The sequence below is a fragment of the Xenorhabdus miraniensis genome (assembly GCF_002632615.1).
This window is the reverse complement of record NZ_NITZ01000009.1, coordinates 136,019-178,410: the sequence shown is the minus strand read 5'-3', so window position 1 is coordinate 178,410 and position 42,392 is coordinate 136,019. Positions and strand designations below refer to the sequence as shown.

Annotated in this window: 38 protein-coding genes, 1 rRNA gene and 1 pseudogene; 11 read left to right on the top strand and 29 right to left on the bottom strand. The window is 44.0% G+C overall.

Going from position 1 to position 42,392, the window contains the following annotated elements:
- Together Xmir_RS35715 and gmhB are read right to left on the bottom strand one after the other, a co-directional pair.
- Positions 1-833 (bottom strand): 16S ribosomal RNA (locus tag Xmir_RS35715); the annotation flags it as partial.
- 366 nt (positions 834-1,199) lie between these two features.
- Positions 1,200-1,766 carry a D-glycero-beta-D-manno-heptose 1,7-bisphosphate 7-phosphatase gene (gmhB, locus tag Xmir_RS35710; RefSeq protein WP_099114068.1) on the bottom strand — a complete coding sequence of 189 codons (567 nt, stop codon included), beginning with the start codon at positions 1,764-1,766 and terminating at the stop codon, positions 1,200-1,202.
- 178 nt (positions 1,767-1,944) lie between these two features.
- Between gmhB and metN the strand changes: the two genes are divergently transcribed.
- The 6 genes from metN to proS all read left to right on the top strand — a co-directional run bounded on the left by metN (position 1,945) and on the right by proS (position 7,712).
- Entirely contained in the window at positions 1,945-2,976 is a 1,032-nt protein-coding gene (metN, locus tag Xmir_RS35705) for a methionine ABC transporter ATP-binding protein MetN (protein ID WP_099114067.1), read from the top strand.
- Positions 2,969-3,622, top strand: a complete 654-nt coding sequence (locus Xmir_RS35700; protein ID WP_099114066.1) for a methionine ABC transporter permease MetI — start codon at positions 2,969-2,971, stop codon at positions 3,620-3,622. Before metN ends, Xmir_RS35700 begins: the two co-directional genes overlap by 8 nt.
- A gap of 161 nt (positions 3,623-3,783) precedes the next feature.
- Positions 3,784-4,599 (top strand): MetQ/NlpA family lipoprotein, encoded by an 816-nt coding sequence (locus tag Xmir_RS35695; protein WP_099114065.1) that lies wholly within the window; start codon positions 3,784-3,786, stop codon positions 4,597-4,599.
- A gap of 155 nt (positions 4,600-4,754) precedes the next feature.
- A complete protein-coding gene (rcsF, locus tag Xmir_RS35690; RefSeq protein ID WP_099114064.1) occupies positions 4,755-5,150 on the top strand; it encodes an Rcs stress response system protein RcsF in 396 nt (131 codons plus the stop codon).
- Positions 5,151-5,169: 19 nt separating this feature from the next.
- The gene (tsaA, locus tag Xmir_RS35685; protein WP_099114063.1) at positions 5,170-5,877 is read left to right on the top strand and encodes a tRNA (N6-threonylcarbamoyladenosine(37)-N6)-methyltransferase TrmO; all 708 of its coding nucleotides are present in this window, start codon (positions 5,170-5,172) and stop codon (positions 5,875-5,877) included.
- Between the two features lie 113 nt (positions 5,878-5,990).
- On the top strand, positions 5,991-7,712 hold the full coding sequence (gene proS / locus Xmir_RS35680; RefSeq protein WP_099114062.1) for a proline--tRNA ligase: 1,722 nt from the start codon (positions 5,991-5,993) through the stop codon (positions 7,710-7,712).
- Between the two features lie 97 nt (positions 7,713-7,809).
- On the opposite strand, the gene nlpE is transcribed toward proS, so the two are convergent.
- A complete protein-coding gene (gene nlpE / locus Xmir_RS35675; protein ID WP_099114115.1) occupies positions 7,810-8,511 on the bottom strand; it encodes an envelope stress response activation lipoprotein NlpE in 702 nt (233 codons plus the stop codon).
- Between the two features lie 390 nt (positions 8,512-8,901).
- On the opposite strand from nlpE, the gene rof reads away from it, so the two are divergent.
- Positions 8,902-9,168 (top strand): Rho-binding antiterminator, encoded by a 267-nt coding sequence (rof, locus tag Xmir_RS35670; RefSeq protein WP_099114061.1) that lies wholly within the window; start codon positions 8,902-8,904, stop codon positions 9,166-9,168.
- 163 nt (positions 9,169-9,331) lie between these two features.
- Here rof and Xmir_RS35665 read toward each other — a convergent pair whose 3' ends face one another.
- The 22 genes and pseudogenes from Xmir_RS35665 to rpsB form a co-directional block, all read right to left on the bottom strand.
- Entirely contained in the window at positions 9,332-9,790 is a 459-nt protein-coding gene (locus Xmir_RS35665; protein WP_099114060.1) for a VapA/VapB family virulence-associated protein, read from the bottom strand.
- 191 nt (positions 9,791-9,981) lie between these two features.
- Positions 9,982-10,104, bottom strand: a pseudogene (locus tag Xmir_RS35660) (IS1 family transposase); the annotation flags it as partial.
- Positions 10,105-10,416: 312 nt separating this feature from the next.
- Positions 10,417-11,502 (bottom strand): DUF3472 domain-containing protein, encoded by a 1,086-nt coding sequence (locus Xmir_RS35655; protein WP_099114059.1) that lies wholly within the window; start codon positions 11,500-11,502, stop codon positions 10,417-10,419.
- Between the two features lie 493 nt (positions 11,503-11,995).
- Positions 11,996-13,357: a tRNA lysidine(34) synthetase TilS gene (tilS, locus tag Xmir_RS35650; RefSeq protein ID WP_099114058.1), complete on the bottom strand. Its 1,362-nt coding sequence runs from the start codon at positions 13,355-13,357 to the stop codon at positions 11,996-11,998.
- 32 nt (positions 13,358-13,389) lie between these two features.
- On the bottom strand, positions 13,390-14,307 hold the full coding sequence (locus Xmir_RS35645) for a DMT family transporter (protein ID WP_099114057.1): 918 nt from the start codon (positions 14,305-14,307) through the stop codon (positions 13,390-13,392).
- A gap of 254 nt (positions 14,308-14,561) precedes the next feature.
- Positions 14,562-15,521, bottom strand: a complete 960-nt coding sequence (accA, locus tag Xmir_RS35640) for an acetyl-CoA carboxylase carboxyl transferase subunit alpha (protein WP_099114056.1) — start codon at positions 15,519-15,521, stop codon at positions 14,562-14,564.
- Between the two features lie 12 nt (positions 15,522-15,533).
- A complete protein-coding gene (dnaE, locus tag Xmir_RS35635; RefSeq protein ID WP_099114055.1) occupies positions 15,534-19,016 on the bottom strand; it encodes a DNA polymerase III subunit alpha in 3,483 nt (1,160 codons plus the stop codon).
- Between the two features lie 41 nt (positions 19,017-19,057).
- The gene (gene rnhB / locus Xmir_RS35630; protein WP_099114054.1) at positions 19,058-19,648 is read right to left on the bottom strand and encodes a ribonuclease HII; all 591 of its coding nucleotides are present in this window, start codon (positions 19,646-19,648) and stop codon (positions 19,058-19,060) included.
- Positions 19,648-20,832, bottom strand: coding sequence for a lipid-A-disaccharide synthase (lpxB, locus tag Xmir_RS35625; protein WP_099114053.1), 1,185 nt, complete (start codon positions 20,830-20,832; stop codon positions 19,648-19,650). Before lpxB ends, rnhB begins: the two co-directional genes overlap by 1 nt.
- A gap of 4 nt (positions 20,833-20,836) precedes the next feature.
- Positions 20,837-21,634 (bottom strand): acyl-ACP--UDP-N-acetylglucosamine O-acyltransferase, encoded by a 798-nt coding sequence (gene lpxA, locus Xmir_RS35620; RefSeq protein WP_099114052.1) that lies wholly within the window; start codon positions 21,632-21,634, stop codon positions 20,837-20,839.
- Between the two features lie 3 nt (positions 21,635-21,637).
- Complete coding sequence (fabZ, locus tag Xmir_RS35615) at positions 21,638-22,090, bottom strand: 3-hydroxyacyl-ACP dehydratase FabZ (RefSeq protein ID WP_099114051.1); 453 nt, start codon at positions 22,088-22,090, stop codon at positions 21,638-21,640.
- Between the two features lie 147 nt (positions 22,091-22,237).
- Positions 22,238-23,266, bottom strand: coding sequence for a UDP-3-O-(3-hydroxymyristoyl)glucosamine N-acyltransferase (lpxD, locus tag Xmir_RS35610; protein WP_099114050.1), 1,029 nt, complete (start codon positions 23,264-23,266; stop codon positions 22,238-22,240).
- Between the two features lie 4 nt (positions 23,267-23,270).
- Complete coding sequence (gene skp, locus Xmir_RS35605; RefSeq protein WP_099114049.1) at positions 23,271-23,768, bottom strand: molecular chaperone Skp; 498 nt, start codon at positions 23,766-23,768, stop codon at positions 23,271-23,273.
- 151 nt (positions 23,769-23,919) lie between these two features.
- Positions 23,920-26,310 (bottom strand): outer membrane protein assembly factor BamA, encoded by a 2,391-nt coding sequence (bamA, locus tag Xmir_RS35600; protein WP_099114114.1) that lies wholly within the window; start codon positions 26,308-26,310, stop codon positions 23,920-23,922.
- Between the two features lie 34 nt (positions 26,311-26,344).
- The gene (rseP, locus tag Xmir_RS35595) at positions 26,345-27,700 is read right to left on the bottom strand and encodes a sigma E protease regulator RseP (RefSeq protein WP_208620416.1); all 1,356 of its coding nucleotides are present in this window, start codon (positions 27,698-27,700) and stop codon (positions 26,345-26,347) included.
- A gap of 6 nt (positions 27,701-27,706) precedes the next feature.
- A complete protein-coding gene (cdsA, locus tag Xmir_RS35590) occupies positions 27,707-28,570 on the bottom strand; it encodes a phosphatidate cytidylyltransferase (protein ID WP_099114047.1) in 864 nt (287 codons plus the stop codon).
- A 9-nt stretch (positions 28,571-28,579) separates the two neighbouring features.
- Complete coding sequence (gene ispU, locus Xmir_RS35585; protein WP_099114046.1) at positions 28,580-29,332, bottom strand: (2E,6E)-farnesyl-diphosphate-specific ditrans,polycis-undecaprenyl-diphosphate synthase; 753 nt, start codon at positions 29,330-29,332, stop codon at positions 28,580-28,582.
- A gap of 266 nt (positions 29,333-29,598) precedes the next feature.
- The gene (ispC, locus tag Xmir_RS35580) at positions 29,599-30,795 is read right to left on the bottom strand and encodes a 1-deoxy-D-xylulose-5-phosphate reductoisomerase (RefSeq protein WP_099114045.1); all 1,197 of its coding nucleotides are present in this window, start codon (positions 30,793-30,795) and stop codon (positions 29,599-29,601) included.
- A gap of 171 nt (positions 30,796-30,966) precedes the next feature.
- Positions 30,967-31,524, bottom strand: a complete 558-nt coding sequence (gene frr / locus Xmir_RS35575) for a ribosome recycling factor (RefSeq protein ID WP_099114044.1) — start codon at positions 31,522-31,524, stop codon at positions 30,967-30,969.
- Positions 31,525-31,691: 167 nt separating this feature from the next.
- Positions 31,692-32,420 (bottom strand): UMP kinase, encoded by a 729-nt coding sequence (pyrH, locus tag Xmir_RS35570; protein ID WP_099114043.1) that lies wholly within the window; start codon positions 32,418-32,420, stop codon positions 31,692-31,694.
- A 147-nt stretch (positions 32,421-32,567) separates the two neighbouring features.
- The gene (gene tsf / locus Xmir_RS35565; protein ID WP_099114042.1) at positions 32,568-33,425 is read right to left on the bottom strand and encodes a translation elongation factor Ts; all 858 of its coding nucleotides are present in this window, start codon (positions 33,423-33,425) and stop codon (positions 32,568-32,570) included.
- Between the two features lie 148 nt (positions 33,426-33,573).
- Positions 33,574-34,299 (bottom strand): 30S ribosomal protein S2, encoded by a 726-nt coding sequence (rpsB, locus tag Xmir_RS35560; RefSeq protein ID WP_099114041.1) that lies wholly within the window; start codon positions 34,297-34,299, stop codon positions 33,574-33,576.
- Between the two features lie 382 nt (positions 34,300-34,681).
- Between rpsB and map the strand changes: the two genes are divergently transcribed.
- From map to dapD, 3 genes are all read left to right on the top strand, one after another.
- Complete coding sequence (gene map / locus Xmir_RS35555; protein ID WP_099114040.1) at positions 34,682-35,479, top strand: type I methionyl aminopeptidase; 798 nt, start codon at positions 34,682-34,684, stop codon at positions 35,477-35,479.
- A 160-nt stretch (positions 35,480-35,639) separates the two neighbouring features.
- Positions 35,640-38,294, top strand: a complete 2,655-nt coding sequence (gene glnD / locus Xmir_RS35550) for a bifunctional uridylyltransferase/uridylyl-removing protein GlnD (RefSeq protein ID WP_099114039.1) — start codon at positions 35,640-35,642, stop codon at positions 38,292-38,294.
- Positions 38,295-38,331: 37 nt separating this feature from the next.
- Positions 38,332-39,156, top strand: coding sequence for a 2,3,4,5-tetrahydropyridine-2,6-dicarboxylate N-succinyltransferase (gene dapD / locus Xmir_RS35545; RefSeq protein WP_099114038.1), 825 nt, complete (start codon positions 38,332-38,334; stop codon positions 39,154-39,156).
- A 79-nt stretch (positions 39,157-39,235) separates the two neighbouring features.
- Here the strand turns inward: dapD and Xmir_RS35540 are convergent, their stop codons facing one another.
- Complete coding sequence (locus Xmir_RS35540) at positions 39,236-39,637, bottom strand: HVO_A0114 family putative DNA-binding protein (RefSeq protein WP_099114037.1); 402 nt, start codon at positions 39,635-39,637, stop codon at positions 39,236-39,238.
- 430 nt (positions 39,638-40,067) lie between these two features.
- On the opposite strand from Xmir_RS35540, the gene Xmir_RS35535 reads away from it, so the two are divergent.
- On the top strand, positions 40,068-40,454 hold the full coding sequence (locus Xmir_RS35535; RefSeq protein WP_099114036.1) for a DUF3461 family protein: 387 nt from the start codon (positions 40,068-40,070) through the stop codon (positions 40,452-40,454).
- 84 nt (positions 40,455-40,538) lie between these two features.
- Here Xmir_RS35535 and Xmir_RS35530 read toward each other — a convergent pair whose 3' ends face one another.
- From Xmir_RS35530 to Xmir_RS35520, 3 genes are read right to left on the bottom strand one after another with little or no spacing between them, the layout of a single operon-like run.
- Entirely contained in the window at positions 40,539-40,985 is a 447-nt protein-coding gene (locus Xmir_RS35530) for a flavodoxin (protein ID WP_099114035.1), read from the bottom strand.
- A 35-nt stretch (positions 40,986-41,020) separates the two neighbouring features.
- Positions 41,021-41,791 (bottom strand): tRNA pseudouridine(65) synthase TruC, encoded by a 771-nt coding sequence (gene truC, locus Xmir_RS35525; protein ID WP_099114034.1) that lies wholly within the window; start codon positions 41,789-41,791, stop codon positions 41,021-41,023.
- Between the two features lies 1 nt (position 41,792).
- Entirely contained in the window at positions 41,793-42,119 is a 327-nt protein-coding gene (locus Xmir_RS35520; protein WP_099114033.1) for a YqcC family protein, read from the bottom strand.
- Positions 42,120-42,392 lie beyond the last annotated feature (273 nt).

The following is a 42,392-nucleotide window of genomic DNA, read 5'->3' as shown; positions in this document are numbered from 1 at the left end:
CCTCCAAATCGACATCGTTTACAGCGTGGACTACCAGGGTATCTAATCCTGTTTGCTCCCCACGCTTTCGCACCTGAGCGTCAGTCTTCGTCCAGGGGGCCGCCTTCGCCACCGGTATTCCTCCACATCTCTACGCATTTCACCGCTACACGTGGAATTCTACCCCCCTCTACGAGACTCTAGCCAACCAGTCTTAGATGCCGTTCCCAGGTTAAGCCCGGGGATTTCACATCTAACTTAATTGACCGCCTGCGTGCGCTTTACGCCCAGTAATTCCGATTAACGCTTGCACCCTCCGTATTACCGCGGCTGCTGGCACGGAGTTAGCCGGTGCTTCTTCTGCGGGTAACGTCAATCATGAAGCGTCTTCAGCTTCATGCCTTCCTCCCCGCTGAAAGTACTTTACAACCCGAAGGCCTTCTTCATACACGCGGCATGGCTGCATCAGGCTTGCGCCCATTGTGCAATATTCCCCACTGCTGCCTCCCGTAGGAGTCTGGGCCGTGTCTCAGTCCCAGTGTGGCTGGTCATCCTCTCAGACCAGCTAGGGATCGTCGCCTAGGTGGGCCCTTACCCCGCCTACTAGCTAATCCCATCTGGGTTCATCCGATGGCGTGAGGCCCGAAGGTCCCCCACTTTGCTCCTAAGAGGTTATGCGGTATTAGCCACCGTTTCCAGTGGTTATCCCCCTCCATCGGGCAGATCCCCAGACATTACTCACCCGTCCGCCGCTCGCCGGCAAAGAAGCAAGCTTCTTCCCGCTGCCGCTCGACTTGCATGTGTTAGGCCTGCCGCCAGCGTTCAATCTGAGCCATGATCAAACTCTTCAATTAAAGGTTTGATGCTCAAAGAATTTAACTGTGTTAGTTCGTAATGAATTAACTGTTCAGTCACTCTTCAAGACTGGTATCTTTTTCGCCTTCCGGCGTGGATAGCGTCTTGCGAGTGCCCACACAGATTGTCTGATTAATTTGTTAAAGAGCGTGGCAACCAGAAACATTCTTTCGGGTTACGAGGCTGCGTATCTTACGCTTTCCTCTGAGAGTGTCAAGCCTTATTTTTCAGGGCTTTTCACTTTGTCATCTCGACATGTTTGTGTGTTTGTCGTGACAACGGAAGCGCATTATAGGGAGCCTTTAAATTTAGGCAAGCCTTTTTTGTGATTTTTTATTTGAACGATCACAATTTAGGCTAAAAGGCTATTTTTGCCTGTTTTTTATCACATTTGGTAGGTCTGCCAGACTATTAATAACCAAGTCTGCAGCTTGTTCTGCTGCTTCTGTTACCGGTTTTCCTGTACGAACGAGGATCTTAGTTCCAACATTAGCGTCATGTGCTGCCAACATATCTTCTATTTTGTCTCCTACCATATAAGAAGCTGACATATCGATATGTAATGCTTGCTGTGCATCCAACAACATACCTGGTTGTGGTTTACGGCAATTACAGCTCTTCTTATATTCTTCATCATTCCCTTCCGGATGATGAGGGCAATAATAGATACCATCAAGATCGACGCCTCGGTCTGCTAATGACCAATCCATCCATTCTGTTAGCTGCATAAACTGATCTTCTGTAAAAATTTTACGTGCAATACCCGACTGATTTGTTACCAAGACCAGTGCATAGCCCATTTTCTTCAATTCAAGCATGGCTTCAATCACACCATCAATAAATTGAAAATTATCTATCTCATGCACATAGCCATGATCGATGTTAATCGTGCCGTCACGATCTAAAAATACGGCGGGAATACCTTGAGTCACCTGATTACTCCAAGAATGGATCAAGTAAACAGTATCGCATGATTTATTGCTGAATGAGAATGCAGCATTTAATTTATTCCCAGTTGACTTAGACGTCTAGACGCCTTAACATCCACTTTAATTCATGACTTGTTGAAATGTTCTCAAGTCATTCATCTATACATCTAATAAGAAAAAAATGATAAGACTGACTCAGATAAACAAGATATTTCAACAAGGCGCGCGTTCAATCAAAGCGCTTTCAGATATCAACTTACATGTCCCACAGGGGCAAATATATGGCGTCATCGGTTCTTCTGGTGCGGGAAAAAGTACCTTAATTCGCTGTGTGAATATGCTCGAGCGCCCAACTTCGGGTCAGGTATTAGTTGCAGGGCAAGATCTCACTTCTCTTTCAGAACGTGAACTAACTCGCGCACGTCGCCATATTGGCATGATTTTCCAACACTTTAATTTATTATCATCCAGAACAGTATTTGACAATGTTGCGTTACCTTTAGAATTGAACAACACGCCAAAAGCTGAAATAAAGGCTAAGGTTAATGAATTACTGGAGTTGGTTGGCCTTGCTGATAAGCATGACGCGTATCCTGCCAATCTGTCTGGTGGTCAAAAACAGCGCGTCGCTATTGCCCGGGCACTTGCGAACTCGCCGAAAGTACTTTTGTGTGACGAAGCCACCAGCGCATTGGATCCAGCAACAACGCGTTCTATTCTGGAACTATTAAAAGACATTAACCGCCGTTTGGGGTTAACCATTCTTTTGATCACCCATGAAATGGATGTGGTTAAGCGCATCTGTGATCAAGTTGCAGTCATTAGTGGCGGCCAATTGATCGAGCAAGATGTTGTCAGTGCAATATTTTCGCATCCTAAGACTCCGGTGGCTCAAGAATTTATCAAATCTACACTGCATTTGGACATTCCTGAAGATTACTTACAAAAGTTACAGCCGGAATCTGCGCCTGATCGCAGTCCATTATTGAAGTTGGAATTCACGGGTAAATCTGTTGATGCACCTTTAATTTCCATGGCAGTTCGCCGCTTTAATATCGATATCAGCATATTGAGTTCCCAAATGGATTACGCGGGTGGCGTTAAATTTGGTGTTATGCTGGCTGAGTTGGATGGAGAAGGCGATAGCATCAAATCAACAATTGAATTTTTAGAAACGCATCATGTGAAAGTAGAGGTTCTCGGTTATGTCTGAAGGAATGATTTTATTATTAGCTAAAGGAGTCTGGGAAACCCTCGTAATGACTTTCGTTTCTGGTTTCTTTGGCTTTGTGATTGGGTTGCCGGCTGGTGTACTTTTATATGTTACCCGTCCTGGGCAGGTTATTGAAAATGGCACACTTTATCGCATACTTTCTGCATTGGTAAATATTACTCGTTCAATACCTTTCATTATTCTGTTGGTATGGATGATTCCATTTACCCGTTTGATTGTAGGCACATCAATTGGCTTACAGGCGGCGATTGTTCCGTTGACCGTAGGGGCGGCCCCTTTCATTGCCCGCATGGTGGAAAATACATTATTAGAGATTCCGACAGGCTTAATTGAAGCGGCGCGAGCGATGGGTGCAACGCCATTCCAGATTGTTAAAAAGATTCTTTTGCCGGAAGCACTGCCAGGTTTAATTAATGCTGCCACCATTACCTTAATTACTTTAGTCGGTTATTCCGCAATGGGCGGGGCTGTTGGTGCAGGCGGTTTGGGCCAGATTGGCTATCAGTATGGTTATATCGGCTATGATGCAACAGTAATGAATACCGTATTAGCATTACTGGTTGTTTTAGTGTTCTTGATTCAATTAGGTGGCGATCGTTTAGCCAAAACCGTTAATCGTAAATAGCATTATTTCAAATAAGGAGCCACTAACGGCTCCGCTTACAAGGCTTATACCTAAAAGCCTCATTGTAATAGTACTTGTAATAGGTAGTGGTACTTGTAATAGATAGTACACAGTAGCTTGATAAGACAGGTTATAAATCAGTATTCAATAGGGGTGAAAATATGTCAGTAAAATTGAAATCCATTGCAGTAATCAGCGCTTTATTAGGTTCATTAATTATTGCTGGTTGCGGCCAGGAACAACGTGATCCAAACCATATCAAGGTTGGAGTTATTGCAGGGCCTGAGCTTCAAGTTGCTGAAGTTGCCAAGCAAGTTGCTAAAGATAAATATGGCCTTGATGTTGAGTTGACGACATTCAATGACTATGTTTTACCAAATGAGTCACTGAGCAAGGGAGATATTGATGTGAATGTCTTCCAGCATAAGCCTTATCTAGATCAACAAATAAAAGAACGTAACTACAAGCTGGCTATTGTTGGTAACTCTTTCATCTTCCCAATGGCGGCCTATTCCAAGAAAATTAAATCACTGGATGAATTGCAGGATGGTTCTCAAATTGCTGTCCCCAACGATCCAACCAACTTAGGTCGTTCGCTACTGTTATTACAAAAACAGGGTCTAATCACTTTGAAAGAGGGAGTAGGCCTGCTGCCGACCGTTCTGGACATTACCAGCAATCCTAAGCACTTGGATATCGTCCAGCTGGAAGCACCTCAATTACCACGCTCACTGGATGATCAGAAAATTGCTTTGGCTATCATCAATAACACCTATGCAGGGCAGATTGGTTTGACCCCAGAGCAAGATGGGATCTTTGTTGAAGATAAAGATTCACCTTACGTCAATATCATCGTTAGCCGTGAAGACAATAAAGATGCCGAAAATGTGCAAAAATTCGTGAAAGCATACCAATCTCCAGAAGTAGAACAAGAAGCACAAAAAGTCTTTAAAGGTGGAGCAATAAAAGGCTGGTAATCTTTCATATTCAGTCAATCAAGATTAAAATTATCGGGCGGATATTTTTATATCCGCCCGTTTTCGTTGAAAGAAACAAACGACTTTATCGTAGTTTCAATCAATAAGATTAAACCTGTTCCTCACTGACTCTATCAATATAAGGATTCAACTCGATGCGTGTGTTACCTATCTGTTTCATGGCGCTCTTTATGGTGGGGTGTACTTCACTATCAACTCAGGTCGATAAATCCAGTACATCAGATTCGAAGTTGAAACGTCAGTCAGTCAAGAAAAGCAAAACACCATCTTACGTCCATCTATACACCAAAACAGATGAGCTGTTAGGTTTACCATTTAAAGATTTAGGTATTGTAGCTGGGGAATCCTGTCGCAGTACGTTACAAGATCCCCCTGCCAGCATTGCAATTGCCCGGCAAAACATGCTGGCAAAAGCAAATTATCTAAACGCTAACGCGGTCTTACTTCATAAATGTGCGATCTTACCTGGTCAAGGTTGCTACCAAGTTGCCATTTGTGAAGGTTCAGCCCTGCTAACAACCAACAAGTAATTATTATTAAAAAACGCCCATGGCAGATTTTCATTTTACGCAAATCGGAACCATTCATTCTCCTTACAAAGAGAAGTTTGCCATTCCCCGTCAACCGGGTTTGGTGGAAGATGGTACAGGACAGTTAGAATTGCTTGCTCCTTATAATCAGATTGATGCAATACGAGGGCTGGAGCAATTCAGTCATTTATGGATCATTTTCGTTTTTCACCAAACCATGAACGGCGGCTGGAATCCATTAGTGCGCCCTCCCCGTTTGGGAGGAAATGCCAAAATGGGCGTATTTGCCACTCGTTCAACTTTCCGCCCAAATCCGATCGGCATGTCCTTAGTTGAATTGAAAGGAATTCAACACGCTAACAATCGTATCATTCTGGAACTTGGCAGTTTGGATTTAGTGGATGGTACACCCGTGATAGATATCAAACCTTATTTACCTTTTGTCGAATCACGTCCAGAAGCTAAAGCAGGGTTTGCCCAATCAGCACCAATTGCTGATATGAAAATCAATTTCTCGGCAGAAGCGGAATACCAACTTTTATCCCATCAAGCCAATTATCCTCATTTGCGACGTTTTATTAGCCAGATATTAGCTCAAGATCCTCGCCCGGCCTACCGTAAGAAAGAACGAGAAAACCGAATATATGCCGCCCATATATTGGATTTCAATGTCCGTTGGTTGGTGAATGACACTATGACAGAAGTGGTTTCTATCGAACACCGCTAAAACCACTTTTGACATCGCAAGCTCGCTGGTAGACTAGCAGTTTATTTTTATTTTCTGGGCAGGGTGGCGCTACTTGCCGCCCAGAAGCAATTTGCTATCCAATGGAAACTTATATGCGTACTAGCCAATATCTGCTCTCTACTTTAAAAGAGACGCCTGCTGATGCAGAAGTAGTCAGTCATAAACTGATGCTTCGTGCCGGCATGATCCGTAAACTCGCCTCAGGTTTGTACAACTGGATGCCGACAGGTGTCCGCGTGTTGAAAAAAGTTGAAAACATTGTTCGTGAAGAGATGAACAATGCGGGAGCGATTGAGGTTTCCATGCCGGTAGTTCAGCCAGCAGATTTGTGGCAGGAAAGTGGCCGTTGGGAACAATATGGCCCAGAATTACTGCGTTTTGTTGATCGTGGTGAACGTCCTTTCGTTTTGGGGCCAACCCATGAAGAAGTGATCACCGATTTGGTTCGCAACGAAGTCACCTCATATAAACAGCTTCCGCTGAATCTGTTCCAGATCCAGACCAAATTCCGTGACGAAGTTCGCCCACGTTTCGGTGTTATGCGTTCACGTGAATTTATCATGAAAGATGCCTATTCTTTCCACACCAGCCAAGCGTCTCTGCAAGAGACTTACGATAAGATGTATGCTGCTTACAGCAAAATCTTTACCCGTATTGGTCTGGATTTCCGCGCGGTTCTGGCAGATACCGGTTCAATTGGTGGAAATGCTTCTCATGAGTTCCAGGTTCTGGCAGCCAGCGGTGAAGATGATATCGTATTTTCAACCGAATCTGACTATGCAGCTAATATTGAGTTGGCGGAAGCAGTTATGCCATCTCAGGAACGTGCGGCTCCATCTGAGGAAATGCGTCTGGTTGATACACCAAACGCAAAAACTATTGCTGAGTTGGTCGGACAATTCAACTTACCAATTGAAAAAACAGTCAAGACGCTGATCGTTCATGCTGCGGAAGAGAGCGGACATAAGTTAGTTGCTTTGTTGGTACGTGGTGATCATGAACTAAATGAGATCAAAGCAGAAAAATTACCTCTGGTAGCCAGCCCACTGAACTTTGCGACTGAAGAAGAAATTCGTGCCATTGTAAACGCAGGCCCCGGCTCTTTAGGCCCTGTAAACCTGCCTATGCCCGTTATTATTGATCGCAGTGTATCCATCATGAGTGATTTCGGTGCAGGTGCCAACGTTGATGGCAAACACTACTTTGGTATTAACTGGGAGCGCGATCTGCCAGTGCCAGAAGTGGCTGATATCCGTAATGTCGTCGAAGGTGACGCCAGCCCAGATGGTAAAGGCACACTATTAATCAAACGTGGTATTGAAGTTGGTCATATCTTCCAATTGGGTACCAAGTACTCTGATGCCCTGAAAGCGACAGTACAGAACGAAGACGGGCACAATCAAGTTGTCAGCATGGGATGCTACGGTATTGGTGTAACCCGTATCGTTGCTGCCGCCATTGAACAAAATCATGACGATCGTGGCATTATCTGGCCAAATGCGATTGCTCCGTTCCAGGTAGCAATTCTGCCAATGAATATGCACAAATCTTATCGAGTAAAAGAAGTCGCTGAAAAATTATATGCGGACTTGCGCGCCAACGGTATTGATGTGATTTTTGATGATCGCAAAGAACGCCCTGGTGTTATGTTTGCTGACATGGAACTGATTGGCGTACCACATACTCTGGTTATCGGTGATCGTAATTTAGATAACGATGAGATCGAATACAAATACCGTCGCAGTGGCGATAAGCAGATGCTGAAACTGGAAAATATTGTTGAATATCTGCAAGGGCAAATTCAGCAAGCTTAATTTTACTTACGAGCAATAACTCAGTAAAAGCATCAGCGTAAATTGAAAAAACCTGCGTAGTTATCGCGCAGGTTTTTTTATGTGTCTCTGTTATGCGTTATTTTTTTGTATTGCAAGAAGATGACTTATCAAAACGGATTTTGCCTGTTTGGATCACTGAATTATCAAACAATCCATCTTCCATTGAAGGACGCAACGTGTAGTAACCCTCAACTTCCACATAAACTGGGGTTCCTCCTTCCACGCCCGTGGCACTGTAACCACGTTCCAAGTCAATATTTTCAGAAGCATCATAACGTTTGCCGGTACGACATTCCGTAAAAAGGGCTGAATCAGCAAAATAGCTGTATTCTCCTACCAATTTTTTCGGGGTTACCTTGACCAACTCATAGTTAAATTTCGATTCGATTGGCTCGCCGTTGATATCCAGCATAACCAAACTTTCATCTTTCATTTGGTAATAAGATTTTTTGCCATCTTCATTGCTCAATGTGACTTTTTTACCCTTTATTACCCACTTCCCTGTTTCAAAGAAAGTATTTTCCTCACTTTTAGCTTCCAGATAAGACTGCCCCAATATATAGGTCCCATCTTTGGCAAGCTGTAAGGTAGTGTCGATACCTGCGCAATCTGCACAAGGGATAACACCATTAAACACTTTCTCGGTTGGTAACGTCTTACCCTGAGATACATTGCCCGTCTGCAATGCCGGGTTATTCTGCAACATGGAGTTGTCCTGACATCCAACCGATGTAAATACTCCCGCAGCTAACAATACAAATAAAATTTTCTTATTCATCATCATTTAAACCCAATAAATTCAAAAGAATACCTAATCAATTTCGAGTTACAGTACGGCCAACGAAATAGCAACTTGAAGGATAGAGGGTATAACCCATTTTTTATAACGTCCACTCCCTATAAAACATGAGACTTAAGTAACAAAATTGACGCTACTTTACCGCATCCCAAAATACTCAGTGAGAAAAATCAAATTTTATGGCGTAATTTCATTGCCTGATGATGAGGGACAGGTTTAATCTACTCTTAATTTCAACGCAATTCCCACAGATGTATTTAGTAATCACGGTAGATTACTGTGCTATAGTCGTAGGTAGCATTTTTTGCGTTTGAGTTTGGTCAATCACGGGCGGCACGATTACCGCCAGTAACATAGTGGTGAGCAAATATGTTTATAGATACTGAATATCAACCAATTAACTGTGACGATTACGATAACCTTGAACTAGCTTGCCAACGCCAGCTTCATTTGCAGATCCAATTGCGAGATGGTGAAATATTTGAAGGAGAAGCTAAGGAATTGATTTTAAGAAAAAAAGTAGAATATCTCCTCATTGAATCAAAAGAAAAATCCCGTGAATTAAGGTTAGATCACATTATCAGTTTCAGCAATCCAGAAATTGGAACCATTGTTATTGAGCATTCTTCATTGTGATAATAACTTGCGATAATAATAGTCATTAACATGTAGAAAATCTCTACTACACTACAACAAAAGTCCTCACTTAATACGAGGACTTTATTGTTTAGTCATCCTCTTTCATATGAACCCGTTAATTACATCAAAACTGTCATCACAGTCGATGCGCACATGTATTTTATTCTGTTGGTGCCCACCGTCCCTTTCCGGCACCTGTGGATACCACTGTCGAGAGTCCTGCCCCTACAAAACTTCCCAAAAATGAGTTATTTTTATTAAAAAACATGATTATTGAGGTAGTAACATTCGAAGCATGCCAAAAACTATCTGTATTATCAATCAACTCATCATAATTACTGGTATAAACCGTCCCCAAATATTCTCCCTTACCTGGAGTACCCAATGTATCCGCCGAACCATCAAAAGTCACGTTATTATCTAAAACCACTTCTAAGGAAGCATATAATATGTAGCAAGTAAGCACAAATTTTGCACCGTAAAAATCTTTTTTATCACTTAAAAGAAATTCTTTACTTATTTCATCAATTTTACTTTGTTCTAACTTACCTTTCATATCATTGCAGAATGTAGTCAAAGATTGTAATTTAACTTCATGTTCATTAAATTCATATTTCATTATAATTCACCTTATTTAGAATAAATAACACCATTTCTAATTTTAAAAAAATCATTGCACTATAAAATGACAGTGATTAATTATAAAATCTGCTCTATATATTTAGGTGCGATTATTTCCAAGGCATTAACATAATAATAAACAACCTTAATAATACTGTAGCACCAATTTAGTAATGTCATCTTTTAGTAAAGTTGAAAGGTTCGTTTGCAGGATAACCAACGATAGCGTTGATGTCCCGCATCGCCTTTACCGTGTTTTTTGACGAATTCTGTGTGTTAACAAAATCGACATTTTACTTCAACTGCCGCCATTTAATTTCTCCAAAAAAAGGGGGAATTATATACCACCATTAACGAGTTGAATACGTGACCCATTAACCCAATATTTTATAATCTGGAAAAATATTGTAATAACTCTCAGGAATAAAATACACACCATCAATCAAATACCTATGATGATATATATTTTAAATGTGTTAATATTAAATCTATAAGTAGATAAATACATTCACCTTAATAATATTATATAGTTGCTTTGCATAAAATGAATTATTTATATCATCAAAATAGTCAATGAAAAGTACATATTTAGGATCAATGTCGACAAATTAGAATGATAGTATTTTACTTTATATCAATTGATATAGATTTAAGGTTTGACTTTTGATTAAATATATCAATAAATTCCACGGTGGCATAATATCTTCCGTTAGTAATATTACCTACATAAATTGACTCATTTCTTTTTTCTGGTATAGATTGTGAACTGTGAGCCATAAGCTCACCATGTAAATTATTTTTATATATTTTCACAAAGTAACTCAACTGTGGAGGGGTGTTTTCAGAGTTTATCCATGCTACACTAATAACACCATTATTAAAAAACATAGTCATGGATTCAATTCTAGGTTGAATTACTGGTTTTGGTTTTTCATCAAATTGGTTAGGATAAAGTATTATTTCATTTTTATTGTTATTAAACTCACCGCCCGCAATCAACCTAACATTAACCCCTTGATATAATTCAGCATTCCAATATTTCGGATTACCTCCGGCCGTTGCCTGATAATGCAAAGGTTTTTCCCATTGGCCATATTTATTTAGGCGAAAATGTTGCCCATAGACACCATAATAACCTAATTCATTTCCAGCAAAACGTTCAAGAAAACCTGTACATCCATTACCTGTAAAATAAAGATCTCTATCTGGTATTTTAACTGAAATATAATGAGTCCACTTATTATCCTTATATGAATACATAAACATAGCCATTCTCGTTGAATCTTCACCCTGAATATACCATCTGCGAAGAACAATTGAGTACCAATGATCTGGAAACCAAGGCATTGGATTTAATGTCTGTAAACCAGAGCCTTCTCCTCCAAAATGTTTCGAATAGGTATTGGGAGAAGAATATGTCAATTGAACCTCTGTTGGAAGCGAAGGATCTTTTTCAATTTTATCCCATATAGAGCATATGTTATTACGAATAAAAGGTACTCCATTGATAACTGAGTTTACTTGATGTTGTATCCCAGCATATCCACCGCGATCCTCAAAATAAAAATTACATCCAGACCAGTAAATATACCCTTTGTCTCCATTATTAGGAACCATTTGCTCTACATATATTAGTTCGGCGTAATTAGAATTGAAAACAGAGGTTACAGATGGGCCACTTGTTGGCACATTTGATGAATCGTTATTCATTCTTCATCTCCTTAGTATTTTAATAAAAATAGGATTAAAAATTATTATTAAATATACTTTTTCATACTAAGCTTTTTCAAAAAAACAAAAAATATAGATAAATTCCATTTTAATGCTCGAACTTCATTAACTTAAATATATGATAAATTAGGTGAAATTTCTACTTTGTAGGATTGGGTGATATTTTAAAATTGGTTTGACAAACACCAATAGTAATAAATAAAATACCACCCCTGCCTTAAAATTTACCTTCACTTTATCACATCAAAATTTTCTTTATATTTTTAAAGATAGTATACATTTATTTATTTTCAAGATGAAATTATTTCATTTGAAATCACAATGCTTTTACATCTCACATTTTTTAGCCCTAAAAATCACATATTCTATTGAATTTAATCAATAAAAAAAGATTGCATCAGAAATAACGCAATCTCTCAAGTCAGCAAAATTGTTATCCAAATTTCTGTCAATGTAATAACAGCTACATTCTTCAATGTGGTGTAGGGTTTTTATTCCAATAAACGATAACCCCCATGTCATCAACCAAACATTGCCCTTCTTTGGTGACAAAAACCCCCAGTGCCGCAATCAGTTTATCGCCATAATAAAGCAGTGGAATCCTCTCCCTGAGCCAAGGTGCAACGCCAAGCTCCTGCCACAATTTTTTACTCTGGCGGGAATGCTGCCGCCCCACGATACTGATATTCCCCTGAACACCAAAACGAATTGTCACTTGTTCATTATTATCAGGAGCTCTTACTTTTATACCGTTTTCTTCCGCCCGAACCAGCGTTCCCAATCCATCAGGCAACGCCAGTTCCTGTTCTATATCCCATTCAAGAACCGTTCCCGCCAAAAATTGATGCTGAGGAACCAGCCATAGTTGCTGCCGATAACGGCGAATATGATATTGCCCCAATTTAAAACAAGGCCCTGCATCTTGCCGGGCGAGCGCCACTTCTGACCAAATTCGTTGAAGCTGCTCCCGCGCAGGCATTTTTACACCCTGCTGGTTGAACCATCGGCGCAACAATGCGTTACGTTTAGCTTCAGAACACCTTTCCAAAGGTGGAATGGAAATCGCACCTTCCAATGTGGTTAGTGAGTTCAATGATTCACTCAACAGTTCATCCAACAACCTTTCTTGTTCCCCACATAAACCTGCACTGCGGGAAACGGCTTGTGGGAAATGAGGCCAACGCTGGTTGAGTAATGGCATAATATGCAGGCGTAAGAAATTACGATCATAGCGATCATCCTGATTGCTATCGTCCTCAATCCATTTCAACCCCTGCGCCTGAGCATAGGCTTCTAATTCTGCCCGGCCTGCATTCAATAGTGGACGAATTAATGTCGTTTCAGCAAATGGCATACAAAAAGGCATGGAAGATAACCCAGCAGGACCACTTCCCCGTTTCAATGCCAACAAAAATGTTTCTGCCTGATCATCAAGATGTTGTGCTGTTGCCAGAATTTCACCCTGCTGTAGTTCACGTTGAAAAGATTGGTAACGGGCATCTCTGGCCGCAGCCTCAATGCCATTCCGCCGGATATCCAAACTCACTTTTTCAGTTCGAAAATCAACCTGCCAGTCAATACAAATCTGACGACAATGTTCAACCCACAAATCCGCCTTTGCATTTAAACCATGATGGATATGGATTGCCCTTAAGGTCATTGGCTCACAATTCTGTTGCTGATAATCCAGTTGCTGATATTGAGTTCGCAGACGAACCAGCAAATGTAACAATACGGTGGAATCCAATCCACCGCTAAACCCAACCAAAATCTTTTTATGCGGTTCAATTTGTTCTGCCAACATCGTCAGCAGAGGTTCATGAGTATTTGTCATTACGGACTCAAGCCTTCTTCATATCTGCCAGATTAGTCTTCAATCAAATCATCCACTGACTTCTTCCCTTCGGGATCGTTGCCTTTGGCCCGGATACAAAGAAGTCCAGAGATGATAACAAGCGCTAATCCCACCACATAAGCAAGAACAAAAGCATCACCGAAAAACAGAATAATCCACATCATCGACAAGACGGGTGATAAGAATAAGATTGAAGCTATTTTATGAGAATCCGGGCTGCTCATGGCCTTGAACCAAATAATATAGGAAATACCATTCAGTATGATGCCATTGAGCAATGTTGGCATCAGTGCATCACCAACAGGTAAGTTGATGCTGCTGAAAGCGAACATAAATACTGCGGAAACTAATGTAGAGAAAATGAATACCCAAAGCGTGCTGATATAGGGATCAATAGCAAATTGTCTCGATAATACGGACATCAGCGCAAAACAAAATGAGCCACTAAATACCAGAAACAATGCCTGAGGATGTTCTACGGCAATCTCGGTTATATTGCCTTGCGTGAAGGTAATCACCACAGCCATGAACCCCATCACAATGCCAATCATCTGCCTAATGGACAACCTTTCTTTGAACAGAAAAAACGATAAACCGATTATCATTAATGGCCAGCTATATTGAATAACTAAAACAGCAACACCATTCTCGATGGAATAACCATAATAAAGCAACAGATAGAAGAAACAGTCTAACGCGCCTAAGATCAATACCTTAAGCATAATTGGAAAAGGAATGTATAATAGTTTCTTCCAGTTTCTCCCCATAATGAGAGCAACAACAAATACCGCTAAAACAGACAGGACATTTGACCAGAATAAATATTGGAAATGATCCATCTCTTTCTGACCAACACGCGCTATAGAAGGAATAAAACTCCAGATAAACACACAAGAGAACGCATAAATAATATATTTATATTTAGCCATAGAAAAACTCAACTTATTATTTTAAAGCCCAACGACTGAGGCCCCGAATCCATCCCAATATCCCTGAAAATGATAATACCAGCTGGCAAAGAACGTGATGGTTTCACCCGCCATAAACAACAAAACAGGTGGAAATATTGAGGAGTGATAATTCCCCAGTATTTCCACCTGCTATTAGTCATATTGAAAATAAAGCTGTAACTATCCAAAAATAGTTATCAATAAAACAGCTTTCAGAGCCCCATTTCCTAAGCTCAGCAGTAACCGTACTGCATTAAACGCTCATAACGACGGTTAACTAACTCTTCGCTGCCTAGTTCACTCAACTCAGAGAGATCAGCCAACAATTGCGTTTTTAATGTCTCAGCTATCTCTTCATGATGACGGTGTGCACCACCCAATGGCTCCGGGATAACAGTATCAATCAGTTTCAACTCTTTCAGGCGTGGGGCTGTATTTCCCATTGCTTCTGCTGCCAATGGCGCTTTTTCAGCACTTTTCCACAAAATGGAAGCACAACCTTCAGGAGAAATGGTCGAGAAGGTGCTGTATTGCAGCATGTTTACTTTATCGCCCACACTGAGCGCCAATGCGCCACCAGAGCCTCCTTCACCGATAACCGTACAAATCACCGGCACAGAGAGGCGGGACATCTCACGCAGGTTACGGGCAATCGCTTCTGATTGACCACGCTCTTCTGCTCCCACACCAGGATAGGCGCCAGGAGTATCAATGAAAGTGATGATTGGCAATTTAAAACGCTCTGCCATTTCCATCAATCTCAACGCCTTGCGATAGCCTTCCGGTGATGGCATACCGAAGTTACGACGGATTTTTTCTTTCGTTTCCCGGCCCTTCTGGTGACCAATGATCATAACCGGACGACCATCAATACGCGCCAATCCGCCCACAATTGCCTTATCATCAGCATAGGCTCGATCACCCGCCAATTCTTCGAAATCGGTAAAAATGTGTTTAATATAATCCAGCGTATAGGGACGCAGAGGATGGCGTGATAATTGAGATATTTGCCATGCCCCCAAATCAGAGAAAATCTTGCGAGTCAGCTCTAGGCTTTTTTCCCGCAGACGCTGGACTTCTTCATCCAGATTTATATCTAGCTTTTCATCTTGACGGCTAACTGCGGTGAGCGAATCAATTTTCGCTTCCAGCTCGGCAATCGGCTGTTCAAAATCCAGAAAATTCAGACTCATAACGTTCCTATCTTAGTCAAATTCTAATTCTACCTGCTCGTTACCCAGCAGAGTTCGCAGATCTGTCAAAAGGGTGTCCGTTGGCGTTACCCGCCATGTTGCCCCGAATCGTAAACGGGCACGGGCATCTACCCGCTGATAATAAAGATGAACCGGTATCGTACCTGAACGATGTGGCTCCAATACACCACGAAGACGGTTCAATAATTGCTCATCAATTTGCCTGTCTGATAACGAGATAGCAAGCCCACGTGCAAACTTTTCACGTGCCTCACTGATATCCATTAATTCACGAACCGTCATTTTAAGCCCACCGCTAAAGTCATCAAAGCTGACTTGTCCGGTAGCAATCAAAATTTTATCCTGCTCTAATAAATGCTGATATCTTTCCAACGCATCAGAAAACAGCATGATTTCCAGCCGTCCTGAACGATCATCCAACGTGCTGATACCAATGCGGTTACCCCGCTTGGTTGTCACTATTTTGGATGCCAACACCAAACCTACCACTGTCGTTACCTGACCACGAGGCGTCGGGTTCACATCTTTTAGACGCAACCCATTTGTATATCGTTCAATCTCTTTTAAATAACTTGTGATCGGGTGACCCGTTAAATACAGCCCAAGCGTTTCTCTCTCACCATCCAGAACAACCTGATCCGGCCATTTTGGCGTACTGGCATATGAACGCTCAACCTCTTCAGGCTCTTCGGCCAACACACCAAACATATCCGTTTGTCCAATCGCCTCCGCTTTGGCGTGTTGGTCAGCCGCTTTCAGTGCATCTTCCAGAGAAGACATCAACGCCGCACGGTGTGGCCCCAACCTGTCAAAAGCGCCGGACATGATTAACTTTTCCATCACACGACGGTTGAGTTTTTTAATGTCAGCACGCGCACACAGGTCAAAGAGTTCCTTGAAATGCCCTCCTTTCTGGCGGGCCTCGATAATGGCCTCAATCGGCCCTTCACCTACACCCTTGATCGCACCAATGCCATAAACAATTTCACCTTCATCATTAACGTGGAAGTGATACAGACCACTATTGATATCCGGTGGCAAGACTTTAAGCCCCATGCGCCAGCATTCATCCACCAGCCCAACGACTTTTTCGGTGTTATCCATATCCGCCGTCATCACGGCTGCCATAAATTCTGCCGGATAGTGAGCCTTCAGCCATAAAGTCTGATAAGAAACCAACGCATAAGCTGCGGAGTGAGATTTGTTGAAGCCATAACCCGCGAATTTCTCCACCAAATCGAAGATTTTCATCGAGAGTTCGCCATCAACACTCTGTTTTATCGCTCCCTCTTCAAATACCGAACGCTGTTTAGCCATCTCCTCTGGCTTTTTCTTACCCATTGCACGACGAAGCATATCTGCACCGCCAAGGGTATAACCCGCCAATACCTGAGCAATCTGCATCACCTGTTCCTGATACAGAATGATGCCATACGTTGGTTCCAATACGGGTTTTAAGGTTTCATGTTGCCATTCGACATCAGGATAGGAGATCTCTTCCCGCCCATGTTTACGGTCAATAAAGTTATCCACCATGCCGGATTGCAATGGCCCGGGGCGGAACAGCGCCACCAATGCGATCATGTCCTCAAAACAGTCGGGACGCAGGCGTTTGATCAGATCTTTCATCCCACGAGATTCAAGCTGGAATACAGCCGTGGTTTCGGAGCGTTGCAGCATATCGAAACTTTTCTGGTCATCCAGCGGGATGGCTGCAATATCAATCGGCTCCAGACCCTTTTTAGCACGGCGCGCATTAACCATCTCAAGTGCCCAGTTGATGATGGTCAGGGTTCTCAGGCCAAGGAAGTCAAACTTAACCAGCCCCGCATATTCCACGTCGTTCTTGTCAAATTGGGTAACGGGGTTTTGCCCTTCGGGATCGCAGTAAATCGGCGCAAAATCAGTGATCTTGGTTGGTGCAATAACAACACCACCCGCATGTTTACCTGCGTTACGGGTGACACCTTCCAATTTGCGCGCCATGTCGATCAGCGCCTTAACCTCTTCATCCGCTTCATAAATTTCAGGCAGTTGAGGTTCCGCTACGAAAGCTTTTTCCAGCGTCATGCCGGGATCAGGCGGCACCAGTTTTGATATGCGATCGACAAACCCGTATGGATGCCCAAGTACACGCCCGACGTCACGGATAACCGCTTTTGCTGCCATTGTACCGAAGGTGATAATCTGCGATACCGCATCTCGCCCGTACATATCGGCAACATGGTCAATCACCTGATCACGTTTTTCCATACAGAAATCAACATCGAAGTCAGGCATGGAAACACGTTCAGGGTTCAGGAAACGTTCGAACAGCAAGTCGAATTCCAATGGATCGAGATCGGTAATTTTCAACGCATAAGCGACAAGAGAACCCGCACCGGAACCACGTCCCGGCCCAACGGGAACACCGTTGTCTTTCGACCACTGGATAAACTCCATGACGATCAGGAAGTAACCGGGGAATCCCATCTGGTTGATAACTTTCAACTCAATATCCAGACGATCATCGTATTCCGGGCGTTTTTGTGCCCTGGTTTCTGGATCGGGATAGAGAAACTCCAGACGCTCTTCCAGACCTTGTTTGGATTTTTTAATCAGGAAATCTTCGGTGCTCATGTCTCCCGTCGGAAATTGCGGAAGAAAGTATTCACCAAGACGGATCGTGACATTACAGCGTTTAGCAATTTCTACGCTATTTTGCAGCGCTTCCGGGATGTCGGAGAAAAGTTCGCACATCTCCTGTTCACTGCGCAGATATTGCTGAGGGCTGTAATTTTTCGGGCGTTTTGGATCAGCCAGCGTATAGCCATCATGAATGGCGACCCGAATTTCATGTGCGTCGAAATCGGTACTTTCCAGAAAACAGACGTCATTGGTCGCGACAACCGGCACATTTTTTTCCGCTGCCAATTCTACAGCGGCATGAAGATAATTCTCTTCATCCTGACGTCCGGTGCGGATTAATTCAAGATAATAGCTGTCCGGGAAATGTGCCTGATAAAAATCGAGGCACTGATCGACCATCGCCCGATTGCCACGCAGCAGGAATTTACCCACATCTCCCATGCGCCCGCCCGACAACAGGATCAATCCGGCTTTCCGCGTTGCCAGCCATTCCCGTTTGATAGTCGGGCCAATCGCACCATAACCTTTTTGGTAGGCTTCAGAGATCAGCAAGGTCAGGTTTTGGTAACCTTCATTATTGCGAGCGAGGATCGTCAAATGGGCATATTCATCCCCTAACAGCTCACTTTCCACATAAAAGTCAGCCCCGATAATCGGCTTGATACCCGCGCCGTGGGCGCTGCCATAGAATTTCACCAATCCACATAAATTGGTGAAATCCGTAATGGCAAGAGCCGGCATACCCAATTTGGCGACTTTTTTTACCAATGGCCCCGTCTTAGCCAAGCCATCGATCATTGAATAGTCGCTGTGAACACGTAAGTGTACAAAACGTGGTTCTGTCATAATCTGCCCAGATATTTATTCCAGATACTTATCCCAGATTCTTATTCAAGACCCAGCGCCCGTTTAACCGGCGCAAAACTTTTACGATAATGTTCCGTCGCACCCAGCAACGCCAGTTTTTCCAGATGCAGGGCCGTAGGATAACCTTTATGTTTCGCAAAACCGTAATCAGGGAGCTGTTTATCCAGTTCTGCCATTTCTCTGTCACGTGTCACTTTAGCAAGGATTGAAGCCGCACTGATTTCGGCAACCAAGCTATCCCCTTTAACCACCGCTTGAGCTGGCATTGCTAATGCCGGGCAACGATTACCATCAATCAGGACATAATCAGGCGTCATTGCCAAACCCGCTACTGCCCGCTGCATGGCAAGCATTGTGGCATGGAGGATGTTGAGCTGATCGATTTCTTCTGGCTCTGCACGCCCAAGACTCCAACACAATGCTTTTTCTTTAATTTCTAAATACAGCGCTTCACGGCGTTTTTCTGTGAGTTTTTTCGAATCCGTTAAGCCTGTAATAGGCTTAGCCGGATCCAGAATAACTGCCGCAGTGACGACAGCCCCTACCAGTGGGCCACGCCCAACTTCATCAACACCGGCAATTAAATTCACCTGAGGATAAACAAAATCCATTATCTTCTCGCTAATTCCAGAACAGCTTGAGCAGCCTGTTCATCAGCATCGCAACGAATGCTTTCATGTAAATGCAGGAACGTTTGTTTCAGTGCTTCCACGTCAGCGCCACCTTGCAGAAGAGGCAACAGCGCCTGCGACAACGCTTGTGGTTCACATTCATCCTGCAATAACTCTTTGACTAATTCTTTACCTGCCAACAAGTTAGGCAAGGAAACATATGGCGTTTTCACCAGGCGTTTTGCCAGCCAGAATGTAAAAGGTTTCATTCTATAACCCACTACCATCGGGCATTTGGCCAACATACACTCCAGTGCTGCCGTTCCTGATGCCAGTAAAGTTGCGTCACTGGCAATCATGGCTTCACGCGCTTTTCCATCCAATAAATGGATTGGCAAATCCGGTGCAATTTCGTCTTTAATGCGCTGAAACTGTTCACGCCGTTTAGCATTCACCAAAGGAACCAATACGTGCAGATCAGGCAATTCCTTCCGTAATAATTGTACGGTTTTTAAGAAATCAGCACTGAGCATCTCTACTTCAGCATTGCGGCTACCGGGCAGCACCGCCAGACAATGGGTATTCAATGGAACGCCCAAAAATTCTCTGGCAGCGGCTTTATCTGTTTGCAGAGGCATTGCATCTGCCATCGTATGACCAATGAACCGGCATGGAACGTTAAACCGATCATAGAACGCTTTTTCGAATGGTAAAAATGCCAGTACCAAATCTGTTGACCGGCCGATTTTAAACACCCGTTTGTGTCGCCATGCCCATACTGATGGACTGACGTAATGGATTGTTTTGAGCCCCTGCTGCTTAAGCCGCCCTTCCAGGGTGATATTAAAATCAGGGGCATCAATGCCAATAAATACATCCGGCCTTAAGGCAGTAAAACGCGCCGTTAAGTCTTTGCGTATTTTCAGCAAACGGGGCAAACGCCCCAAAACTTCAACAATCCCCATTACGGCCAGCTCTTCCATCTCATACCAGGCTTCACAACCTTCCGCCTGCATAAGAGGGCCAGCAACACCCACAAAGCGGGCATTTGGAATTTTTGCTTTCAATGCACGAATCAGGCCAGCCCCAAGAATATCACCGGATGTTTCTCCGGCGACCAAACCAATTGTCAGCGGGCGCTGATTGTCAACAGAAGAAAAGGTAGTCAAAGGAGTGTCCTTCATCTACTTAACGAATAATGCCACGACTGGATTTTGCGGAATTTTCCAGAAAATCACTGAATACTTTCACGTGTGGGTTATTTTCCGCTTGAAGGCCAATTTCGTGTCTGGCTTCTTCCAACGTTTTTCCGCTGCGGTAAAGCGTCTTATAAGCGTTACGGATAGCATGCAGCGATTCTTTATCAAACCCGCGACGTTTCAAGCCTTCGATATTCAATCCGAAAGGTGTTGCATGGTTTCCTTGTGCAATAACGTACGGAGGAACATCCTGAGCAACGCCAGAACAACCTCCAACCATGACATGGGAACCAATCTGACAGAATTGATGCACTGCCGTCATTCCACCAATAATGACGTAATCACCCAAAATGACATGACCGCCTAATGTGCCATTATTTGCAATGATACACCGATCACCAACGATACAATCATGGGCGATATGGGCGTTGATCATAAGCAAATTATCACTGCCGACTTTGGTCACTCCACCGCCCTGAACAGTACCACGATGAATAGAGACACTTTCACGAATGCGGTTACGATCGCCAATTTCAACACGAGTCGGTTCACCTTGATATTTGAGATCCTGATTGACTTCACCAATAGAAGCGAACTGATAGATCTGGTTATCGCGACCAATCTTAGTTATCCCATTAACCACAACATGAGATTTCAGTTCAGTCCCTTCACCAATCTCAACCTGAGAACCGATATAACAAAATGGGCCAACGCGAACATTGGCACCAATAACAGCACCTTCTTCAATGATTGAAGAAGGATGAATAACAGCGGTCTGATCAATCATGGATTATTCCTCACGGCGGCGAGCACACATCATTTCCGCTTCGCAAGCCAATTCCCCATCGACTTTCGCTACGCCCCTGAAACGCGCAACACCGCGACGCTCTTTAATAAACTCAACATCCATCACCAATTGATCACCCGGCAGCACTGGGCGCTTGAATCGGGCACCATCAATAGCGGCAAAGTAATACAATTCACCCGGCTTAAGTGACCCTACACTTTTGAATGCCAGAATTCCGGTGGCTTGAGCCATGGCTTCAAGGATCAGAACACCCGGGAAAATAGGTTTACCCGGGAAGTGCCCCTGAAAGAATGGCTCATTGAACGATACATTCTTGACTGCGCGTAAAAATTTACCTGCTTCAAAATCCAAAACACGATCTACCAACAAAAATGGATAGCGATGAGGCAGTAAATCTAAAATTTCTTCAATTTGCAGAGTATGACTATTACTCATCTAAATACTCTTCCTGTCTATATAAGAATCATTGTATTAACGACACGGCCTGCGTTAACTCTAAATTTAGAGTTATCAGGCAGGCCGCAAAAATTAAAAGCACAACCAAAAATGCTGATTAAAAACGTTTAATCAAATGTAGTATGATTACTCGTTTTCACCTTCTAATCGGCGTTCCACTGACTTCAAGCGTTTATTCATGTCATTGATACCCATGACTAAAGCGGCAGTCTTACGCCAAGTTTTGTTCGGTTGTAATGGGATACCCGACGAATAAACACCAGGCTCTGTAATGGGGCGCATCACCATGCTCATACCCGTCACGGTGACTTTATCACAGATACTCATGTGTCCATTAATAACACTTGCACCCCCGATCATGCAGTAACGACCAATTTTCAGGCTGCCCGCCATAATGACACCACCCGCCACTGCGGTGTTGTCTCCGATCGTCACGTTATGGGCGATCTGGCATTGGTTGTCTATGATAACACCATTGCCAATGACTGTGTTATCCAACGCACCACGGTCAATAGTCGTACATGCGCCGATTTCAACTTTGTTCCCAATGATTACAGTGCCTAACTGTGGGATTTTAATCCAGTTTCCGCGTTCATTGGCATAACCAAAACCATCGGAACCTATAACAGTTCCTGATTGGATCAAGCAGGACTCACCCATTTCAACGTTATGGTATACCGATACATTGGCCCAAAGACGGGTACCCGCACCAATTCGTGCATTCTTACCAATAAAGCAACCTGCCCCGATGATGACATTATCACCAAGTTCAACACCAGATTCGATAACAGCATTTGCGCCAACCGCCACATTTTTGCCCAAAACTGCATCGGGAGAAATAACTGCTGATGGGTGGATATCCTGCGCAGACTGTGGTGTTGTATCCATAATTTGCGCCATACGGGCATAGGCAAGATAAGGATCCTTGACAACCAATGCGGCAACCTTGCAGTGAGGAAGGTCGGCTTCACGTAGCACAACAGCCGCTGCCTGACACTCAACAAGCTTGTCAGTATAACGGCTATCGGATAAAAATGTAATTTGTTCGCTATTTGCTGAATACATCGGTGCAATACCGGTGATGACGATATCGCCATCACCGTGCAATTGCGCATTCAACTGCTGAGCGAGGTCAGCCAATCGAATTGAAACCATCTACTTATTTAACCTGTTTCAGTACTTCTGCGGTGATATCTTTACCCGACGCAGAATACACAGCGGCATTCGCATCAAGAACAAGATCGTAACCTTCTTTACCTGCAACAACTTTAACCGCATCCTGAATACGGGTCAGGATTTTGTTGCGCTCTTCCAACTGGCGACGGCGGCTATCGTTTTCCAAAGATTGTGCTTTCTGGGCAAACTCATCGCGTTTCGCCACAACTTCTTTTTCTAATTTTTCACGTTCACTGGCTTTCATTGTTGAGCCATCACGCTGTAATTTCTGGAGCTTGGTCTGCAAATCTGATTCCATACGCTGCAATTCAGTTGCACGGCTTTTAAACTCGTTGTCCAACTGTTTTGCCACAGCTTCACGGGCTGGCAACTGTTGAAAAACTTCAGCAACATTCACTAAAGCGATTTTATCTGCCGCCTGAACACCCGCAGAGAACGCCAACGCCATACCCAGGCCTGCTGCACATAATACTTTTTTCACTATAAACTCCTTTGACCCACGCTATTTTTACAGATTGGAAAATTTAGAGCTTATCCTATCAGGCTATTTTATATGCCAATCGGAATCTGGAACACTCTAAATATCGCCCTATCTAATAATAGAGCGATTTTTTACCAAAAAAGATTAATTATTACCAAGATCCGCCAATGTTAAACTGGAACTGCTCAGATCTATCACCTTCGTAATCCTTAATTGGCTTCGCATAAGAGAAGCTCAGCGGCCCTAACGGTGACATCCATTGTAGAGCAATACCGGTCGAAACACGGATATTGTTTGGCTTGCTGTAGTCAGGCATCCCGTGAGTCTTAGCCCAATTAGTATCCCAATTCGTATCCCAAACCGTTCCCGCATCCACAAACAATGAAGTTCGAACGGAATTGGAATATTTAGCATCCAGGAACGGCGTTGGCGTAATCAGCTCGAAACTCGCAACCGCTACCGAGTTCCCCCCCACAGCATCACGGGATGGGTTATTTTTATCTAGCTTACCCTGATTATTTAAATAAATCGCTTTCGGGCCGATATTATTCGAGCGGAAACCACGAACACTGCTAGGGCCACCAGCATAGAAGTTTTCATAGAATGGCATTTCTTTGCCACCAAAACCACCACCATACCCCAGACGGGTACGTCCCATCATCACCCATGAATGATCATCATCAAGAGGATAATAACCTGTCGCGTTCCAAGTGATTTTATAGAACTGGTTGTCAGAACCAGGAATTGTCATTTTGGTATCCAGAGATGATCGGATACCCGCAGTTGGGAAGAAACCACGGTCAAGGCTGTTATAACTCCATCCCAGTGTCAGAGACAAATCATTGGTATCGAATTTCGCCTTGTCATCATATCCCCGTTTTTTACCCATTTTATCCAGATAACGCCACATCGCGACTTGTGGACTCATGTTAGACAGGGAGTTATGTACATAACCCAGTCTCAACGCCAGAGAGTTATTTTCATTCAATGGGAAGCCAAGCACACCCTCTGTACCATATGCTTTGTTGGTATAGTTCGAAAGCTCAGCATCATCAGCACGGAAGTCATTATAAAACACGCGACCACCTAAACTGACCCCATTGACGGTGAAGTAAGGATCGGTCATAGATAAATCAGCCGACGTTGAATAATCATTTTTACTGGCGCTGATACCTACGGAATTCCCCGTTCCCAACCAGTTATCCTGTTGGAGACCGATTTGGAAGCTCACGCCACTTTCCGTACCAAAACCAACACCAAAGTTCATGGAACCGGTATTACGTTCTTTGACCTTATAAACGATATCAACCTGATCTGGGCTACCCGATACACGTTCAGTATCCACATCAACCGATTCAAAATAGCCGAGTCGATTTAAGCGTTCTTTGCCCTGTTCAACCTGATCACTACCTAACCATGCCCCTTCCATCTGACGCATTTCACGGCGCAGTACTGAGTCTTTACTAATATCATTACCTGTAAAGCGAATCTTGCGCACATAGAAACGGTTGCCTGCATCGACATTGACATGCAGCTTAACGGTTTTATCAGCATCGTTGATTTCAGGTTGAGTCATTACGCGAGGGTAAGCATAACCATAGCGACCAAGCAGATTTTTGATGGCTGTTTCCATCTTGGTCACTTCTGCACCGTTATACAATGATCCCGGCTCAATGTTAGTGAATTCCTGTATCTGTGACTGATAGCCAGCCAAATTACCGTTTAAATCAACATTTGATATCTTGTATTGATCACCTTCGGTGATATTGACGGTAATATAAATGTCTTTCTTATCTGGTGTCAGATTGACTTGGGTTGAATCAATGTTGAAACGGGCATAGCCGCGGTCAAGATAAAAACTGCGCAGGGTTTCAAGGTCACCAGACAGTTTTTGTTTCTGATATTTCTGATCAGCCGTCATATTCCACCAAGGAACATCGTCCCTGAGCTGGAAATTATTAAGCAGCTCTTGGGTCGAAAAGGCCTTATTACCAACAATATTAATTTGTTGAATTTTGGCAGAAACACCTTCAGAAAAAACAAGTTTCAAGTCAATACGGTTGCGGGGCAGCGGCGTGACAACCGCTTTCACTGTCGCGTTGTATTTACCAACACTGTAGTAAAAATCTTCCAGCCCTTTTTCAATATTGGACAGCATAGTGCGGTCAAGGGCTTCACCAACACGAACACGCGACGCTTCAAGATTCTGCTTAAGCATGTCATCTTTCACCGATTTATTACCGGAAAAAGTGATACTGGCGATAGTCGGTCGTTCTTTTACCTGAACGACAAGTGAATTGCCATCACGTAAGACACGAACATCTTCAAAGTTCCCAGTTGAGAACAGTGCATGAATCGTGCGACTAATGTCTTCATCGCTAACCGTATCACCGACTCGAACTGGCATGTTCAGTAATGCTGCACCAACGGTGACACGTTGAAGACCCTCAAAATGAATGTCCTGAACTATGAATCCGTCTGAACCGTATGCAGTGGCGCTGCCGAACAGCAGCGACGCTATGAGCAACTTTTTCATCGCCATCGTTGTTATGCGTTTTCCTAACCGGTCTCCCGTCTTAAAAACGGGAGAAATCATTGAAAAGTGCAAGCCCCATTAATAACACCAGCAATACAGCACCAATGCGATAACTGAAGTCTTGTACACGCTCGGAGACCGGCCCTCCCTTGATCTTTTCGATTGCAAGGAAAAGCAAGTGTCCACCATCTAGTACAGGTAATGGGAACAGGTTAATGATCCCAAGGTTGACGCTAATCAGCGCCAAAAACATCAAATAATACACCAAGCCAGAATCAGCCGATACTCCGGCACCTTTGGCAATGGAAATCGGGCCACTTAAGTTATTAAGTTTCACCTCACCCACAATTAATTTGCCCAGCATATTGACGGTCAGCTTCATTAATTGCCAAGTTTTATCCCCTGCCTCATAAATGGCAGAAAAAGGCCCGTACTGTTGAACCACTTTGTATTCATCTGCCAGTGGAATGACCTTAAGTTCAGTACCTGCAAATCCTTCCTCACGGCCATTGGATAATTTTTTGACCTCAGGGATCAGAGACAGGGAAATCATCCCTCCAGCTCTCGCAACGTCCAATTTTAGAGGAATATTGGGATTCTTCCTGACAAATGATGAAAAAGTGTGCCAGACATCTACATCCTGACCATTGACTTTAACGATTCTGTCTCCCGACTGTAAACCGGCTTTTTCAGCAGGTGAAGCAGGATAAACCTTCTCCACTTGCGAACTGACTCGCGGAACAACAGGCATGATGCCCAAAGACAGCAAAACGTCCTGCTTAGATGGGTCGAATGCCCATCCGCGCAAATCCAGCGTCTTTTGAATACTGTCAGTGGCATCCACGGGAGTAACATCCATGGACACAGATGTCTCACCCACTTTACTTACCATAGCAAGACGTACCGAATTCCAATCAGAGGTTTCGATACCATCAACAGCTTTTAGTTCCATTCCAGGCAAAATATTTGCCTGTGCGGCAATAGAATCTGGCTTAACATCCAACACCACAGGGCGTACAGTTGGCACACCAATCACAAAAACCAACCAATAAGCGATAACCGCCAGAATGAAGTTTGCAATTGGCCCGGCGCTGATCACTGCCGCGCGCTGGCCGATGGTTTTATTGTTGAATGCCATATGACGACGTTCGGGCGAAACATCCCCCACCCGTTCGTCGAGCATCTTGACATATCCGCCAAGCGGAATAAGGGCAATAACGTATTCGGTCCCCTGTTTATCTGTACGACGCCAAAGCACTTTACCAAACCCGATGGAAAAGCGTTCAACGTAAATACCACATCGTCTGGCAACCCAAAAATGACCAAACTCATGCACTGTGATGAGAACACCCAACGCAACAATAAATGCAGCCAGATTCCAGAGAATATCCATTATGTACCCTCAGAGAGCAAATCCAGAAGAAATTAACATGACCAAACCCGCAAATACAGGGATGGCCGCTGTTAAGCTATCTACCCTATCCATGACTCCGCCATGTCCCGGAATCAATTGACTACTGTCTTTAATCCCTGATTCCCGCTTGAACATGCTTTCGGTCAGATCACCAAAGACCGAGGCAATAACGACTACCGTAGAAATCAACAACAAGTGTTCTGGCATTGCAGGTACGGGTGCAAATTTACCGAACAGCCATGAAATCAGTGCAGCAGTTAACAGCCCACCAACAAGCCCTTCAAGGGTCTTGCCCGGTGACACTTTTGGTGCCATTTTGTGCTTACCCATAGTGCGGCCAAAAATATAAGCACCGGAATCAGCAGCCCATACCAGCAACATGACATACAGCAGCCACCATGCTCCATCATAGGTATTGTTTTCATAACCCTGGGTGCGCAGTACCATCATTCCACAATAAAATGGCACGATAGTCAGGACACCAAACAGCAGGCGCAAAACAACCGATGACTTCCAGATGGAAGCCGAAGCCGGATAAGTGACCACCAATAAAATTGCGGCTACCCACCAAAGCATGCCAGCCCACAACAGATATACAATTTGCGGTTTTTCAATAAGATGAGAAAAATCTGACAAAGAGTATTGTAAAGCCAATAATCCTACGGCACATAATACAGCCAGCGTAATACGTTTAGTTTGAGTGAAGAGACCAGCAAATTGCCCCCATTCCCATGCGGCAAGCGCTGAAACAGCAATGACAACCAATCCAAATCCTGATGGGGGAAGGAAAAACAGTGCTGCTACAACAAGTGGAATCAATATCAACGTAGTTAAAAGACGGTACTTCAGCAAGTTCTCCTCCTATGATCCCACTTCGGCATCGTCTGGTGTTCCGCCAAATCGGCGTTCTCGTTTGGCAAAGGCATTAATTGCACCTTCAAAAGAAGTTTCATCAAAATCAGGCCAAAGTATATCGGTAAAATACAATTCTGCATAAGCTATCTGCCATAACAAGAAATTACTGATACGATGTTCGCCTCCGGTTCGAATGACCAGATCAACTTCAGGCTGCTGACTTAAATTAATGAAGTTACCTACTGTGGCCTCGCTGATTTCCTCAGGAACCAACTCATTTGACTTAATTTTTTCAGCTATTTGCTTAATACCCTGAACCAAATCCCAACGTCCGCCATAGTTAGCGGCAATATTAAGCTGCAATCCGGTATTGTCCGCCGTTAATTCAACTGAACGGCGGATACGCTCCTGCAACCGTGGGCTAAAGCGACTAATATCGCCAATAACAGACAATTTCACATTGTGTTTATGCAGGCTCTTCACTTCATTATCAAGAGCAAAAACAAACAGCTCCATCAATGAACTGACTTCCTGCTGTGGGCGATTCCAGTTTTCACTGCTGAAAGCATATAGGGTCAATGATTCAATGTTATGTTTCACTGAAAAACTCACGGCACTCCGCACAGCTTTAACGCCTGCGCGATGACCAAACACTCTTAATTTGCCACGCTTTTTTGCCCAACGACCATTGCCATCCATAATAATGGCGACATGTCTGGGCAACGTTGGCAATGAATCACTATCACTGGGAGGTATCACTCAAAATAATCCTTAAAATAACTAAGCTGGCTTTTCGATGAATTCAATCTATTCCAAACATGAAAAAGCCGTGTTACGTGTTAATGATTATCACGGCTACCACGGCTATTTCTGGCACGGCCTGAATGAAAGCCTTTGTCCTTGATATACACGATTGAAACGCGGATACCAACTAACTGAATTGGCTATTATAACAACTATAATTTACCCGCGAACTATATCATTTGCCAAAACGCAAACAAACACATACTTATTAACAAAATTCGCTATTTGGCAAAAATTCTGATGGTTTCTCTCGCCAAGATCCGTGCTGTATTGTCGACTTCTAAGACCTCTTCAATACTTTGAGGTTCAGATAAATTTAATTTTTCCACGACCAAGCGATTAATTGTCGCGATATCTGTGAAATGAATTCCATCTTTCAAAAAAACATCAACAGTTTCTTCGTTAGCTGCATTTAAGGCTGTGGTTGCCGCCTGGCCTTGATTACAAGCTTCAATGGCCAATTTTAGACAAGGGTAGCGTTGATAATCGAGGGCTTCGAAGGTCAGCATGCTCAGCTCGGTAAAATCCAATGGTTTTGCGCCGGATGAGATACGATTAGGATAAGCCATTGCATGGGCTATTGGAGTACACATGTCCTGCGTTCCCAATTGTGCAATGATGCTGCCATCCTGATAGCGAACCATGGAATGGATGACTGACTGGGGATGTAACAATACTTCCATTTCATCGGCAGACGCATTGAACAGGTAACGCGCCTCGATATATTCCAGCCCTTTGTTCATCATGGTAGCCGAATCAACAGAAATTTTACGTCCCATTGACCAAATAGGGTGGGCACACGCTTCATCCGGCGTAACATGAGGTAATGTTTCTAACGGCGTTTTACGGAACGGCCCACCGGAACCTGTCAGAATAATGCTGGAAATGCCATAATCCTTCAAATTTACATTGCCGAGGTTATGTTGAACCGCTTCCGGCAAGCTCTGAAAGATAGCATTATGTTCACTATCGATGGGTAACAGTTGCGCTTTATGCTGGACAACAGCATCCATAAACAGACGCCCACTGGTAATCAGGGATTCTTTATTCGCTAACAGAACCTGTTTTCCCTTACGGATAGCCGCCAATGTCGGTAATAACCCGGCCACCCCAACAATGGCAGACATGACTTGATCGACTTCTTCCAGTGCGGCTAAATCACAAATAGCATCTTTACCGAACAACACTTCGGTTTGACTTCCCTGTTCCTGCAATAACCGGCGCAGCCCCTTTGCGGATTGCTCATCTTCCATCGCTGCATATTGTGGGCTAAATTCCAGACACTGCTGTGCCATAACTTCAATATTTTTCCCGGCAGCAAGGGCGACTACCTTGAATTTTGTTGGGTTATTTCTGACAACAGAAAGCGTACTTTTCCCAATCGAACCCGTTGAGCCAAGAATAGTTAACCGTTTCATTTTGATACTCTGAATAGACTACTGATATAAAATTACAATAGTTTGAGCGGTACAGATCGCTATGTCCATCGCTTGAGAAAGAAATGTGATACGAAGTGTAATATCAAGAATAAGCACAACGCCGCAAAAATTGCGGCGTTGTGCTTATGAGTTGTATTCCTGCATTAGCAATTAGAAGTCCATCAATTCGGCTTCTTTATTTGCCAGTGCTTCATCAACCTTCTTAATGAAGCTATCAGTCAGTTTCTGAATATCATCTTGTGAACGACGCTCTTCATCTTCACTGATTTCTTTATCTTTCAGCAATGCTTTGACCTTATCATTAGCATCACGACGAATATTACGGATAGAAACACGACCCTGCTCCGCTTCGCCACGAACAACCTTAATGAGATCCTTACGGCGTTCTTCTGTCAGTGGTGGCAGTGGGACACGGATAATGGTTCCGGCAGAAGATGGGTTCAGACCCAGATCAGAAGCCATAATTGCTTTTTCAATAGCCGCAGTCATAGAACGGTCAAATACGGTGATCGCTAAAGTACGTGCATCTTCTGCAACGACGTTTGCAATCTGACGCAGTGGAGTCGCAGCGCCATAATATTCAACGCTGATTCCATCCAACAGACTAGGAGAAGCACGGCCAGTACGAACCTTGCTGATTTGGTTTTTCAGTGCTTCGACGCTTTTTTCCATGCGGTCTTGTGCGTCTTTTTTGATTTCATTAATCACGTTACAAACCCTTGGGAGATGTTATTTTTTAGGCCAAATGCGTAATGAGCAAATATCGCATCAAATACGCTAATGAATAAGTGGCCCTGTGTCATTAAATTTGGCGCATCAGGTCGCTGATCATACCGTCAAACTTCATCGGTGTCTCTGAGCATGAATTATGAAAATCAGTTGTTAGAAATCAGCGTACCTTCATTTTCCCCCATCACAACACGACGAAGTGCGCCTGGTTTGTTCATATTAAAAACACGAATTGGCAGGTTATGGTCACGAGCCAACGTAAAGGCCGCCAGATCCATCACTTTCAATTCACGCTCTAATACTTCCTGATATGCCAGCTCGTGGTAGAGTTCTGCTTCAGGATCTTTCTCAGGATCAGCGGAATAAACGCCATCAACTTTGGTTGCTTTTAACACAACATCCGCTTCAATTTCAATGCCACGCAGACATGCAGCGGAATCAGTTGTAAAGAACGGGTTACCAGTTCCCGCAGAGAAAATAACAACGCGACCGTGACGCAGTAAGCTGATCGCCTCAGCCCAGCTATAGTTGTCACACACACCATTCAATGGAATGGCAGACATCAAACGAGCGTTCACATAGGCGCGGTGCAACGCATCACGCATCGCCAAGCCGTTCATCACGGTCGCCAACATGCCCATGTGATCGCCTACTACACGGTTCATACCTGCTTGTGCCAAGCCTGCGCCACGAAACAGGTTACCTCCTCCAATAACGACACCGACCTGAATACCCAGCTCAACCAGTTCTTTGATTTCCTGAGCCATGCGGTCTAAGACTCTAGCGTCGATACCAAAACCTTCTTCGCCTTGCAGGGCTTCTCCACTGAGCTTAAGCAGGATTCTCTGATATACGGGTTTTGCATTGGTTGCCATGGTGTTCAGTCCTAAGCAGATAAGGATTATTGAGGATTTATTACGGTTTATTCAATTACTACACATCCACGCACTATTCAGCCCAGATGTAAAAAACTCATGTCGAGATAAAACAGAACCGCCAATCGGCGGCTCCGTTTAAGAAAATTAAGACTGTTTACTCATTGCAGCAACTTCTGCTGCGAAATCAGCTTCAACTTTCTCAATACCTTCACCAACTTCGAAGCGGATGAAGTTGATTACTTTAGCATTGTTTTCTTTCAGCAGATCGCCAACAGATTTGCTTGGATCCATCACGAAGTTCTGACCAGTCAGAGAGATTTCGCCGGTGAATTTGTTCATACGGCCAGAAACCATTTTCTCTGCGATTTCGCGAGGCTTACCAGACTGCATTGCGATGTCCAACTGGATCTGGTGTTCACGCTCAACAACGTCAGCAGGAACGTCAGTTGGGTTTACATATTCTGGTTTGCTTGCAGCAACGTGCATTGCGATGTGCTTGATCAGCTCTTCGCTTGCGCCTTCAGCAGCAACCAGAACACCAATGCGAGCACCGTGCAGGTAAGAACCTACAGCTTCGCCTTCCAGAATTTCAACACGACGGATGTTGATGTTTTCACCGATTTTCGCTACCAGAGTAGCACGCTGTTCTTCGAACTTCGCTTTCAGAGCTTCGATGTCAGCGTTTTTGTCAGCCATAACGGAAGCAATAACTTCTTTACCAAACGCCAGGAAGCCTGCGTCTTTAGCAACGAAGTCAGTTTCACAGTTCAATTCAACGATACCTGCGAATTTAGCATCAGCAGCAACTTCAACCAGGATAACACCTTCAGCAGCAACACGGCCTGCTTTCTTAGCCGCTTTTGCCTGACCTGATTTACGCATGTTATCGATAGCCAGTTCGATATCACCATTTGCTTCAACCAGTGCTTTTTTACATTCCATCATGCCTGCGCCAGTACGCTCACGCAGTTCTTTTACCAGAGCAGCGGTAATGTCAGCCATTTGTTTTATTCCTCGATGTGTCTCGCGGGAAGATAATATTCCGCGGGGATAGTTCTATATCAGATATGTAAAGGGGGCCGTGACAGGCCCCCTAACCAATATATTTCAATACCTGGTCAATAAGGGCTCAAGAATTGAGCATGCCTTATTATTCAGCGTCTACAAGACCTTCTTCAGCCTGAACAGCCAGATCTTGAGAACGACCTTCACGAACAGCGGTAGCTGCAGCGGTCAGGTACAGTTTTACTGCACGGATTGCGTCGTCGTTACCAGGAATGATGAAATCAACGCCATCTGGATCAGAGTTGGTATCAACGATAGCGAATACTGGGATACCCAGGTTGTTGGCTTCTTTGATAGCGATGTGTTCATGTTCAGCATCGATAACGAACAGAGCATCAGGCAGGCCGCCCATGTCTTTGATACCACCCAGGCTGTTTTCCAGTTTGCCAAGCTCACGAGTACGCATCAGCGCTTCTTTCTTGGTCAGCTTGTCAAAAGTACCGTCCTGAGACTGAACTTCCAGATCTTTCAAACGCTTGATTGACTGACGAACAGTTTTCCAGTTAGTCAGCATACCACCTAACCAACGGTGGTTAACGAAGTATTGGTCACAGCTCAGTGCTGCTTCTTTTACTGCTTCGCTAGCAGCACGCTTGGTGCCAACAAACAGAATTTTACCTTTACGGGAAGCGATTTTGTTCAGCTCTGCCAGTGCATCGTTGAACATTGGAACAGTTTTTTCCAGATTGATGATATGAACTTTGTTACGAGCACCAAAGATGAAAGGTTTCATTTTTGGGTTCCAGTAACGAGTCTGGTGACCGAAGTGAACGCCCGCTTGCAGCATATCGCGCATGGAAACAGTTGCCATTTTAGACCTCTATAAAGTTAATTGGGGTTATGCCTCCACAGATCCCATGACACCGACTCTTTGACTGCGGATGATTCATATCAATGAATTAACCGCATTAGAGCACCCCGGTGTATGTGCCGATCCGTGTGTGTTATTTACACATAATGAGTTTATTTAGTATCCCTGCGAACTGCATCACATCAGAAACAATTACACAGAATACCGGCGCGCTTTATACCACAAACCGCCACCATACTCCAACATTTGTTATTGCTTTCTGGTAGTCTGTCAGCCAACAGTTATTGGCAGACATTCGGTGGGCTGATACCATTACTGACAATATTTTTCCTTAGTTAATATCAAGTGGTCGGCAATTTTCCGACTTAAATGGACCCATTTCATGGCTATTTCTATCAAAACAGAAGAAGACATTCAGAAGATGCGTGTTGCCGGACGTCTGGCAGCCGAAGTTCTGGAAATGATTGAGCCTTACATCAAGGCTGGTGTCACCACAGGTGAACTTGATCGTATTTGTCACGAACATATCACCGGGAAGCAACAAGCTATCTCAGCTTGTCTGGGCTATCACGGTTTTCCTAAATCCGTGTGTATCTCCGTCAATGACGTGGTTTGTCATGGCATTCCAAGCGATGACAAGGTGCTGAAAGAAGGCGATATCGTCAATATTGATGTGACTGTTATCAAAGAAGAGTTCCACGGTGATACTTCCAAAATGTTCATCGTTGGTAAACCAACCATTCAAGGTGAACGCCTGTGCCGTGTGACACAGGAAAGCCTGTATCTTGCCCTGAAAATGGTTAAGCCGGGTATTCGCCTGCGTAGCATCGGTAAAGCCATTCAGCAGTTTGTGGAAGGTCATGATTACTCTGTTGTCCGCGAATACTGCGGCCACGGTATCGGTAGGGTCTTCCACGAAGAACCTCACGTTCTGCATTATGATGCCGATGATGGTGGCGTCGTCCTGCAAAAAGGCATGGCATTCACCATCGAGCCGATGGTAAATGCAGGTGATTTCCGCATCCGTACCATGAAAGATGGCTGGACAGTGAAGACCAAAGATCGTGGCTGGTCTGCACAGTATGAGCATACGATTGTCGTTACCGACAATGGCTGTGAAATCATGACATGGCGAAAAGAAGAAGAGTCCCATATCTCTGCGGTACTGGTGAACGCATAAAAGCCTTGATGCCAGGTATCCCCCTAATTAATGAAGCTCCTGCTCACTCCGCAGGGACTTCATTCTCTGGCAATAATCCCTGTTCATCTCACGTGTTTCTCAGTAATCTGGTCATTATGGTTTGTTTCCTCATGAGCTTTCTCATAATAGGTTTCCGCATATGCCAGCCGATATTTCCTTAGCACAAGCGCCCATTCCGCCCATTTCTCCTGTGGAGTTTTCCCACAACGATCTGCAACTTCCTGCCCTGAAACAACATATTGATGAATTTCAGCTATGGCTTGAACAGGCATTTAAGGCGGGCATTTCGCCGAACGCACTGATTTATGCTCGCAGTGACTATATTGATCAGCTTTTAAAACGATTATGGCAGGAACAGGGATTTGACCAGATAGCCTCCCTTTCTCTGATTGCAGTAGGTGGCTACGGTCGCCGCGAGTTGCACCCTCTTTCCGATATTGATCTACTGATTCTCAGTGAATCTCCATTGAGTGAAGAACAATCCGCTCATATCGGAAAATTTATTACTTTACTCTGGGATATTCGTCTGGAAGTGGGCCACAGTGTCAGAACGTTCGAAGAGTGTAAACAAAAAGGGCTTGCCGATCTGACTATTGCCACAAACCTCATTGAAGCCCGTTTAATTGATGGGGACTTACCTCTATTTCTGCGCTTGCAGAAATATATTTTCAGTGATGATTTCTGGCCATCAGCCCGATTTTTCTCAGCTAAGCTCACTGAGCAACAAGAACGTCATCAGCGTTATCACGGCACCAGTTACAATCTGGAACCTGATATCAAAAGTAGCCCGGGTGGATTACGCGATATTCACACGTTACTCTGGGTTGCTCACCGCCATTTTGGGGCAAAATCGTTAGATGAAATGGTTGGTTTTGGCTTCCTGACTCAGGAAGAGCGCAACGAATTGAACGAATGCCAGAATTTTCTCTGGCGTATCCGTTTTGCACTGCATTTGGTCGTTACCCGCTATGATAATCGACTGTTGTTTGAACGTCAGGTCAGCGTCGCCCAATTGCTTGGCTATGAAGGTGAACGCAATCAGCCTGTCGAACGGATGATGAAAGATTTCTATCGCATGACCCGTCGTGTCAGTGAACTGAATAACATGCTGCTGCAACTGTTTGATGAGGCCATTCTGGCATTGCAGCCCAATGAAAAACCGCGTCCCTTGAACGCTGAGTTTCAGCTACGAGGAAACCTCATCGATTTAATTGATGAAACACTGTTTAGCCGTGATCCCACGTCAATTTTGAAAATGTTTTATCACATGGCTGAACATCGTGAAATCAAAGGTATCTATTCCACAACATTGCGCCAGCTTCGCTATGCCCGTAGAAACCTGACAACCCCCTTGTGTGATTTGCCCGAAGCACGAAAGATTTTCATGGATATTCTACGCCATCCCCGTGCAGTCGGAAGCGCCCTGCTCCCGATGCACCGGCATAGCGTGCTAGGCGCTTACATGCCGCATTGGAGCAACATTGTCGGCCAGATGCAATTTGACCTTTTTCATGCGTATACAGTTGACGAACATACCATTCGGGTACTGCAAAAACTGGAAAGCTTTGCTGACGAAAACAACCGCGTGATCCACCCCCTATGTGTCGAGCTTTACCCACGCCTTCTTCAGCCAGAACTCTTGCGGCTGGCGGCTTTTTTCCACGATATCGCCAAAGGGCGCAATGGCGACCATTCTGAACTTGGGGCCAAAGATGCTTACTTATTCGCACAACAGCATGGCCTGACAAACCGCGAAGCAGAATTAGTGGAATGGCTGGTTCGCGACCATTTGCTGATGTCAGTCACTGCCCAGCGGCGGGATATTCAAGATCCTGAGGTTATCCAGCAATTTGCCAGTGTGGTCAAAAATCAAAATCGCTTAAATCATTTGGTCTGCCTGACCGTTGCTGATATCTGCGCGACGAATGCCAAACTTTGGAATAGTTGGAAGCAAAGCTTGATACGTGAACTCTATTTCGCCACTGAAGCCCAATTGCGCCAAGGCATTCAGAATACGCCTGATTTACGGGAGCGTGTCCGTAACAACCGATTACAGGCATTAGCTCTGCTGCGGCAAGAAAATATTGACGAAGAACGATTACATTATATCTGGGGCCGCTGCCATGCCGATTATTTTTTACGTCACAGTCCCGATCAATTAGCCTGGCATGCCAGCCATCTTATCCACCCTTTCTCTGCGGAACCAATGGTTCTGATCAGCACCGCTTTTTCTCACGGCGGCACAGAAATTTTTATTTGGTGCCAAGACAGGCCTTCTCTCTTCGCTGCCGTTGTCGGGGAATTGGACCGGCGCAATTTAAGTGTTCATGATGCCCAAATCTTCACTAATCGTGATGGGATGGCGATGGATACATTTATCGTTTTGGAACCTAATGGTCATCCATTGTCTCTTGATCGCCACGAACCTATCCGTCGAGCCTTACTGAAAGTCGTGAATGATCCTCATCCTAAAGTACCAAAAGCGCGTAGCCTGCCTTCTAAATTACGTCATTTCAATGTGCCAACCAAAGTGAGTTTTTTGCCAACAAAAAATGTTCGTCGCTCCTATATGGAATTAATTGCGTTAGATCAGCCCGGATTATTGGCACGGGTAGGCAATATTTTCGCTGAATTGGGTGTTTCCTTACATGGTGCGCGCATTACTACTATTGGTGAACAAGTTGAAGATTTTTTTGTACTGGCAGATAAAGATCAAAACGCATTACATAAAAAAATCAGGGATGAATTATCAGAAAGGTTGACAGAAGCCCTCAACACACGGGATAAACTATAGCAAAATTCTCTTAACAGAAATTAGGAACCGCATAATTATGCAGCAATTACAAGCTACTATCGAAAGTGCGTTTGAAAATCGCGTAAACATCACACCCGCTACCGTTGATGGAACGACGCGTGATGCTATTAATCAAGTCATCCAGATGCTCGATAACGGCAAACTGCGCGTCGCTGAAAAGATCGATGGGCAATGGGTCACTCACCAATGGCTGAAAAAAGCCGTGTTGCTCTCCTTCCGCATTAATGACAACCAAGTCATGGAAGGCGCTGAAAGCCGCTATTTCGACAAAGTACCCATGAAATTTGCTGATTATGATCAGGCTCGTTTCGAAAAAGAAGGATTCCGTGTCGTCCCTCCTGCGGCTGTCCGTCAGGGTGCATATATCGCCCGTAACACTGTGTTAATGCCATCTTACGTCAACCTTGGTGCTTATGTGGATGAAGGTACGATGGTAGATACTTGGGCAACTGTCGGTTCTTGTGCACAGATCGGCAAAAATGTTCATTTATCTGGCGGCGTTGGTATTGGTGGTGTGTTGGAACCATTACAAGCCAATCCGACCATCATTGAAGATAACTGTTTTATCGGCGCCCGTTCTGAAATCGTGGAAGGCGTTATCGTGGAAGAAGGCTCTGTGATCTCAATGGGTGTCTACATCGGTCAGAGCACTAAAATCTATGATCGCGAGACCGGCGAAATTCATTATGGCCGCGTACCAGCAGGCTCTGTTGTAGTCTCCGGTAATTTGCCTTCGAAAGATGGCAGCTACAGCCTGTATTGCGCCGTTATCGTGAAAAAGGTTGATGCCAAAACGCGTGGCAAAGTGGGTATTAATGAATTACTGAGAAATATTGACTAAATATTAAAAATAGCAGCAAGCCTCCTTATAGCGGGTGGTTTGCTGCTGCGGTCTGAAAAAAGTCGGAACTTATTCAATCTCAGGCAGCTTTTTTACCTTTTGAGCAGGCTTTCATAATTCTTTCGGTAACATCCTGTTCAATCTTTATTTCAAAATCGGTAAATAAAGCAATTGGTTTGACATTTTTTCCATTTTTTTCCAACCGAACAAAACCATGCCGATTAAGTGTTTTTAACGTAGTTGATAAATTGCTAGGTTTTCTCCCCGAAAGCCCGGAAAGTTCGGCTATGGTCTCTGGCTTCTGCTCATCCATCATACGAAGTAAAGCGATATTATTTTCACTCAACACCTGAGCCAGCGCTATCATGGAGGTAAACCAGACCTTGGGTTCATCTGAAAGTGGTTTATATTCCCCTTTGGCTATTGCCAATATACGTTTACGAATGAGTTCTTCATTCATTACGCCGATGAGTGCTTTCATTTTACTAACCTCTAGATTCTCTCTCAGCTATGACCTCGTCAATTTTAGCAAAAAAGTCTTCAATTAATTGATAAGGTGACATGAACTCGTGTGGTACTCCTTTATCATGCGAGTTTCTGTGCATATGATCGTATACTATACGACCCTTATATTTCCCACCAATAACCATCATCCCTATTAACTCATTGGCAATGAAGATCTAGTAAGATCTCTAGTCCATGTTCATAATCCACGATCAAGGCCCCGTCATTATTATGAGCTGATCATATGTATATTTATGGGGAGTTTCAAGCGACATCATTGCGCTAATTTTTGTGTAGCTCCCCTCAATCGCCATTAACCGATTGACTTTTAACAATTACGAAATGGATAATAAATCCACTATTTCTTTTGCCTTTTCCATTTCATTTAGGTGACTAGGTGACGCGCTATGTACGATAATTTGAAAAGTTTGGGGATCACGCATCCTGAAGATATTGATCGCTATAGCCTCCGTCAGGAAGCTAACAACGACATTCTGAAGATTTATTTCCGCAAGGACAAAGGCGAGTTCTTCGCCAAGAGCGTTAAATTTAAGTACCCACGCCAGTTGAAAACCATCTCTGACGATCATTCCGGGCAAGGTTACAAAGAAGTCAAAGAGATCAACACCAACCTGCGTTATGTGATCGAAGAGCTGGATCAAATTTGCAGACGTGACCAGATCGAAGTGGATTTGAAACACAAAATCCTCGACGACTTACGTCATCTTGAGCATGTTGTTGCCAATAAGATTGCAGAAATCGAAGCAGATTTGGAAAAGCTGACCCGTAAATAATCACGTCAGCAATGTCACAACACCGCTTATCCTCTTGCATTTCAAGCCAAGGTAAAGGTATAAGCGGTGTGACAACGCATTTTTCTACAGCAAAGTTCCCCACTCCTCAATCCAGTTCTGGGCGAAGACCTCAGGTTCAACTACCTCAATAGCATCAATCAGCAGCATATCCCCGATTCGTTTGGCTCCCTGCTCCTGTAACAATTTATCAAAGGTACGACCACCACCACAGAAAGTGTCGTAACTGCTGTCACCCAGCGCAATTACGCCATAACGCAAATCGGGCTGATAGCCCAACTTATCATTCAACTCTACATAAAGCGGCTGGATATTATCAGGCAGATCGCCTTGCCCTGTCGTCGAAGTGACAACTAAAACAATTTGTTGCAGATACTCTCGCCATTGCGCTAAGGTTGCATCTTCAAAGATCTCAACCTCATGCCCTTGCTGCCTGAGGATCTGCTGTGCTTCTTCCGCAACTGCCAGCGCATTGCCATAAACTGTACCAACGAAAATACCAATCTTTGCCATAGATATTGATCTCTTTAATCGGTTTGATACTACGTTCATTTATGAGTCGTTAAACATTTATGAGTAGCTAAACATTCCAAATCAGGCACCATACCCTGCCAGCCAAATTGTTCAAGCAAATGCTGCCACGATAGATCCCACCGGGCGGTTAAAAGAAGATCTTCTCCTGTCACGGGATGCTTGAGCCGAAGGTGGCTGGCATGCAGCATTAATCTGCCAATCTGATAATATTTAGCAACTCCTCGATTTTGCCGCAAATCGCCGTGCGTGGTATCCCCGATGATGGGATGCCGAATATGTGCCATATGACGTCGCAATTGATGCTTACGACCTGTTTTGGGCATCAGCTCCAACAGGCTGAAACGTGATGTCGGGTAACGCCCTATTTCAACCGGACACTCAACTTTTGCCAATGAACGGTAATGCGTAATTGCTGACTGTGCTTCCCGGTCTGGATCAGCAAATTTATCCGCAATTTTGTCCAACTGTTCCATTAAGGCGTAGTCGATAATATCATCACCTTCAACATAACCCCGCACAACAGCATGATACGTTTTTTGTATATCGTGGAATTCAAATTGTTGTGCAAGTGTTCTGGCCACTTCACTTGAAAGCGCCATTAATAAGACACCAGATGTCGGCCTGTCCAAACGATGGACAGGAAAAACATGCTGCCCTATTTGATCGCGCAGCGTCTGCATCACAAAAACAGTTTCATGGCGCGCCAGCCAACTGCGATGGACTAACCAACCCGCAGGCTTATTAACTGCAACAAGATGTTCGTCCTGATAAATAATATCCAGCATATCAAATGTCCTGCATAAACAGGTTGTCCAATGCTCGCAAGTGTTCAAGTAAAGGTAAATAACGTTCTGTTTCTTCTTTATAAACTTCCTCAAAATACGGGGCGATCGAAAATGCCGTCGGCAAGTTGGCTTTTTGTTCTATTAAGGCGCGCATTCTTGGAATTAATACCCATTGTAGCCACTCTTCCGCTGACATCGTATCAATGGAAAAAGGCTCGGTACTTTCAAAAGATTCTGGTTTAGGAGGATAATTCTGCCATAAGCCTACCGCTTTCATGGTGACTTCAATGGACTGTAATTGATTTAGAATTTGTTTCTCGATACTCATGATTTTTCGTCTGATGCTTAGCTGTGGCTCAGATGACAAAAGCTGCCACCATGTCATTAGAACATAAGAGTATCATTGATACGATTTCAGCGGAAAACTTGCGATAGGATAAAATGAAACAATGACCACCCCTTCAAGAGATGGTTTAAGGATGATAAAAAAAGAGGAGAGATAAAATCCCTCCTCTTAATTTATCTGTCATAGCAATCCTGCTAAATCAATCGCTTCCTGCTCATTCCCTGACAAAAATACTTCCTTGTCTGTCATCCTTTA

What these genes read in the sequence shown, in the direction of transcription:
- rnhB (WP_099114054.1), bottom strand. Translation starts at nt 19,648, where the DNA reads ATGGATTTTGTTTATCCTCAGGTGAATTTAATTGCCGGTGTTGATGAA.
- lpxA (WP_099114052.1), bottom strand. Translation starts at nt 21,634, where the DNA reads ATGATTGATCAGACCGCTGTTATTCATCCTTCTTCAATCATTGAAGAA.
- ispC (WP_099114045.1), bottom strand. Translation starts at nt 30,795, where the DNA reads ATGAAACGGTTAACTATTCTTGGCTCAACGGGTTCGATTGGGAAAAGT.
- Xmir_RS35530 (WP_099114035.1), bottom strand. Translation starts at nt 40,985, where the DNA reads ATGGCAAAGATTGGTATTTTCGTTGGTACAGTTTATGGCAATGCGCTG.
- fabZ (WP_099114051.1), bottom strand. Translation starts at nt 22,090, where the DNA reads ATGAGTAATAGTCATACTCTGCAAATTGAAGAAATTTTAGATTTACTG.
- dnaE (WP_099114055.1), bottom strand. Translation starts at nt 19,016, where the DNA reads ATGACAGAACCACGTTTTGTACACTTACGTGTTCACAGCGACTATTCA.
- bamA (WP_099114114.1), bottom strand. Translation starts at nt 26,310, where the DNA reads ATGGCGATGAAAAAGTTGCTCATAGCGTCGCTGCTGTTCGGCAGCGCC.
- rcsF (WP_099114064.1), top strand. Translation starts at nt 4,755, where the DNA reads ATGCGTGTGTTACCTATCTGTTTCATGGCGCTCTTTATGGTGGGGTGT.
- proS (WP_099114062.1), top strand. Translation starts at nt 5,991, where the DNA reads ATGCGTACTAGCCAATATCTGCTCTCTACTTTAAAAGAGACGCCTGCT.
- nlpE (WP_099114115.1), bottom strand. Translation starts at nt 8,511, where the DNA reads ATGAATAAGAAAATTTTATTTGTATTGTTAGCTGCGGGAGTATTTACA.
- rpsB (WP_099114041.1), bottom strand. Translation starts at nt 34,299, where the DNA reads ATGGCAACTGTTTCCATGCGCGATATGCTGCAAGCGGGCGTTCACTTC.
- Xmir_RS35535 (WP_099114036.1), top strand. Translation starts at nt 40,068, where the DNA reads ATGTACGATAATTTGAAAAGTTTGGGGATCACGCATCCTGAAGATATT.
- accA (WP_099114056.1), bottom strand. Translation starts at nt 15,521, where the DNA reads ATGAGTCTGAATTTTCTGGATTTTGAACAGCCGATTGCCGAGCTGGAA.
- pyrH (WP_099114043.1), bottom strand. Translation starts at nt 32,420, where the DNA reads ATGGCAACCAATGCAAAACCCGTATATCAGAGAATCCTGCTTAAGCTC.
- Xmir_RS35655 (WP_099114059.1), bottom strand. Translation starts at nt 11,502, where the DNA reads ATGAATAACGATTCATCAAATGTGCCAACAAGTGGCCCATCTGTAACC.
- map (WP_099114040.1), top strand. Translation starts at nt 34,682, where the DNA reads ATGGCTATTTCTATCAAAACAGAAGAAGACATTCAGAAGATGCGTGTT.
- dapD (WP_099114038.1), top strand. Translation starts at nt 38,332, where the DNA reads ATGCAGCAATTACAAGCTACTATCGAAAGTGCGTTTGAAAATCGCGTA.
- tilS (WP_099114058.1), bottom strand. Translation starts at nt 13,357, where the DNA reads ATGACAAATACTCATGAACCTCTGCTGACGATGTTGGCAGAACAAATT.
- metN (WP_099114067.1), top strand. Translation starts at nt 1,945, where the DNA reads ATGATAAGACTGACTCAGATAAACAAGATATTTCAACAAGGCGCGCGT.
- lpxD (WP_099114050.1), bottom strand. Translation starts at nt 23,266, where the DNA reads ATGGTTTCAATTCGATTGGCTGACCTCGCTCAGCAGTTGAATGCGCAA.
- glnD (WP_099114039.1), top strand. Translation starts at nt 35,640, where the DNA reads ATGCCAGCCGATATTTCCTTAGCACAAGCGCCCATTCCGCCCATTTCT.
- lpxB (WP_099114053.1), bottom strand. Translation starts at nt 20,832, where the DNA reads ATGAAGGACACTCCTTTGACTACCTTTTCTTCTGTTGACAATCAGCGC.
- Xmir_RS35695 (WP_099114065.1), top strand. Translation starts at nt 3,784, where the DNA reads ATGTCAGTAAAATTGAAATCCATTGCAGTAATCAGCGCTTTATTAGGT.
- Xmir_RS35665 (WP_099114060.1), bottom strand. Translation starts at nt 9,790, where the DNA reads ATGAAATATGAATTTAATGAACATGAAGTTAAATTACAATCTTTGACT.
- Xmir_RS35645 (WP_099114057.1), bottom strand. Translation starts at nt 14,307, where the DNA reads ATGGCTAAATATAAATATATTATTTATGCGTTCTCTTGTGTGTTTATC.
- rof (WP_099114061.1), top strand. Translation starts at nt 8,902, where the DNA reads ATGTTTATAGATACTGAATATCAACCAATTAACTGTGACGATTACGAT.
- tsaA (WP_099114063.1), top strand. Translation starts at nt 5,170, where the DNA reads ATGGCAGATTTTCATTTTACGCAAATCGGAACCATTCATTCTCCTTAC.
- Xmir_RS35700 (WP_099114066.1), top strand. Translation starts at nt 2,969, where the DNA reads ATGTCTGAAGGAATGATTTTATTATTAGCTAAAGGAGTCTGGGAAACC.
- Xmir_RS35540 (WP_099114037.1), bottom strand. Translation starts at nt 39,637, where the DNA reads ATGAAAGCACTCATCGGCGTAATGAATGAAGAACTCATTCGTAAACGT.
- truC (WP_099114034.1), bottom strand. Translation starts at nt 41,791, where the DNA reads ATGCTGGATATTATTTATCAGGACGAACATCTTGTTGCAGTTAATAAG.
- tsf (WP_099114042.1), bottom strand. Translation starts at nt 33,425, where the DNA reads ATGGCTGACATTACCGCTGCTCTGGTAAAAGAACTGCGTGAGCGTACT.
- Xmir_RS35520 (WP_099114033.1), bottom strand. Translation starts at nt 42,119, where the DNA reads ATGAGTATCGAGAAACAAATTCTAAATCAATTACAGTCCATTGAAGTC.